At 57.6% G+C, this 57,190-nt stretch carries 52 protein-coding genes (2 of these 52 cut by a window edge); 26 read left to right on the forward strand and 26 right to left on the reverse strand.

Features of this window, described 5'->3' with window-relative positions; translation table 11 throughout:
* Both ACR0L9_RS05480 and ACR0L9_RS05485 read left to right on the forward strand, forming a co-directional pair.
* Positions 1-1,029: the end of a baseplate multidomain protein megatron gene (locus tag ACR0L9_RS05480; RefSeq protein ID WP_480895128.1), read on the forward strand. It extends 2,952 nt beyond the left edge of the window; the window shows 1,029 of its 3,981 coding nt (coding positions 2,953-3,981); its start codon lies off the left edge, out of view; the stop codon is at positions 1,027-1,029.
* A 2-nt stretch (positions 1,030-1,031) separates the two neighbouring features.
* Entirely contained in the window at positions 1,032-1,328 is a 297-nt protein-coding gene (locus tag ACR0L9_RS05485) for a DUF7742 family protein (RefSeq protein ID WP_170403088.1), read from the forward strand.
* On the opposite strand, the gene ACR0L9_RS05490 is transcribed toward ACR0L9_RS05485, so the two are convergent.
* Complete coding sequence (locus ACR0L9_RS05490; RefSeq protein WP_170396506.1) at positions 1,309-1,647, reverse strand: TraR/DksA C4-type zinc finger protein; 339 nt, start codon at positions 1,645-1,647, stop codon at positions 1,309-1,311. The two genes, ACR0L9_RS05485 and ACR0L9_RS05490, sit on opposite strands and share 20 nt — an antisense overlap.
* An 86-nt stretch (positions 1,648-1,733) precedes the next feature.
* On the opposite strand from ACR0L9_RS05490, the gene cysE reads away from it, so the two are divergent.
* Positions 1,734-2,543: a serine O-acetyltransferase gene (gene cysE, locus ACR0L9_RS05495; protein ID WP_170396508.1), complete on the forward strand. Its 810-nt coding sequence runs from the start codon at positions 1,734-1,736 to the stop codon at positions 2,541-2,543.
* 71 nt (positions 2,544-2,614) lie between these two features.
* Here the strand turns inward: cysE and ACR0L9_RS05500 are convergent, their stop codons facing one another.
* From ACR0L9_RS05500 to ACR0L9_RS05525, 6 genes are all read right to left on the reverse strand, one after another.
* Complete coding sequence (locus tag ACR0L9_RS05500) at positions 2,615-3,916, reverse strand: pyruvate dehydrogenase complex dihydrolipoamide acetyltransferase (protein WP_170396510.1); 1,302 nt, start codon at positions 3,914-3,916, stop codon at positions 2,615-2,617.
* Position 3,917: 1 nt separating this feature from the next.
* Positions 3,918-4,178, reverse strand: coding sequence for a hypothetical protein (locus ACR0L9_RS05505; protein WP_170403080.1), 261 nt, complete (start codon positions 4,176-4,178; stop codon positions 3,918-3,920).
* A complete protein-coding gene (locus tag ACR0L9_RS05510; protein WP_480895130.1) occupies positions 4,178-5,551 on the reverse strand; it encodes a pyruvate dehydrogenase complex E1 component subunit beta in 1,374 nt (457 codons plus the stop codon). The genes ACR0L9_RS05505 and ACR0L9_RS05510 overlap by 1 nt, the downstream gene beginning before the upstream one ends.
* Before the next feature lie 15 nt (positions 5,552-5,566).
* Positions 5,567-6,556 carry a pyruvate dehydrogenase (acetyl-transferring) E1 component subunit alpha gene (gene pdhA / locus ACR0L9_RS05515; protein ID WP_170396516.1) on the reverse strand — a complete coding sequence of 330 codons (990 nt, stop codon included), beginning with the start codon at positions 6,554-6,556 and terminating at the stop codon, positions 5,567-5,569.
* Between the two features lie 172 nt (positions 6,557-6,728).
* Positions 6,729-7,028 (reverse strand): septum formation initiator family protein, encoded by a 300-nt coding sequence (locus tag ACR0L9_RS05520; protein ID WP_170396518.1) that lies wholly within the window; start codon positions 7,026-7,028, stop codon positions 6,729-6,731.
* A gap of 130 nt (positions 7,029-7,158) precedes the next feature.
* Positions 7,159-8,349 (reverse strand): phosphoglycerate kinase, encoded by a 1,191-nt coding sequence (locus ACR0L9_RS05525; protein WP_480895132.1) that lies wholly within the window; start codon positions 8,347-8,349, stop codon positions 7,159-7,161.
* A gap of 135 nt (positions 8,350-8,484) precedes the next feature.
* Here ACR0L9_RS05525 and ACR0L9_RS05530 point away from each other — a divergent pair, with 135 nt between their 5' ends.
* Together ACR0L9_RS05530 and ACR0L9_RS05535 are read left to right on the forward strand one after the other, a co-directional pair.
* Entirely contained in the window at positions 8,485-8,991 is a 507-nt protein-coding gene (locus tag ACR0L9_RS05530; RefSeq protein WP_170396522.1) for a peptidylprolyl isomerase, read from the forward strand.
* Positions 8,984-9,532 carry a peptidylprolyl isomerase gene (locus ACR0L9_RS05535; protein WP_170512043.1) on the forward strand — a complete coding sequence of 183 codons (549 nt, stop codon included), beginning with the start codon at positions 8,984-8,986 and terminating at the stop codon, positions 9,530-9,532. Before ACR0L9_RS05530 ends, ACR0L9_RS05535 begins: the two co-directional genes overlap by 8 nt.
* 50 nt (positions 9,533-9,582) lie before the next feature.
* On the opposite strand, the gene aqpZ is transcribed toward ACR0L9_RS05535, so the two are convergent.
* On the reverse strand, positions 9,583-10,272 hold the full coding sequence (gene aqpZ / locus ACR0L9_RS05540; protein WP_480895134.1) for an aquaporin Z: 690 nt from the start codon (positions 10,270-10,272) through the stop codon (positions 9,583-9,585).
* 240 nt (positions 10,273-10,512) lie between these two features.
* Between aqpZ and ACR0L9_RS05545 the strand changes: the two genes are divergently transcribed.
* Entirely contained in the window at positions 10,513-10,878 is a 366-nt protein-coding gene (locus ACR0L9_RS05545; RefSeq protein ID WP_170403066.1) for a cupin domain-containing protein, read from the forward strand.
* A gap of 177 nt (positions 10,879-11,055) precedes the next feature.
* On the opposite strand, the gene ACR0L9_RS05550 is transcribed toward ACR0L9_RS05545, so the two are convergent.
* From ACR0L9_RS05550 to ACR0L9_RS05565, 4 genes are all read right to left on the reverse strand, one after another.
* Positions 11,056-11,556, reverse strand: coding sequence for a polymer-forming cytoskeletal protein (locus ACR0L9_RS05550; protein ID WP_170585092.1), 501 nt, complete (start codon positions 11,554-11,556; stop codon positions 11,056-11,058).
* The gene (locus ACR0L9_RS05555) at positions 11,546-12,871 is read right to left on the reverse strand and encodes a DUF5930 domain-containing protein (RefSeq protein ID WP_480735908.1); all 1,326 of its coding nucleotides are present in this window, start codon (positions 12,869-12,871) and stop codon (positions 11,546-11,548) included. Before ACR0L9_RS05555 ends, ACR0L9_RS05550 begins: the two co-directional genes overlap by 11 nt.
* A gap of 178 nt (positions 12,872-13,049) precedes the next feature.
* A complete protein-coding gene (locus ACR0L9_RS05560) occupies positions 13,050-13,868 on the reverse strand; it encodes a ferritin-like domain-containing protein (RefSeq protein ID WP_170422471.1) in 819 nt (272 codons plus the stop codon).
* An 85-nt stretch (positions 13,869-13,953) separates the two neighbouring features.
* Positions 13,954-14,415 (reverse strand): peroxiredoxin family protein, encoded by a 462-nt coding sequence (locus ACR0L9_RS05565; RefSeq protein ID WP_170396533.1) that lies wholly within the window; start codon positions 14,413-14,415, stop codon positions 13,954-13,956.
* Between the two features lie 68 nt (positions 14,416-14,483).
* Here ACR0L9_RS05565 and ACR0L9_RS05570 point away from each other — a divergent pair, with 68 nt between their 5' ends.
* From ACR0L9_RS05570 to ACR0L9_RS05585, 4 genes are all read left to right on the forward strand, one after another.
* Positions 14,484-17,867 (forward strand): YhdP family protein, encoded by a 3,384-nt coding sequence (locus ACR0L9_RS05570; protein WP_480895136.1) that lies wholly within the window; start codon positions 14,484-14,486, stop codon positions 17,865-17,867.
* Between the two features lie 44 nt (positions 17,868-17,911).
* Positions 17,912-18,958 (forward strand): tRNA preQ1(34) S-adenosylmethionine ribosyltransferase-isomerase QueA, encoded by a 1,047-nt coding sequence (gene queA / locus ACR0L9_RS05575; RefSeq protein ID WP_480760281.1) that lies wholly within the window; start codon positions 17,912-17,914, stop codon positions 18,956-18,958.
* A 106-nt stretch (positions 18,959-19,064) separates the two neighbouring features.
* A complete protein-coding gene (locus ACR0L9_RS05580; RefSeq protein WP_480895138.1) occupies positions 19,065-20,336 on the forward strand; it encodes an MFS transporter in 1,272 nt (423 codons plus the stop codon).
* Positions 20,337-20,443: 107 nt separating this feature from the next.
* Positions 20,444-21,022: a DUF924 family protein gene (locus ACR0L9_RS05585; RefSeq protein WP_170396541.1), complete on the forward strand. Its 579-nt coding sequence runs from the start codon at positions 20,444-20,446 to the stop codon at positions 21,020-21,022.
* On the opposite strand, the gene ACR0L9_RS05590 is transcribed toward ACR0L9_RS05585, so the two are convergent.
* Positions 21,019-21,453, reverse strand: coding sequence for a hypothetical protein (locus ACR0L9_RS05590; protein ID WP_170598068.1), 435 nt, complete (start codon positions 21,451-21,453; stop codon positions 21,019-21,021). The genes ACR0L9_RS05585 and ACR0L9_RS05590 overlap by 4 nt on opposite strands.
* 211 nt (positions 21,454-21,664) lie before the next feature.
* Between ACR0L9_RS05590 and lpdA the strand changes: the two genes are divergently transcribed.
* Positions 21,665-23,059, forward strand: a complete 1,395-nt coding sequence (lpdA, locus tag ACR0L9_RS05595) for a dihydrolipoyl dehydrogenase (RefSeq protein WP_170396544.1) — start codon at positions 21,665-21,667, stop codon at positions 23,057-23,059.
* A gap of 134 nt (positions 23,060-23,193) precedes the next feature.
* Here the strand turns inward: lpdA and ACR0L9_RS05600 are convergent, their stop codons facing one another.
* Entirely contained in the window at positions 23,194-24,579 is a 1,386-nt protein-coding gene (locus ACR0L9_RS05600; RefSeq protein ID WP_480895140.1) for a dipeptidase, read from the reverse strand.
* Positions 24,580-24,881: 302 nt separating this feature from the next.
* Here ACR0L9_RS05600 and hemA point away from each other — a divergent pair, with 302 nt between their 5' ends.
* The 3 genes from hemA (at position 24,882) to ispG (ending at position 28,642) form a co-directional block, all read left to right on the forward strand.
* Complete coding sequence (gene hemA, locus ACR0L9_RS05605; RefSeq protein ID WP_170403046.1) at positions 24,882-26,105, forward strand: 5-aminolevulinate synthase; 1,224 nt, start codon at positions 24,882-24,884, stop codon at positions 26,103-26,105.
* A gap of 130 nt (positions 26,106-26,235) precedes the next feature.
* Positions 26,236-27,450, forward strand: a complete 1,215-nt coding sequence (locus ACR0L9_RS05610; RefSeq protein ID WP_480895142.1) for a helix-turn-helix domain-containing protein — start codon at positions 26,236-26,238, stop codon at positions 27,448-27,450.
* A 70-nt stretch (positions 27,451-27,520) separates the two neighbouring features.
* Entirely contained in the window at positions 27,521-28,642 is a 1,122-nt protein-coding gene (gene ispG / locus ACR0L9_RS05615; RefSeq protein ID WP_170396552.1) for a flavodoxin-dependent (E)-4-hydroxy-3-methylbut-2-enyl-diphosphate synthase, read from the forward strand.
* A 6-nt stretch (positions 28,643-28,648) separates the two neighbouring features.
* Here the strand turns inward: ispG and ACR0L9_RS05620 are convergent, their stop codons facing one another.
* Genes ACR0L9_RS05620 through ACR0L9_RS05630 form a run of 3 tightly spaced genes read right to left on the reverse strand, consistent with a single transcriptional unit; the run spans position 28,649 to position 31,882 of the window.
* Positions 28,649-29,719 carry an agmatine deiminase family protein gene (locus tag ACR0L9_RS05620; protein WP_480895144.1) on the reverse strand — a complete coding sequence of 357 codons (1,071 nt, stop codon included), beginning with the start codon at positions 29,717-29,719 and terminating at the stop codon, positions 28,649-28,651.
* A 22-nt stretch (positions 29,720-29,741) separates the two neighbouring features.
* Positions 29,742-30,500 (reverse strand): DsbA family protein, encoded by a 759-nt coding sequence (locus tag ACR0L9_RS05625; RefSeq protein WP_170396556.1) that lies wholly within the window; start codon positions 30,498-30,500, stop codon positions 29,742-29,744.
* Entirely contained in the window at positions 30,497-31,882 is a 1,386-nt protein-coding gene (locus ACR0L9_RS05630; RefSeq protein ID WP_170565995.1) for a M48 family metalloprotease, read from the reverse strand. Before ACR0L9_RS05630 ends, ACR0L9_RS05625 begins: the two co-directional genes overlap by 4 nt.
* On the opposite strand from ACR0L9_RS05630, the gene ACR0L9_RS05635 reads away from it, so the two are divergent.
* The 7 genes from ACR0L9_RS05635 to ACR0L9_RS05665 all read left to right on the forward strand — a co-directional run bounded on the left by ACR0L9_RS05635 (position 31,881) and on the right by ACR0L9_RS05665 (position 41,180).
* A complete protein-coding gene (locus ACR0L9_RS05635; RefSeq protein WP_480895146.1) occupies positions 31,881-33,044 on the forward strand; it encodes a pyridoxal phosphate-dependent aminotransferase in 1,164 nt (387 codons plus the stop codon). The two genes, ACR0L9_RS05630 and ACR0L9_RS05635, sit on opposite strands and share 2 nt — an antisense overlap.
* Positions 33,045-33,110: 66 nt before the next feature.
* Complete coding sequence (locus tag ACR0L9_RS05640; protein WP_170626681.1) at positions 33,111-34,331, forward strand: N-acetylmuramoyl-L-alanine amidase; 1,221 nt, start codon at positions 33,111-33,113, stop codon at positions 34,329-34,331.
* Positions 34,332-34,426: 95 nt separating this feature from the next.
* Positions 34,427-36,913: a PBP1A family penicillin-binding protein gene (locus ACR0L9_RS05645; protein WP_170396564.1), complete on the forward strand. Its 2,487-nt coding sequence runs from the start codon at positions 34,427-34,429 to the stop codon at positions 36,911-36,913.
* Positions 36,914-37,002: 89 nt separating this feature from the next.
* Positions 37,003-38,130, forward strand: a complete 1,128-nt coding sequence (gene prfB / locus ACR0L9_RS05650) for a peptide chain release factor 2 (RefSeq protein ID WP_480585329.1) — start codon at positions 37,003-37,005, stop codon at positions 38,128-38,130.
* Positions 38,131-38,838 (forward strand): M50 family metallopeptidase, encoded by a 708-nt coding sequence (locus ACR0L9_RS05655; RefSeq protein ID WP_480503336.1) that lies wholly within the window; start codon positions 38,131-38,133, stop codon positions 38,836-38,838.
* 118 nt (positions 38,839-38,956) lie between these two features.
* Complete coding sequence (locus tag ACR0L9_RS05660; protein ID WP_480895149.1) at positions 38,957-40,354, forward strand: amidase; 1,398 nt, start codon at positions 38,957-38,959, stop codon at positions 40,352-40,354.
* A gap of 28 nt (positions 40,355-40,382) precedes the next feature.
* On the forward strand, positions 40,383-41,180 hold the full coding sequence (locus ACR0L9_RS05665) for a DUF2189 domain-containing protein (RefSeq protein WP_480895151.1): 798 nt from the start codon (positions 40,383-40,385) through the stop codon (positions 41,178-41,180).
* Here the strand turns inward: ACR0L9_RS05665 and ACR0L9_RS05670 are convergent.
* The 4 genes from ACR0L9_RS05670 to ACR0L9_RS05685 all read right to left on the reverse strand — a co-directional run bounded on the left by ACR0L9_RS05670 (position 41,177) and on the right by ACR0L9_RS05685 (position 45,866).
* Entirely contained in the window at positions 41,177-41,872 is a 696-nt protein-coding gene (locus ACR0L9_RS05670) for a helix-turn-helix domain-containing protein (protein ID WP_170396965.1), read from the reverse strand. The genes ACR0L9_RS05665 and ACR0L9_RS05670 overlap by 4 nt on opposite strands.
* Positions 41,873-42,212: 340 nt before the next feature.
* Positions 42,213-42,773, reverse strand: a complete 561-nt coding sequence (gene ilvN / locus ACR0L9_RS05675) for an acetolactate synthase small subunit (RefSeq protein WP_170396580.1) — start codon at positions 42,771-42,773, stop codon at positions 42,213-42,215.
* On the reverse strand, positions 42,770-44,041 hold the full coding sequence (locus tag ACR0L9_RS05680; protein WP_480895152.1) for a glycosyltransferase family 87 protein: 1,272 nt from the start codon (positions 44,039-44,041) through the stop codon (positions 42,770-42,772). Before ACR0L9_RS05680 ends, ilvN begins: the two co-directional genes overlap by 4 nt.
* Before the next feature lie 73 nt (positions 44,042-44,114).
* Positions 44,115-45,866 (reverse strand): acetolactate synthase 3 large subunit, encoded by a 1,752-nt coding sequence (locus ACR0L9_RS05685; RefSeq protein WP_223117913.1) that lies wholly within the window; start codon positions 45,864-45,866, stop codon positions 44,115-44,117.
* 425 nt (positions 45,867-46,291) lie between these two features.
* Between ACR0L9_RS05685 and ACR0L9_RS05690 the strand changes: the two genes are divergently transcribed.
* The gene (locus ACR0L9_RS05690) at positions 46,292-47,137 is read left to right on the forward strand and encodes a HalD/BesD family halogenase (protein ID WP_480895155.1); all 846 of its coding nucleotides are present in this window, start codon (positions 46,292-46,294) and stop codon (positions 47,135-47,137) included.
* A 43-nt stretch (positions 47,138-47,180) separates the two neighbouring features.
* Positions 47,181-47,567 (forward strand): bleomycin resistance protein, encoded by a 387-nt coding sequence (locus ACR0L9_RS05695; protein ID WP_480895157.1) that lies wholly within the window; start codon positions 47,181-47,183, stop codon positions 47,565-47,567.
* Between the two features lie 74 nt (positions 47,568-47,641).
* Here ACR0L9_RS05695 and ACR0L9_RS05700 read toward each other — a convergent pair whose 3' ends face one another.
* Complete coding sequence (locus tag ACR0L9_RS05700) at positions 47,642-48,289, reverse strand: response regulator transcription factor (RefSeq protein WP_480895159.1); 648 nt, start codon at positions 48,287-48,289, stop codon at positions 47,642-47,644.
* Positions 48,289-49,722: a cache domain-containing protein gene (locus ACR0L9_RS05705; RefSeq protein ID WP_170646315.1), complete on the reverse strand. Its 1,434-nt coding sequence runs from the start codon at positions 49,720-49,722 to the stop codon at positions 48,289-48,291. Before ACR0L9_RS05705 ends, ACR0L9_RS05700 begins: the two co-directional genes overlap by 1 nt.
* A gap of 246 nt (positions 49,723-49,968) precedes the next feature.
* Between ACR0L9_RS05705 and ACR0L9_RS05710 the strand changes: the two genes are divergently transcribed.
* The 3 genes from ACR0L9_RS05710 to ACR0L9_RS05720 all read left to right on the forward strand — a co-directional run bounded on the left by ACR0L9_RS05710 (position 49,969) and on the right by ACR0L9_RS05720 (position 54,467).
* Positions 49,969-51,051, forward strand: a complete 1,083-nt coding sequence (locus ACR0L9_RS05710) for a TRAP transporter substrate-binding protein (RefSeq protein ID WP_170396967.1) — start codon at positions 49,969-49,971, stop codon at positions 51,049-51,051.
* 117 nt (positions 51,052-51,168) lie between these two features.
* A complete protein-coding gene (locus ACR0L9_RS05715; RefSeq protein WP_170598117.1) occupies positions 51,169-52,095 on the forward strand; it encodes a TRAP transporter small permease subunit in 927 nt (308 codons plus the stop codon).
* A gap of 17 nt (positions 52,096-52,112) precedes the next feature.
* Complete coding sequence (locus ACR0L9_RS05720) at positions 52,113-54,467, forward strand: TRAP transporter large permease (RefSeq protein WP_480895161.1); 2,355 nt, start codon at positions 52,113-52,115, stop codon at positions 54,465-54,467.
* 53 nt (positions 54,468-54,520) lie between these two features.
* Here ACR0L9_RS05720 and ACR0L9_RS05725 read toward each other — a convergent pair whose 3' ends face one another.
* From ACR0L9_RS05725 to ACR0L9_RS05735, 3 genes are all read right to left on the reverse strand, one after another.
* On the reverse strand, positions 54,521-55,879 hold the full coding sequence (locus ACR0L9_RS05725) for a dicarboxylate/amino acid:cation symporter (RefSeq protein ID WP_170396598.1): 1,359 nt from the start codon (positions 55,877-55,879) through the stop codon (positions 54,521-54,523).
* A 244-nt stretch (positions 55,880-56,123) separates the two neighbouring features.
* Positions 56,124-56,531, reverse strand: a complete 408-nt coding sequence (locus ACR0L9_RS05730) for a VOC family protein (RefSeq protein WP_170396600.1) — start codon at positions 56,529-56,531, stop codon at positions 56,124-56,126.
* A 6-nt stretch (positions 56,532-56,537) separates the two neighbouring features.
* On the reverse strand, positions 56,538-57,190 hold the 3' portion of the coding sequence (locus tag ACR0L9_RS05735) for an arginyltransferase (RefSeq protein ID WP_170396602.1). Its footprint extends 172 nt past the window's final position; 653 of the gene's 825 nt are visible here — the last part of the coding sequence; its start codon lies beyond the right edge, outside the window; the stop codon is at positions 56,538-56,540.

Genomic DNA, 57,190 nt, shown 5'->3' on the forward strand with positions numbered 1-57,190 from the left:
GAGATGCAATTGGCGGATGCGGTGCGGATTGAACCCGGAGTTTATACCCCGTCCGATGTTTTGGATGATGTGGCGGCAGCCAAGCCATTCATTGCTCCGGTGCCAGTTCTGCCGGTGTTCATGGACCTGCCGCTGATCACTGGATCCGAGGCGCCCCATGCGCCGTATCTGGCGATATCGGCCGAGCCCTGGCCCAGTAACGTGGCTGTCTATTCGGCTGCACAGGATGAGGACTATACCTTGCATCAAGTGATCGCGGGGCAGGCGGTGATTGGCTTCACCGAAACACCCCTGCGACGCGCACGCGCTGGGATCTGGGACGAAGGGGCCGCGTTGCGTGTCAACCTGATCGATGGCGTTTTGGAGTCGCGTCCACGCTCGGCGTTGCTGAGTGGTGCCAATCTGGCTGCCATCGGTGACGGAACACCGGGCAATTGGGAAGTGTTCCAGTTCTCGGATGCGGTCTTGCAGGAGACTGGCGTTTACAATTTGTCAGGCCGCTTGCGTGGTCAGCTGGGTACGGATGCCCTGATGCCGGATGTCTGGCCTGAAGCGTCTACCTTTGTCCTACTGGATGAACGTGTTTATCAGACCGGGTTGCTGCGCACCGAACGCCGCGTGGCCAAGCATTACCGTATCGGCCCTGCAACGCGCGGCTACGAGGACCCGGCATATGTGCATCTGGTTGAAGCGTTCGATGGCAATGGGCTGAGACCTTATGCGCCAGTGCATTTGCAGGCTTCTGCGTCGGCTACCGGGGACAAGATCTCGTGGGTGCGCCGCACCCGGATTGATGGCGATGACTGGAGCGCATTGGATGTGCCTCTGGGCGAAGAAAGCGAATCCTATCTGATCCGCGTCTTCACTGAGGGTGCTTTGTTGCGCGAAACTGTCACCAGTGATCCGGTTTGGCAGTATTCTGCCGCGATGAAAGCCGATGACGGGCTGGCCGGACCCTACGATATCGCAGTCGCGCAGGTTTCGGCTACCTACGGACCCGGGGCGTTTGCGCGCCTTTCGGTCGGCTAGCCGTGCGGCCAGTCCTGCACGGAGATCTCAGCGCGGCGGCGCGGGCTTTGCTGGCCGCGCCGCGAACCGACCGCGATAGGATAAGCACCCTCCTGATTGCTGAGGCCGAACTGGCGGATCGACATGTCGCCAGAACAGGGCGGTTGCATCCTGTTTATGGAAATGGCTCGTTGATGGCAGCCGCGCGCTGCCGGCCCTTGGCAGACGAGCCAAATTTCGACGATCTGCAATATTGCCAATGTTTCGAGATGGTTCTGCGAAAACTGATCCGGTTCCAAATCAGCCAGATGCGCAGCTGACACATTTTGAGGCGGCAAGGTCCAGCTCTAGCCTTCCGTGCGCTATTTCCTCGCCGCAATCTTCGCAATAGCCGAATTCGTCTTCGTCCATCCGGTTCAGCGCGGCCCGAAGCCGATGCGTTTCGGTATCGCGCCGGGCCTGTTGCGCCTTGGCCATTGCTTGATTTTGCAACGCATCCATCCGGCTGAGCCGACCCACTGCCTGTTGATCCAGCTCCACAACTGATTGCGCATCCTGACCGGCGGCGGATTGCGCGGCCAGATCGCGAAGGCGCTGGTGAATAAGCTTCCGAAAATGGTCCAGATCGGCTGAGTTCATTTTTTGTTGTAGTGCATATCAAGGGTTTGCGTTTGGTAATTTTACGACTAGATGGCTATTCTAAGCGCAGCAAAGGATGAAAAGCCATGTTCGAAACGCGCAGCCAAGTGACACCTGTGGACCCGGTTTGGGACCGCATCACCTCGGAAGCCCATGCAGCCGTTGAGAAAGAGCCGCTGATGGGCGGGTTGGTACACGCCTGTATCTTACATCACCGCAGTCTTGAGAGGGCATTGTCCTATCGCATCTCGGCCAAGCTATGCTCGAATGAGATGTCGATGATGGTACTGCGTGAGATCGTGGATGAGGCCTATGCTGACGACAAAGCGTTGATTGAAGCCGCGCGCGCGGACCTGATGGCTGTTTATGAACGCGATCCGGCCTGCCACCGCCTGCTGCAACCGATCCTTTATTTCAAAGGGTATCAGGCGATGCAGGCTTATCGCGTGGCCCACTGGCTTTGGAACAAGGGGCGCCATGATCTGGCGTATTTCTTCCAGATGCGATCTTCCGAGATATTCGGCATTGATATCCATCCAGCTGCCCGCATCGGTAAAGGCATCATGATCGACCATGCCCATTCTATCGTGATCGGTGAAACCGCTGTGGTTGGGGACAATGTTTCGATGCTGCATTCGGTGACGCTGGGCGGAACCGGCAAGGAAGAAGAACAGCGCCATCCAACCATTGGTGACGGCGTTCTGATCGGCGCGGGTGCTAAGGTTCTGGGCAATATTGAGGTTGGCCATTGCAGCCGTATCGCAGCCGGATCAGTGGTGCTGCAGGAAGTGCCACCGTGCACGACGGTCGCTGGCATTCCCGCCAAGATCGTGGGCGAGGCCGGGTGCGATCAGCCGTCAATCTCGATGGATCATATGCTGGGGAAAGACCAGTAATTCGGAGTGAATAGACGAAAAAGGCCGCCTTGGGGTTCGAGGCGGCCTTTTTTGTGCATGATCTTCTGAGCTTAGGCCAACATGACCATCGGATTTTCCAGGTTGTCGACGATGGCTTGCAGCAGCTGAGCGCCAAGCGCGCCGTCGATGACCCGGTGATCGACCGACATGGTGACGGACATGACGGTGGCGACTGTCAATTCTCCGTCGTCACCCACGATTGGTTTCTTGAGGCCGGTGCCGACTGCGAGGATGCCTGCGTGCGGCGGGTTCACGATGGCATCGAAATTGTCGATGCCGAACATTCCGAGGTTTGAGACTGCGAAAGTACCGCCTTGGTACTCGTGCGGGGCCAGCTTGCGCTCGCGGGCGCGTCCGGCGAGGTCTTTCATCTCGGTCGACAGCGCCGACAGCGATTTGGTGTCGGCATCTTGCAGGACCGGAGTGAACAGACCGCCCTCGATGGCGACGGCAACAGCTACATCCGAAGGTTTCAGTTGCAGAACCCGGTCACCCGCCCAGACGGCATTGCACTCGGGCACCTGTTGCAGCGCGTTGGCGACGGCCTTGATGATGAAGTCGTTGACGCTGAGCTTCACACCCCGGCCTTCGAGCTGCTTGTTCAACTGGCTGCGGAACTTGAGTAGCGCATCCAGCTTAATGTCGCGACGCAGGTAGAAATGCGGGATGGTCTGTTTGGCCTCAGACAGACGCGCGGCGATGGTCTTGCGCATGCCATCGAGTTTGATCTCTTCGTATTCGCGGCCTTCGTACATCTTGGCCACGGCGTCCGCCGATGGACCTGCGGGAGCGGCGGCGGTTGGGGCGGCTGCAGCAGCAGGCGCAGGTGCCGCTGCAGGTGCGGCTGTGGCGCTTTCCACATCGGCTTTGACGATACGGCCATGAGGGCCAGAACCTGAGATTTGAGCCAGATCTAGACCCTTTTGCGCGGCAATCCGACGAGCAAGGGGGGAGGCAAAAATACGACCGCCATCCGCTTTGGCCGGTGCCGCTGGGGCAGGGGCGGGCGCCTCGGGTGCCGCCGGTGCGGCAGCCTCGTTGCCCGCTGCGGCAGCTGGCGCAGCCGCGGGAGCAGCGGTTGGCGTTGCACCGATATCATCAGCGCTTTCCCCATCTTCCAGCAGGACTGCGATGGCGGTGTTGACTTTAACGCCTTCGGTTCCCTCAGGAATAAGGATCTTGCCGACGGTGCCTTCGTCAACGGCCTCGAACTCCATTGTTGCCTTGTCGGTTTCAATTTCGGCCAGCAGATCGCCCGAGGAGACGGTGTCGCCTTCCTTGACGAGCCATTTTGCAAGTGTGCCTTCCTCCATCGTCGGGGACAGGGCAGGCATCAGGATTTCGGTGGGCATTTCAGCGCTCCTCAATCAGAGTAATTTGGTCAAAGGGCGCCTTGGGGCGCCCGGTGCCGCGTGCGAGTGTCGCAATCGCAGCCTCAATTTTGTCTTTGTTCTCCGCCATCCAGACATAGGCGGTCTGGTGTGAGGGGCGCGCGCCGATCAACCGCATATCCGCCGCCAGTCGCTCGGGTACAAGCGCCCGCACGATGCGGTTGTCGATGTCAATCTCGACACGGTAGCATTCGGTTGCTGGATCGCGGCCCCTGATCTCCATTACCGGTAGGTCACCTGTTTCACCGCAGCGATCACCTCATCGGTGGTGATCAGCGCCAGCTTTTCGAGGTTCGCCGCATATGGCATCGGAACATCTTTGCCGGTGAGGGTGATGACCGGGGCGTCGAGATAATCGAACGCTTCCTGCATGACCACCGAGCTGATGTAGCTACCAACGGAACCTTGCGGCCAGCCTTCTTCGACGGTCACAAGACGGTTGGTTTTCATCACCGAGTTGATGATCGCGCCGGTGTCCATCGGGCGGATAGTGCGCAGGTCGATCACCTCGGCGCTGATGCCGTCTTCGGCCAGCTTGTCGGCGGCTTCCAGCGCATATTGCATGCCGATGCCGAAGCTGACGATGGTCACATCCGAGCCTTCGCGCCAGATGCGGGCCTTGCCCAGCGGGATGGTCAGGTCATCCACTTGCGGCACGTCGAAGGACCGGCCGTAGAGGATTTCGTTTTCCAGGAAGACCACGGGGTTCGGGTCGCGGATGGCCGATTTCAGCAAACCTTTGGCATCGGCTGCGGAATAGGGCATCACCACTTTGAGACCTGGCACCTGCATGTACCATGCGGCGTAGTCCTGCGAGTGTTGCGCGGCCACGCGGGCAGCGGCACCGTTAGGGCCACGGAATACAATCGGACAGCCCATCTGACCGCCAGACATATAAAGCGTTTTGGCGGCAGAGTTGATGATCTGATCAATCGCCTGCATGGCGAAGTTGAAGGTCATGAACTCGACAATCGGTTTCAGCCCGCCAAAGGCCGAGCCGACGGCGATGCCGGTGAAGCCGTGTTCAGTGATCGGGGTGTCGATGACACGTTTGGCACCGAATTCATCGAGCAGGCCTTGAGAGATTTTATAGGCGCCCTGATATTCAGCGACTTCTTCGCCCATCAGATAGACATCTTCGTCGCCGCGCATTTCTTCGGCCATCGCGTCGCGCAAGGCTTCGCGGACGGTTTGCTGCGCCATCTCGGCGTCGGCAGGCCAATCGGGCGACTGGTCCACAACCGGAGCAGCGGGGGCTGCTGCGGCAGGAGCGGGGGCCTCAACCGCCGCAGGGGCGGCTTCGGCCTCCGCTGCGGCTGCGGGCGCAGCCACGGGCAGGGCGGAGGCGTCTTCACCATCTTCGACCAGGATCGCGATAGGGGTGTTTACTTTGACCCCTTCGGTGCCCTCGCTGATCAGAATCTTACCGACGATGCCTTCATCGACGGCTTCGAACTCCATCGTAGCCTTGTCGGTTTCGATCTCGGCCATGATGTCGCCCGAGGATACGGTGTCGCCTTCCTTGACCAGCCACTTGGCCAATGTGCCCTCTTCCATCGTGGGCGAAAGGGCGGGCATGAGAATTTCGGTTGCCATGTCTTATTCGTCCTCTCAGGCGTAGATATCAGTCCAGAGCTCGTCCAGCGACGGCTCAGGGCTTTCTTTCGAGAATTCGGCGGCCTGATTGACGACCTCTTTGATCTCTTTGTCGATCGCCTTCAGGTCATCCTCGGTCGCGTGTTTGCCGGTTAGCAGCAGCTCGCGTACATGTTCGATCGGATCGCTTTGTTCGCGGACCTTCTGAACCTCTTCGCGTGTACGGTACTTGGCCGGGTCAGACATCGAGTGGCCGCGATAGCGGTAGGTTTTCACCTCGAGGATGTAGGGACCTTTGCCCGCACGGCAGTGGGCGACCGCTTTTTCACCTGCGGCTTTGACGGCCAGCACATCCATGCCGTTCACCATTTCACCCGGTATTCCGAAGGCTTGACCGCGGTGGTAGATGTCGGCCGAAGAGGTCGAGCGTGCTTGCGCGGTGCCCATGGCATACTGGTTGTTCTCGATCACGAATACCACCGGCAGTTCCCAAAGAGCCGCCATATTGAAGGTCTCATAGACCTGACCCTGGTTGGCCGCGCCGTCACCGAAATAGGTGAAGGTGACGCCGCCGTTCTCTTTATACTTGTCAGCAAAGGCCAAACCCGCACCCAGCGGAACCTGTGCGCCGACGATGCCATGGCCGCCATAGAAATTCTTCTCTTTCGAGAACATGTGCATCGAGCCGCCTTTGCCTTTGGACAGCCCGCCTTCGCGACCGGTCAATTCGGCCATTACGCCGCCCGGGTCCATTCCACAGGCCAGCATGTGGCCGTGATCGCGATAGGACGTGATGCGCTTGTCGCCTTCTTTGGCCGCGGCCTCAAGGCCGACAACAACCGCTTCCTGACCGATGTAGAGGTGGCAGAAACCCCCGATCAGACCCATGCCGTAGAGTTGACCTGCCTTTTCCTCGAATCGGCGGATCAGCAGCATCTCGCGGTAATATGTGGTCAGTTCTTCCGCAGAAACATTTGGTTTCTTTGTGGTTTTTCGCGCAGCCATAGTGGCGATCTCCCCCTTTCGGCAAGATAGTTTAGCGTTAAACTATCTCATAGAGCATTTCACACGTTCTGGCGAGTACTAATGTTACGCGAGGGCAGGATACGCGAGTTGCGGCCTGCCACAGCTTATCTTCCGGGCGTTAAAGTACAGAGATTCTTAGTCAAAAATTTCGTCAGCGGATGACGATCTCATCCGCGCGGATCATGCCGAGCACTGAGCGGGCCTGTTGATCCAGCAGATCGAGATCCAGATAGGTGTCTGACAGTCGGCGGGTCAGGTTCTCCATCTGCTCGATCTCGGCGTTTAGCTGCGCCAGATCGCGAGACAAAACATCGCGCTCGGCGGCAATCTCGACCCGGCGAAACAGACCGTAATCCCCTTGAACGGCGGCAAAGGTGAAATACACCCCCAGCATGAAGGCGATTGAGAAGAAAATGAAAGCCCCTAAACCGGGCCGATTGGAACGGGACACTGTGATAACCGCCGTGTGAAATACTGCCTCAGAAACGCACCCTTTTTGGATGTCTCGACGCACTATGTCACAGGTGATTCGGGTTGTGAATCCCCTGTGTAGAAAAAGCTGAGACCTGAGGTTTGAGCGCTTACGGGTCCAGCGCGGCCACACCCGGCAAGGTCTTGCCTTCCATCCATTCAAGGAAGGCACCACCAGCAGTAGAGATATATGAGAAATCCGTTGCCGCGCCCGAGGCGTTCAGCGCGGCGACCGTGTCACCCCCACCCGCGACCGAGGTCAGCTTGCCATCGCGGGTTAGTGCAGCCGCCTTCAGCGCCGCCGCATTGGTTGCGGCATCGAACGGGGTCAGCTCAAACGCCCCCAGTGGGCCGTTCCAAATCAGGGTCTGGCTTTTTTCCAGCACTTCGGACACGGCTGCGACGCTTTCGGGACCGGCGTCCAGGATCATCGCGTCCGAAGGGCACTGATCAGCGGGCAGAACCTGATGCGGCGCGTTGGCCTCGAACACTTCGGCCACGACGATGTCGCGCGGCAGGACGATCGTACAGCCTGCGGATTCGGCCTTGCCGAGGATTTCGGCGGCGGTATCGGTCATGGCGTGCTCGGCCAGCGATTTGCCGACATCGATCCCCTGCGCCAGTAGGAATGTATTCGCCATCCCGCCACCGATGACCAGATAGTCAACCTTCTCGATCAGGTTGCCCAGCAGGTCCAGCTTGGTCGACACTTTGGCGCCCCCGACAACCGCTGTGACAGGCCGCTTGGGTGCGCCCAAGGCGGCTTCAAGCGCGCTCAGTTCCTGCTGCATCAAGCGCCCGGCACAGGCGGGCAGCAGACGGGCCAGCGCCTCGGTCGAGCTGTGGGCGCGGTGCGCGGCCGAGAAGGCATCGTTGCAATAGATGTCGCCCAGCTTTGCCATGCCTTGGGCAAGTGGGAGGCTGTTCTTGGTCTCCTCGGCATGGAAGCGGGTGTTTTCCAGCAGCAGAACCTCACCTTCCGTCAGGGCGGAGGCGGCGGTTTCAGCCTCATAGCCCACGCAATCATCGGCAAAGCGCACGGGAGCCCCAAAAGCGGATTCAAGTGCTGGCACAAGCTGCTTCAATGACAGCTCGGGTACATGCCGACCACCGGGGCGTCCGAAATGGGCCAGCAGGATAGGTTTACCGCCTGCGGCGAGGATATCGCGCACGGTTGGCACGATCCGTTGAATGCGGGTGTCGTCGGTCACCACGCCATCCGCGACCGGTACGTTGATATCCACGCGCACCAGAACCCGCTTACCGCCAAGATCCATATCGTCCAGAGATTTCCAGCCCATCGCGCTCATCCTTGCCCATTGCATCCAGTTTCAGCGGTTCTTTTCCTGCATTTTGCGTTCAGGTCAATGCGTCACTTGGCATTCGCGCGCCCGCGTCATAGGTATTTGCGCAAGTTTCAAAGACAGGAGGGCCAGATGGCCGAGATCAAAGACCCCGAAAACACGATCATCATTGAGCTGAAAGACGGCAATGTCGTCATCGAATTGCTGCCTGATGTGGCCCCTCAGCACTCGGCCCGCATGAAAGAGCTGGCGCGTGGTGGCGAATATGACAACGTCGCATTTCACCGCGTGATCGACGGGTTCATGGCGCAAACCGGCGACGTGCAGCATGGCGACATGGAAGACGGGTTCAACATTCGTATGGCGGGCACCGGTGGATCGTCGCTGCCGAACGTTCCGGCAGAGTTTTCGAAACTGCCCCATGATCGCGGCACGTTGGGTGCGGCACGCTCGGCCAACCCGGATTCGGCAAACTCGCAGTTCTTCATCAACTTCAAGGACAACCATTTCCTGAACGGTCAATATACCGTGTATGGCCGCGTCATCGACGGGATGGAGCATGTGGACGCGATTGTGCGTGGTGAGCCGCCTGCAAGCCCCGACCGCATGATCAGTGTTAAGGTGGCTGCCGATGCATAAGCTGGCTGCAGTTTTTGCCTTGCTGGCCAGCCCTGCGCTGGCAACCGGGCTTGAGATTGAGATCGAGGGCGAGGGCGCCAATGGCACCGTCACCGTTGATCTATTCGAGGATATTGCACCCAAGCATGTAGAGCAGATCACCGCTCTGGCCGCTGCTGGTCAGTACGATGGGGTTGTGTTCCACCGTGTGATCGATGGGTTCATGGCGCAGACCGGCGATGTTGAGTTTGGCCGTGTCGGTGGCGACATGCGTCGTGCGGGTACGGGTGGATCGGATCGCCCTGATCTGCCTGCCGAATTCTCGGATTTCAATTATGACCGGGGCGTCGTGGGTATGGCGCGGGCGCAGGACCCAGACAGCGCGAACTCGCAATTCTTCATTATGTTCGAGCCCGGCCCGTTCCTGAATGGTCAGTACACGGTTGTCGGTCAGGTGACAGAAGGGATGGACGTGGTCGATGCGATCAAGCGGGGCGATGGCCCTAATGGCGCAGTGATCGGACAACCGGATGCGATGAAAAAGGTCACTGTGACCGAATAAAAGAAAACCCCGGCGCGCTTCTGCGGGCCGGGGGTCTTGGTGCGACCGGGTCAATCGTCGTCCGACATCGCCCGCCAGATCAGTGCGCCAATCGCACCGCCGATCAAAGGTGCCACCCAGAACAGCCAGAGCTGCGCCAGTGCCGGACCATCGGCAAACAACGCCACGCCGGTTGACCGGGCAGGGTTCACCGAGGTGTTGGTCACCGGGATCGAGATCAGGTGGATCAGCGTCAGCCCCAATCCAATCGCAATCGGGGCGAAACCGGCAGGCGCGCCGCTGGAGGTCGCACCGAGAATGATCACGATGAAGAACGCCGTCATGACGATTTCGATCACTAAGGCCGACATCATCGAATAGCCTTCGGGTGATGCCTCGCCATACCCGTTTGAGGCAAACCCCCCGACGCCTTCAAAGCCCGGTGCTCCGCTGACGACCAGATAGAGCACGGCTGCTGCGGCGATCGCTCCGATCACCTGCGCGATCCAGTAGGGGATCAGATCTTTGGCATCGAACCGCCCTCCGATCAAGAGCCCAAGACTGACCGCCGGGTTAAAGTGCCCGCCCGATATATGACCGACCGCATAAGCCATGGTCAGCACCGTCAGGCCGAAAGCAAAAGAAACGCCCAGCCAGCCGATGCCGACATCAGCAACACCTGCAGCCAGCACCGCGCTGCCACAGCCGCCCAGAACCAGCCAGAATGTACCGAAGAATTCGGCCATGAGTTTTGATGACATGAAAAGCCCTCCAGAAATCAATGACTTTAAGGTTAATTCAAAAAACGCTTTTTGTGAAACTGTGAGAATGCGGGGAATTTTCCTTCAAGACACGTCAGATAGGGGGGGCTGTCAGGGAATATGCTTATTCCGGTGTGCTGGCGATTGAGAACGACACACTCGGCCCAACTTGCGTTTTTCTCCTGTGCGCCCCAATGTCCGGTATCGGTTGTGGGCTTGCGATGTGGCGGGGGTATCAAAGTGAAGTTCAAAAAACTGTATTCGGATGCTCAAGGCGAAAGCCATTGGAAAGACATCGAAGTCGAACTTGAAGAGCAAAGCTTTGCACCACCTGCGAAAGCAATCGAGATTTCAAAGCCAGAAGCTGTCAAGCAAACCATGTTCTTGAGACTCAAGAAGGGTTGGGATGAGCCAATTCATCCCACACCTGTCGCTCAAAAGCTCATTTGTCTTTCTGGCTCAGTGCGCGTGACCGCGAGCGACGGGGAATTCAGAGATATTGGTCCGGGTGACGTCTGGCATATGGAAGACAAACACGGCAAAGGCCACCACACAGTTGTCACAAGCGATGATGATTTTCTTTCGGTGATCGTGCAGTACGAGTAGCGGGGGCAGCGCAGACCAAGCCCTCCTGATCAACCAAGCGCATTGCGGCACTTGCGCGGTGTAAGTCCGCTTCGTCCCGCATTGAGGTCATTGTTAGATTTAGACGAACACCCCAAAACAAGAAAAAACGCCGCAGAGAATCCTGCGGCGTTGCTGATTGGTCTTGCCGATAAGTGTTTACTGCTTCACTTCCGCCGCCGGGTTGGCACCCGATTTGCCGCTGCGGCCCGGGTTCAGCGGGTCGTCCTGACGCTGCACCGAACCTTCGAAATGCGCACCGCTTTCAATGGCGATGGTCTTGTGGATGATGTCACCTTCGACGCGGGCGGTTGAGGTCAGGCGGACCTTCAGGCCGCGGACGCGGCCCACGATACGGCCGTTGACCACTACGTCATCTGCAGTGACTTCGCCCTTGATGGTGGCAGTCTCGCCGATGGTCAGCAGATGGGCGCGGATGTCGCCTTCGACGGTGCCCTCAACCTGGATATCGCCTGAGGTTTTCAGATTGCCGGTGATGTGCAGATCCGAGGATAGGACCGACGCGGGCGGCTTTGGCTTGGGCGGGGTGCTTGCCTTGGTTTCAGCCGGTGCAGGGGCCGCCGGAGTGGCCGGAGCGGCCGGTTTCGCTGCCTCAGTCTCTTTCGATCCGGGTTCGTTGATTTTGCTCTTAGAAAACATTTCTCGCAGCCTTGATGTAAGTCATTGGGTTTACAGGTTTTCCGTTCACGCGCACCTCATAGTGCAGGTGGGTGCCGGTCGACCGTCCGGTGCTACCCATATCAGCAATATGATCACCGCGCGAGACCCTTTGACCAACCTTTACACGTATCTTGGTATTATGAGCGTAAAGTGTCTCAATCCCGAACGCGTGCTTGATCTTGACCAGCCGACCGAAACCCGATTGCCAGCCTGCATGGGTGACCACGCCATCGGCCGTGGCGAAGATATCGGTGCCCGAGGGACCAGCGAAATCTGCGCCGTTATGCATGCGGCGTCCACCGGTCTTGGGGTCGCGGCGGGTTCCGTAGCCACTGGTATAACGGACAGCGGCGCGCACCGGGCTGGCGAAGGGGGCCTTTTCTGCAGCGATGCGATAGAGGTTCAGCTGGTCCATCTGTTCCAGCAGGATATTGGCGCGGATCTGGTCGGGGCTCAGTTCCTCACCGCGGGTGCTGAAGGATAAAGGGGTCAGCGGACCGCCCATACCGCTATATCCGCGCCGAACTTCGTCGAGGATACGATCTGTTGGCATGCCCGCGCTGCGGAACATCTTGTCGAGAGGTTCGACCGAGATCAGCATCGCCTCTTCCAACTGGCGGAAAATCTCGTCGCTGCGCTCCTGCATTAGGCGGATTTCAAGCTCGAGCTCGTCACGCTGGTCCAACGCGCCTTGCGCATCGGCAGCGATCTGGTCGCGCTGCGCCGCGGTCCGGGCCAGGGCATCGGTCATAAATGCCATCTGTTCCGGGTTTGCCGATGCCATCGCATAAGCCGCGTCCGCATCAGTGCTGGGTTGCAGTTCGGCCAGTTTGGTCCGCGCGTCTTCGCGCTGCTTCATAGTGGCACGCAGCGTGGTTTGGATCACCTCGATGCCGGTTTCCAACTCGCGCCGGCGGTTCTCGGATTCCAGCAATTCGGACTGCATGACCGAAATCTGTTCCAGAGCTGCGTTAAACCTGTCATGTGCAGCCAGCGCTTCGGCCGCACGCGCATCGCGCTCTTCCGACAGGATGTTCAGACGTTCTTGATACGTAGCCTGATCGCGCTTGGCCTGTTCCCGGAAATTGCCCGATCCGATGCTGTCCATCAACAGAACTGACGTGGCAATCGCGGTCCAGGCGACCATCACCGACACACCGGCGACTGCAGCGATCTGAGTTTCAGAACTCAGTCGGATGAACCGCGTGTCGTTGTCAGATTTCAGAAAAACACGGCGCTCTGGAAAGTGCCGCTCGAGCAGTGAGTGTAGTTTAATTGCCAGACGTGTCCGCACGCGTCCTACCTCAATTGTCCCCATATCTCGGAGCCGGTCGTGAGTGAGTAGCCGCTCCTTGACGCGATTGCATAAAGCGGTCGAGGCATTCGGGCAAGTTTGTTAACCAATCAAGAGCTATGAACGGAGAATTACCGCACGTGATCGGCGAGAACTTGCCGATAGCGAGCATTTGCTGTCAGTCCGACACAACTCCGGGTGGTGGCAGGTCTTCGGTCAGGGGCCAATAGAAATCTGGCGGCAGTCCGGCCTCGGCCCGTTTCTCTTCGTTAAATGGTGGTTTCAGCGCGCCGTGGAAGTAGCGGCGGACGAGGGCGTGGAATACATCCTTGGGGTCGGCATTCTCGCGCCCGCACAAGAAGTGGAACCATTTCGAGCCATAGGCGACGTGACCAACTTCCTCGGCATAAATCACTTCCAGTGCAGCGACTGCGTCGTCAGCCTTGGCCTTGCGGAAGATGTCGATCATTCCGGGGGTCACGTCCAACCCACGTGCCTCAAGCACCATTGGGACGACGGCAAGACGACCCATAAGATCCTGTGCGGTGTCCTCGGCGGCGCGCCACATGCCTGCATGGGCGGGCAGGGCGCCATAGTGGCTGCCCATCTGTTCGAGGCAGTCGCAGACCATCTCAAAATGGCGCGATTCTTCTTCGGCGCATTTCACCCAATCGTCATAGAAGCCGATGGGCATGGGCACATGGCCAAACCGGGCAATGATATCCCAATGCAGATCCACGGCGTTCAACTCTATATGAGCGACAGCGTGCAACAGTGCGATGCGGCCGGCCTCGGACCCCGCCCTTCGGCGCGGTACATCACGAGGCGACAACAGTTCGGGCTTTTCAGGTCGCGCAGGGTATAGCGGTGGCTTTGCGGTGCCCACTTCGATCTTGGGCGCGTCGCCTTGCCGGGCTGCGAACCAGGCAGCGGCGTATCGTTTGGACAGGGCGGTTTTCTCGCGACCGACTGATGTGGTCAAAACCTCGGTCGCCATTTCGGTCAGTGTTTTTGACACGCTTGCCCCCTTACGCTTCACTCCGCGCGGGTCATACCCTTGATGCCCGCGCGGGTCGAGAGGGCTAGAGCGCGCGTGCGGCCTCCAACACTTCGTCCACATGACCCGGCACTTTCACCTTGCGCCAGACGCGGGCGATTTTTCCATCCGCATCAATCAGAAAGGTCGAGCGTTCGATCCCCATGGATTTGCGTCCGTACATGTTCTTTTCGACCCAGACGCCATAATCTTCGCACACGCTCTGACCCTCATCGGACAAAAGCGGCGTCGTCAGGCCGTGCTTGGCGACAAATTTGTCATGCTTTGCCACGGTATCGCGCGAGATGCCGAAAACGTTAGCACCCGCATCCGCAAAGGCTTGTAGTTGTTCCGAGAAACCGATGGATTCCTTGGTGCAGCCCGGCGTATCATCGCGGGGATAGAAAAACAGAACGACCGCGCGGCCACGCTGTTCCGACAGGGTCACCTCGCCGCCGCCGTCGCGAGGCAGTGTAAAGTCGGGTGCGATGTCTGAGACTTCGGGCATATTCAAACTCCGGCTGAGAAATTAACGGTTGCCGCATATCATAGGGCTCCGTTGACAGGTTGAAAGGCGTGAGACGCAAATTGGTCCAGCAAGAACAGCAGGATGACACGAAGGCGGATAAGAAACCCCGCCGTCGGTCGCGGCGTCGGACCGCAGGGCTGTGGACATTGCGCGGTGTCTTCATCCTTGGATTTCTGGCACTGGTCACCGGCTTTATGGTTGTCGGCCAGCGCATGCACGCGCCGGATTGGTTGCGCGACCGGGTCGAGGCGCGCCTTGATCAGACATTGGGTGGCGTCAAAGTTCGGTTCGGCGATGTCAGTTTCATCATTCATGAAGGCTGGCGTCCGCGATTGCGACTGACCGATGTTCGTATCAGCGATGCGGACGGACGGCAGATTGCCGAAGTGTCCGACCTGCGGGCCAGCCTGTCGATGCGCCCACTGTTGCGCGGGCATGTGCGCCCGAAGCGGATCATATTGCAAGGCGCGCAGATTGCACTGACACGGGGTGTCGATGGAGCGCTGTCGCTGACGGTCGGTGCCGGAAGTGCGCCGGTCGGTCAGGCCCGGAACCTGGCGCAGCTGATTGAATCATCGGACGAGGTGTTCCAGGCACCTATTTTGTCAGCCCTGACCTCGGTCGAACTGGATGCAATTACGCTGGACTATCAGGACCTGCGGTTGGGCCGGTCCTGGGTGCTGGACGGCGGGCGTATTCAGGCCAACCGCAGCGCGGGTGAGATTCGTCTGGCCACCAATTTCTCGGTGCTGGCCGGTCGCGATTATGTCAGCACGATCGAGGCCAACTATACCAGTTTGCTGGGCAGTCCCGCTGCGCAGTTCGGCATCTCAATCACCGATCTTCCCGCCGAGGATATCGCAGGCCACAGCCCGGCGCTGGCATGGATGCAGGTACTTCGCACACCGATCTCAGGTGCTTTGAGGGGTGGCATTGATACTGAGGGCGCGCTGGGGCCAGTCTTTGCCACGTTGAATCTGGGTGCAGGCGCCGTGCAGCCCACGCCTGAAACAACACCGATCAAATTCGACGCGGCGCGGACGTATTTTACCTACGACCCGAAACAACAGGCGCTGGATTTCAATGAAGTCTCGATCCAGTCTGCCTGGGGTACGGTGCAGGCAGATGGCAAGGCCTTTCTACATGGGGTCAAAGCTGGCGGGTTGGACAGTATGTCGGGGCAGTTCCGCCTCAGCGGGATTGAGATCAACCCGGCCAATCTGTTCCCCGAAGCACTGAATCTGACGCGGGCCGATGTTGATTTCCAGATGAAACTTGCGCCGTTCCGTATACAGCTGGGGCAAATGACGGTTGAAGACGGTGCACATCGCGCACGGCTCAGCGGGTCTCTGGCTGGTTTGACCGACGGCTGGGTCGCAGCCATTGATGCACAGATTGATCGGATGAGCTCTGATCAGCTGTTGAACTACTGGCCCGAACGACTTGCGCCGAAACCGCGCCTTTGGGTCACCGATAACCTCTATCACGGAGAAATGTCCGATCTGGATTTCGCCCTGCGTCTACGGCCCGGCGAAAAGCCGGACATCTATGCGGATTTCGAATTCGACGAGACCGAGATTCGGTTCGCCAAGACGTTGCCAACCATCCAAGACGCGCAGGGACAGGCCAGCCTGCTCAACCGGCGCTTTACCGTCTCGGCGCAAAAGGGGATTGTGATCGCGGATGAAGGAGGTACCGTTGATGCCTCGGGCACCTCGTTCATCATCCCCGATACCGGCATCAAAAAAACCACCCCGGCCATTGCGCGGATTAAGGCCAGCGGCAGTGTAACCGCAGCCATGTCATTGCTGGACCGCCCGCCGCTGCAACTGTTGACCAAGGCCAATCTGCCGGTGGATCTGGCCGACGGTCAGGTCAGTCTGAGTGGAACGCTTTCCTTGCCGCTGATCAAGGGCCTGAAGCTGGAAGATACCAGGTTCCATTTCGTTGGCGAGTTGTCGAATTTGGACAGCAGCAAGCTGGTACCCGGATTTGAAGTCAGCGCAGACCGATTGGACCTGAGCGGCGACCAGACGCAAGTAGCCATCCAGGGCGAGGGGCTGTTTGGTGTTGTACCGGTTGAAGCGCTTTGGCGGCAGCCGATCGGAGGCGAAACCCCGCAGCAAAGCGAACTGACAGGTCAAATCGAACTCTCCCCGCGTTTGATGGAACAAATCAATGCCGGGCTGCCGCGCGGCATGTTGACCGGTGAGGGGATCGCCGATTTCAACCTGAGCCTTGGTGCGGGTGAGCCCCCGCGCTTGTCGGCACAGTCCGATTTGGTTGGCGTGGCGTTGGCGATCCCTGAGCTTGGATGGCGCAAATCAGCCAGCACTGGCGGCTCTCTGACTGCCGAGGCCACGCTGGGCGCTCAGCTAAGTGTCGATTCCCTTCGGATCAACGCTGCTGGTCTGCGGACAACTGCAGCGATCTCGTTCCGGGATGGCGGGTTCGAAAGGGTACGGTTCAGCACGTTCGAACTGGGCGACTGGCTTGCAGTTCCGGCGGAATTGATTGGGCGTGGTGCCGCGCTGCCAGATATCCGTGTGTTGGGCGGCGTGCTTGATCTGGGAAAATCCACCATCGGTGAGGGAGGTAGCAGCGGTGGTGCTGCCGGGCCCGGGCCAAAGCTGGATGTGAAGCTGGACCGACTACAAGTCACTGAATCCGTTGCGTTGACCGGGTTGACTGGCTCGTTTCAAACCACTGGCGGACTGACCGGCAGCTTTGCGTCGCAAGTCAATGGCGGTGCAGCGATCCGCGGTCAGGTCACCCCGCGCGCGTCCCGATCTGCGGTTGGTCTAACCTCGGACGATGCGGGGGCAGTTCTGCGATCAGCGGGGGTTCTGACGCAGGCACGCGGTGGAACAATGCAATTGCAGCTGGATCCGATCGCAGAGCCTGGAAACTATGACGTCGACCTGAAAATCAAAAATACGCGGATCACGGACGCCCCGGCCATGGCAGCGATATTGAACGCGATCAGTCTGGTGGGGTTGCTGGATGAAATGGCGGGGCAAGGTATTTTCTTCGCAGCCATCGACAGCAAAATGCGTATCACTCCGACCGAGGTGAAAGTGCTGAGCGGTAGTGCCGTGGGGCCATCAATGGGGCTGTCCTTTGATGGTACGGTCGACACTGTAGCCGGGATGCTGAACCTGCGCGGCGCGATTTCACCGATCTATCTGGTCAATGCAATTGGCAGCGTTCTGACCAAAAAGGGGGAAGGTATCTTTGCCTTCAACTACACTTTGTCCGGACCGCTGTCCGACCCGCAAGTTTCGGTCAATCCTCTGTCTGGTCTCGCACCTCTGTTTCTGCGCAACCTGTTGCGCGAGCCTGCGCCAACGGTCTCGGATGGCCCGAATGCCACACCGGATCGATCTGGCGAACCCAATCCCGCCTTCCAGACACGTGGTGAGGATCGCTGATCTGAGCTGTGGCCGAATCTGTCGGGCCGATGTATGGCGCGGCCATGAAACTCAGCGACTTTGACTTCCACCTGCCCGAACACCTGATTGCCACGCGTCCCGCCAGCCCGCGCTCGTCCGCGCGACTGCTGCTTGCGCAGGGTGATGCTGTTCAGGACCGGCGCGTGTTCGATCTGCCGGACATATTGCAGCCCGGGGACCGTCTGGTGCTGAACGACACCCGCGTCATTCCCGCTCGCCTCAGCGGTCGCCGCCACCGTGACAGCGCGCAAGGGCCGGTATCTGCCGCGATTGAGGCGACATTGCTGGACCCGCAATCTGATGGTTGTTGGGCCGCGCTGATCAAGCCGCTTAAGAAGATCAAACCGGGCGAAGAGATCGTATTCTCAGACGATCTGAGCGCAACCCTGGACCGAGTTGCCGATGGCCAAGCCTATCTGCGCTTCAACCTGACCGGAGAGGATTTCGATCAAGCGTTGGAGCAGGCCGGCGCGATGCCGTTGCCTCCCTACATCGCAGCGAAACGTGCGGCGGATGAACAGGACAAGACCGACTACCAAACTGTGTGGGCGCGAAACTCCGGAGCCGTAGCGGCCCCAACCGCGTCCTTGCATTTTGATGATGCGCTTTTGCAGGCGCTATCGGAGCGCGGTGTCGAGTTCACGCATGTCACACTGCATGTGGGGGCAGGCACATTTCTGCCGGTCAAAGTGGAAGACGTGACCACCCACAAGATGCACGCCGAATGGGGACGGGTCAGCGCGCAGGCCGCTGCCGAGATTGCGGCGACCAAAGAAGCGGGCGGGCGCGTTATCCCGGTGGGCACAACTGCCCTTCGACTGATCGAAAGCGCAGCACGACGCGGCCGGATCGCGCCGTGGGAAGGCGAGACCGATATCTTCATATACCCAGGTTTTGAATTTCACGTCACTGATGCGCTGATGACCAACTTCCACCTGCCGAAATCCACATTGCTGATGCTGGTTTCGGCGTTGATTGGGCAGGATCGGGTCAAGTCGGTCTATGACCACGCTATCGCAGAAGAATATCGCTTTTTCTCATACGGCGACGGATCTCTGCTTATACCATAGTCGTATCTTGGCCATCTGCGCCCTTACAATGTCGTAGACAAGCGCGACGTGCTTCGTCATTGACGGCAAAGCGGACAAAACACACCGGCAATTTTGGATAGGCAGAATGCTTCAGGTTCTTTCCAGCGCTTGGGCGCTTCTTCTGGGAATGGGGTTGCTGATGGTCGGCAACGGCCTGCAGGGCACGTTGCTGGGGGTGCGTGGGGAGATCGAGGGATTCTCGACCTTAGAGATGTCCTTCGTGATGTCGGCCTATTTCCTTGGGTTCCTTGGCGGCTCGCGTCTGGCACCTGAAATGATCCGCCGCGTGGGGCACGTGCGCGTGTTTGCGGCGCTGGCCTCGTTCATCTCGGCTGTCATGATAATGTATCCGATGCTGACCGATCCAATTGCATGGTCGATTGGCCGCGTGATTATCGGGTTCTGTTTTTCGGGCGTGTATGTGACCGCGGAAAGCTGGCTGAACAATGCCGCAAACAACGAGAACCGAGGGCAGGCGCTGTCGCTTTATATGATGGTGCAGATGACAGGTGTGGTGAGCGCCCAAGCCTTATTGCTGGTCGGCGACCCGGCAGGATATGAGACCTTTGTCATCGCTTCTATACTGGTTTCGATCTCATTTGCGCCTATTCTGCTGTCCATTTCTCCGACCCCGGCGTTCGATACCACCAAACCGATGACATTGCGCCAGCTGATGGAAACATCGCCGCTGGGCTGCGTCGGCATGTTCTTGCTTGGCGGGATATTTTCAGCGCAATTCGGGATGAGCGCCGTTTATGGCGCTCAGGTTGGATTGAGTCTGGTCGAGATTTCGACCTTCGTAGCGGTGTTTTACATCGGCGCCGTAGTCCTGCAATATCCGTTGGGCTGGATGTCCGACAGAATGGACCGCCGTCTGCTGATCATGCTGGTGGCCGCTGTTGGTGGGGTAGGCGCCGTGATAGGCATGATACTGGGCGTTACTTTCACCATGCTTCTCGTAGCTGCCTTTATCATCGGCGGCATGACAAGCCCGCTCTATTCTCTGTTGATCGCGTATACCAATGACTACTTGGAGTATGACGATATGTCGGCGGCTTCGGGCGGTCTGGTTTTTATTAACGGCTTGGGCGCAATCGCAGGTCCAATTATCACCGGTTGGCTAATGGGGGCTGGCGTGCTCGGCCCACAAGGCTTTTTCCTGTTCATCGCGGCGCTGATGTTCATCATGGCCGCCTATGCGGCCTATCGTATGACCCAGCGCGTTTACAAACCCGTGGATGAAACCGGATCGATTGCCCCGATCTACCCGACATCTTCGCCCGTTGCCCTGGAAGTTGCGCAAGAGGTCGCCATTGAAGCAGCCCAGGACGAGCAGGATACGCAAGAACCCACCTGAGCGCCGGAAATGTGACTTTTGTGTTGCAATATGTTACTGTCACAAATCTGTAAAAGTGATTTTAATGACGTTACGTCCTGGGGAGGGCAATTACGGAGTCTAGGGCAATGGTAGGTCCTGAAGAAGTATTGAGTTTTTGGTTAGATGAGGTTGGCCCCGAGGGGTGGTACCTGCAGGATGAAGCGCTGGATGCGCGGATCCGGGATAAATTTCTTTCAACATGGGAAGCCGCGTGTGAGGGTAAATTCTCGCTTTGGCTGACCTATCCCAGCGGTTCGCTGGCCTATATTATTCTTATGGATCAGTTGCCTCGCAACATGTTCCGGGGAAGCAAACAGGCCTTTGCATCGGATCGGGCGGCACTGGCTGCAGCGAAATGCGCGGTCGACAAAGGCTGGGATCTTAAGATCGACGAACCGGCGCGGCAGTTCTTTTATTTGCCGATGATGCATTCGGAAAATCTGTGCGATCAGGAGCGCTGTGTGCGCCTTATGATCGAACGGATGCCGGAAGGCGGCGAGAGCAATCTGCTTCATGCGCGCGCTCATCGTGAGGTGATCCGCAAGTTCGGTCGTTTCCCGTATCGAAACGATGCGCTGGAACGCGCGACTACTGAACACGAAGCCGCATATGTCAGTAATGGCGGATATGGTTCGACTGTGCGCGAGTTGCAGGCCGCGACCTAGGTCGCGGGCTCACAGCCTTTTAGGATCAGAAGGCGGTCGGTAACAGTGTCGGCGGATGTCGTAATGGCATAGTCGATCAAGTCTTCCGGTTTTTCGACCAGGCCCGCCAATCGGGCCTGAGTGTCTTCCAGCTTCCCCTCCAGATCACCCAAACGTCGCAATGCCGCATTCAGCTGTTGGCGCGTGACCGCATCGAGTTGCGTGCCCTGACTGCTAAGGGTTGCAAGATCGCTGCGCAACGCGGCCAGTTCCCCACGAATTCCCTGCGCCTGATCTCGTAGCGGCGCCACGACCTGCAGGTTCTCAGCAAACCCGACCCGGATCTGATCGACAGACTGCGCAAGTTTCCACCCCAGAAACAGGCATAAAGCCAACAATATCAATGTCGCGTTCAAAAGAGCGAGCAGTAAATCTTTGAGCGTTTTAGCCATGATACGCCTTTCGAAAATCGGGAAGGTCAAAAACTGGTAGTGCATATTCGTCAGTTCTAGCCTTTGCGGTAACGTGGGTATAGGCTGAATTCAGCTCCAAATACCTGATTTGACCCCGCGTCACATATGTCGCGGGCTCTGATGTTGATGCGTTGTAAAAAATAGTTTAACGGTAAACTAGTTTTGAACTGACCTGTGCCGAGAGGGAAACATGGCTGCACAATCTTATGATCTGATCGTAATCGGGGCTGGCCCCGGTGGCTATGTGGCCGCTATTCGCGCGGCGCAACTGGGCCTGAAGACCGCTGTTGTCGAGCGCGAACATCTGGGTGGTATCTGCCTGAACTGGGGCTGTATCCCGACAAAGGCACTACTGCGGTCATCGGAAGTGTTCCACCTGATGGAGCGTGCCAAGGATTTTGGCTTGAAAGCAGACAAGGTCGGCTACGATCTGGATGCGGTTGTGAAGCGCTCGCGCGGTGTTGCCGCGCAGTTGTCCGGCGGTATAGGTCATCTGCTGAAAAAGAACAAAGTCGCCGTTGTCATGGGTGAGGCATCGATCCCCGCCAAGGGCAAGGTCAGCGTCAAAACAGACAAAGGCACGGAAGACCTAACCGCGAAGAATATCGTTCTGGCCACCGGTGCCCGGGCGCGCGAACTGCCGGGCCTTGAAGCGGATGGCGATCTGGTCTGGACGTACAAACACGCGCTGCAACCGCCGCGGATGCCCAAGAAACTGCTGGTCATCGGCTCGGGTGCGATCGGGATCGAATTCGCCAGCTTCTATAACACGTTGGGCGCGGACACGACCGTGGTCGAGGTGATGGATCGAGTGCTGCCTGTAGAAGATGCCGAGATCAGTGCATTTGCCAAGAAAGCTTTCACCAAGCAGGGCATGACCATCATGGAAAAGGCGATGGTTAAACAATTGGACCGCGCCAAGGGCAAGGTGACTGCGCATATCGAGGTGAAAGGCAAGGTTGAGAAACACGATTTTGACACGGTGATCTCGGCCGTGGGCATCGTCGGTAATGTGGAAAACCTCGGGCTTGAAGCCTTGGGTGTGAAGATCGACCGCACGCACGTGGTCACCGATGAATACTGCCGCACTGGGGTAGACGGGCTTTACGCTATAGGTGATATCGCCGGGGCGCCCTGGCTGGCACACAAAGCCAGCCACGAAGGCGTGATGGTAGCTGAGCTGATCGCGGGCAAACACGCACATCCGGTGAAGCCTGAAAGCATCGCGGGCTGCACCTATTGCCAGCCTCAGGTCGCTTCGGTTGGATATAGCGAAGCCAAGGCCAAAGAGCTGGGTTATGACATCAAGGTCGGACGCTTCCCGTTCATCGGCAACGGCAAGGCCATCGCGCTTGGTGAGCCCGAGGGACTGATCAAGACCGTCTTCGATGCCAAGACCGGGGAATTGCTCGGAGCACACATGATCGGTGCCGAAGTCACAGAGCTTATTCAGGGCTATGTGGTCGGTCGCCAGTTGGAAACCACTGAAGAAGACCTGATGAACACCGTCTTCCCGCATCCGACGCTGTCTGAAATGATGCATGAAAGCGTGCTGGATGCCTATGGACGCGTGATCCACATGTAAGGCCAGGGGGCTCTGCCCCCGCCGCGGCAAGCCGCGACTCCCCCGAGATATTTATAGCCAGATGAAGCAGGGGATCCGTACTTCATCTGGCCGAAAATACCTCGGAGCGCGAGGCAGAGCCTCGCAAAGGATCCTCATTTATTTATTGCTTCCAATATACGGGCCCACGAGCGGATGCCTTTGTGGAAGCTTTTGACGTCGTATTTCTCGTTCGGCGAGTGGATGGCATCATCGTCATTGGCATACCCAACCAGCATCGAATCCAGCCCCAACACTGTATTGAAATATCCAACCACCGGGATTGATCCGCCCATCCCGGTGAAAACGGCCTCGCGTTTCCACTCGTCCGAAAGTGCTCCGCGGGCCGCTTCGAATTCTGGGCGGCTAAGGTTCATCACGGAAGCAGGCGAGCCTTCGAGATCACTGTCCCAGACCACTTTAGCATCCGTAGACAGGCGCTCTTCGACATGTTTGCGGATCCTTTTGCGGAGCGCGTCCGGGTCCATGTCGCCGACCAGGCGGCAGGTGATCTTGCAATGTGCCTCGGACGGGATAACGGTTTTGGAGCCCGCGCCGTTGTAACCTCCCCAAAGGCCATTCACTTCGAGCGTGGGTCGCGCCCATTGTTGTTCCAGCGTGGAATAGCCTGTTTCACCGTGCGGCTCGGTATAGCCAACCGAATTCAGGTATTCCGCTTCATCGAACCCGCAATTCTCCCATTGGCGCAACTGCTCGGCCGGGACTTCGTGTACGCCTTCGTAAAAACCTTCGACCGCGACGCGGCCGGTTTCTTCATCATAGAAGGATGCGACGATGCGCGACAGTTCCCGCAGCGGGTTCAGACCCGGCCCGCCATAGTGGCCCGAATGCAGGTCGATGCGGGGACCGATGATTGTGAATTCATCCTTGAGCATGCCGCGCAATTGCGACGCTATCGAAGGCACCCCCCGCGACACCATCGAAGTATCACAGACCAGCGCGAGATCCGCCTGAAGCTCGGATTTGTTTGCTTTAAGAAATGGCACGAGCGAGGGCGACCCGGATTCTTCCTCACCTTCGAAGAAAAACGTGATGCGGCAGGGCAGGGTGCCATGCACTGCTTTCCAGGCGCGGCAGGCCTCGACGAAGGTCATCAGTTGGCCTTTGTCGTCAGAAGCGCCGCGCCCGCGTATCACCTGTCCGTGTGGAGTGTCTTCCAAAGCCGGATCGAAAGGATCGCGTGTCCACAGCTCCAGCGGATCGACAGGTTGCACATCATAGTGTCCATAGAACAGAACATGCGGCCCACCGCTGTCCTCACCGACATGGCCAACGACCATGGGATGTCCCGGAGTTTCGCGCTTTTCGGCTGCAATACCGATACTTTTCAGATCCGCCACCAGCCAATCGGCAGCCTGGTCGACTTGGTCCTTGAAGGCCGGGTCAGTCGAGATGGAGGGAATGCGCAGAAACTCCATCAGGCGGTCGATGGAGGTGGTCAGATCGGTATCGATCCGGCTCAGTACAGCGTCAAGCGACATAGGGGTCTCCTGGGAAGGTCTTGAAATTGGGCAGAGCCTATCAGCATGGGCGGTACCGTCCAGCAGGTTTCTGTGCTGGATCTGGGGGAAAGGCCTGCGGCGTTTCCTCGCGTCTTGTGGTCGTAACTTTGCTTGTCGGTTTAGGCGTTTGGCGTTATTTGATGCAAATCAAAGTTGGGTTCGGCTGTTCGGCTGTAGGCCAGTTGGACAGATGAACGCGACGCCATACTTCCAGCCCGGCTTGTGAAGTGGCGAAAAAAGTCGCCCGGGGCTATAATAACCGGGCATCCAAGGAGGGTCCGTTGGACTATACTGCTCAGCTCGATACAGCGATTGCCAGGCTGCATGACGAAGGACGTTATCGGACCTTTATCGATATTGAACGCCGGAATGGTCATTTTCCGCATGCGGTACGGACTTGTCCCGATGGTTCGCAGCAGAACATCACCGTGTGGTGTGGCAATGATTATTTGGGCATGGGTCAGAATCCTGTTGTTTTGGAGGCCATGCACGAGGCGGTGGAGGCCGCAGGCGCAGGCTCGGGCGGGACGCGCAACATTTCAGGCACGACAGTCTATCACAAACGGCTGGAAGCTGAATTGGCGGACTTGCACGGCAAAGAAGCCGCACTGCTATTCACCAGTGCCTATATCGCCAATGACGCGACACTCAGCACTCTGCCAAAACTGTTCCCCGGCCTGATTATATATTCCGATGCACTGAACCATGCGTCGATGATCGAAGGCGTGCGCCGCAACGGGGGTGCCAAACGCATCTTCCGCCACAATGACGTGGCACATCTGCGTGAGTTGCTTGAGGCTGATGACCCTGCAGCCCCCAAGCTGATTGCGTTTGAGTCGGTCTATTCGATGGATGGCGATTTCGGACCCATTGAAGAGATTTGCGATCTGGCCGATGAATTCGGTGCTTTGACCTATATTGATGAGGTTCACGCGGTTGGCATGTACGGCCCCCGCGGCGGGGGCGTAACCGAGCGTGATCGGTTGGCGCATCGCATTGACATCATCAACGGAACGCTTGCCAAAGCCTACGGTGTCATGGGCGGCTACATCGCGGCGAGTGCCAAGATGTGTGACGCCATCCGGTCCTATGCGCCGGGCTTTATCTTCACTACCTCGCTGCCACCTGCGGTTGCGGCAGGGGCGGCAGCCTCGGTGGCCTATCTCAAGCGCGCGCCTGAACTGCGCGAGCAGCACCAGACCCAGGCCAGCATTCTTAAGCTGAGGCTGAAAGGGCTTGGCATGCCTCTGATTGATCACGGCAGCCACATTGTGCCGGTGATCGTTGGCAACCCCGTCCACACCAAGAAGTTGAGCGATATGCTGCTGGATGACTATGGTATCTATGTGCAGCCAATCAATTTCCCGACCGTTCCGCGCGGCACCGAACGTCTGCGGTTTACGCCATCTCCGGTGCATGGACCCGACGAAATGAACCGTCTGGTGCAGGCGATGGACGAACTTTGGTCACATTGTGCGCTAAATCGCGCCGAACTTGCTGGATAACCTCACGCTAAAGTGTGCAACGAGTTTGCTGCGTGTTAAGCTTACGCTAACAAAAGAAGCGGACGAATCGTTATAGGGGCGATTCGACGTTTGCGCGTAACACGCGACAGGCAAAGATGGGGCAGCAGGAATGATTGGGCGCAGATCACAGCGCGATTCCGAAGAAGACATGGACGTCAGACCCAAGGGTTTTGATGACTATGAGGTACGGCTTGGCGATGTCATGCGCGGCGAACGTGCAACGATGGGCAAGTCGCTTCTGGATGTGCAGCGTGAACTGCGAATCAAAGCCAACTACATCGCCGCCATCGAAAATGCAGATCCCGATGCCTTTGACACACCCGGCTTCATCGCCGGGTATGTGCGTTCATATGCCCGTTATCTGGGCATGAACCCCGATGAGACTTTTGCGACCTTCTGTCAGGAAAGCGGTTTCGAGGTTGCGCATGGCATGTCGGCCGAGGCGTCGGTGGTCAAAAAGGCGCAGGGTGGTTTGCCCTCACGCGGGCCGATGGGACGTGATCCGTTTGTCTCGCCCAATACGCCTTATATTCCGGGCCGCGAATCCTTAGTCAGCCAGATTGAACCGCGTGCTATTGGATCGACGCTGGTGCTGTTGGCCGTCATTGGCGGCATCGGTTATGGGGGCTGGTCGGTTCTGAACCGCATTCAGCAGGTGCAGGTCAGCCCGGTTGAGCAGGCCCCCGTCGTGCTTACAGACCTTGATCCGCTGGATGCCGCGCAGGCCCGGCCCGAGGGAACCGAACTGGCCAGCGCCGAGGTGCCAAGCTCTGAAGCGCTGGATCGTCTGTATCGTCCGCAGGCGCTTGATGTGCCGGTACTGGTGGCGCGGGATGCGCCGATTTCCACCCTTGATCCGCGCAATGTCGGAGCGTTCCGCGCGCCTGAACCTCCGCAAATCAAAGTGACCGAAGTTCATACGGTTGAACGCCCGGCCTTGCCTCAAGTGGTTGAAAAGCTGGATACGACGCTGAAGATCGTGGCCGTGAACCCTGCTTGGATGCGTGTCACGGCAGCCGATGGCAGCGTGATTTTCGAAGGAACTCTGGGCACCGTTGAGCAGGGCAGCACGTTTGAAGTGCCGCTCACCGAGGAACCCCCGCAACTGCGAGCAGGAGCTGCGGGGTCGGTCTATTTCTCGATGAATGGCGAACATTTTGGTCCTGTGGGCGCGCCGGGTACGGTGGCCAAAGGTGTTGTTCTGTCAAAAGATGCCGTTGCAGAAACCTTCGCAGTTGCCGATCTTGAGGCCGATCAGAACAGCGCACTCAAGCAACTGGTGGCCGAGTTGCAGACCGAGGCGGCAGAAGCGCCCGCCGAGTGATCTTGGCATTGCTCCCCAAGGGATGGCGAACTATCTAAGGGTCAATTCAGGCTGATCCGGATCGATCCTCATGTCGCTCAATCACGTGCGCCCTTGGCGCAATATCTATCGCCGCAAATCCCGCCAGATCATGGTTGGCAATGTGCCCGTCGGAGGTGACGCACCGATTGCCGTGCAGACCATGACCAACACGCTGACCACCGATGTGGCTGCGACCGTGGCACAGGTGCAGGCGGCAGCAGAGGCGGGGGCGGATATCGTGCGGGTCTCGGTCCCGGATGAGGCCTCGTCAAAAGCGCTGAAAGAGATCGTGCGCGAAAGCCCTGTTCCTATCGTAGCTGATATTCATTTCCACTACCGTCGCGGAATCGAATCTGCCGAGGCCGGTGCGGCCTGTCTGCGGATCAATCCGGGCAATATCGGCGATGAAAAACGGGTGAAAGAGGTCATCAAAGCCGCGCGAGACCACAATTGCTCGATCCGGATCGGGGTGAACGCAGGGAGCCTGGAAAAGCACCTGCTTGAGAAATACGGCGAGCCGTGCCCCGAAGCGATGGTCGAGAGCGGGTTGGAGCATATCCGTATTCTCGAAGACAACGACTTTCACAATTTCAAGATCAGTGTGAAAGCCAGCGACGTATTCCTGTCAGCCGCGGCTTATCAGGGCATTGCCGAGGCGACGGATGCGCCCATCCATCTGGGCATCACCGAGGCCGGAGGGCTGGTCAGCGGCACCATCAAATCGGCCATCGGTCTGGGCAATCTGCTGTGGATGGGCATTGGCGACACGATCCGCGTCAGCCTGTCTGCTGATCCGGTGGAAGAGGTCAAGGTCGGCTATGAGATCCTGAAATCTCTGGGCCTGCGCCATCGCGGCGTGAACATCATCTCATGCCCCTCCTGCGCGCGACAGGGTTTTGACGTAATCAAAACGGTTGAGGCGTTGGAGCATCGCTTGGAACACATCAAGACACCCATGAGCCTGTCGATCATCGGCTGTGTCGTGAACGGTCCGGGTGAGGCGCTGATGACCGATGTCGGTTTCACCGGTGGCGGGGCAGGCTCGGGCATGGTCTATCTGGCAGGCAAAGCCAGCCACAAGATGTCAAACGACCAGATGATTGATCACATCGTTGAAGAGGTCGAAAAGAAGGCAGCAGAGCTGGATGCGGCAGCTGAAGCTGCTGAGTAACAAGGCCTATGCAACAGGCATTTGCTGTGTTGCGCAGTGAATGCCGCCGCCCAGCTCGCCCAATACGTCGACATTCAATGCAATGATCTCGCGCCCGGGGTAGTGACGAGCTAATGCCTTCTGTGCAATCTCATCGGTTTCGCGGTCTCCGAACTGGGCCATCACGATGCCGCCATTACAAACATAGTAATTCGCATAAGACGCCACGAATTCGGGATCGTTAACTCGGCGCCTATTGGGTTCAGGGATCACCTCAACCTGCAATCCTTCGGCGATGAGACGGTCATGAGTATCAAGGGCCGCGACATGAAATGGATCATCCATATCCGGCTCGTCTGGCAGGTTGATCAAAACGCGCCCAGGGCCGGTGAAGCGCGCCAGACTGTCGATGTGGTAATCGGTGATATCCTCGCCCCAGACCCCATCAGACCAGACCATGCGGTCAGCCCCATAGGCTGCCAGTAATCGGGATTCAATTTCGTTGCGTGACAGGTCTGGATTGCGGTTCTCATTCACCCACGAGCTTTCATGGGCCATGATCAACCCATGCCCGTCTTGTTCTACACCACCGGCCTCGCCCCTCAAGCCGGACGGAAGCAGGAGTAGGCCGAGGTGATCGGCAACCTTACTGGCGATTTGCGCATCGTGTTTGTGCACCTGTTTCCGGCCCCAGCCGTTGAACTGGATATGACTGACCGCAATCCCGCCTCGATTGTCGATCACGAAGATTGGACCTGCGTCGCGGCACCACAAATCTTCGGTTGGAACATCCCAGAGCTCGACTGATGAGGAAAGTTTTTGACGCGCATCCGCATGGTGCTTTGCCGCCGCAAGCATTGTCACGGGTTCAAAGGCGGAAATGGCGTTCGCGATTTCCGCGATGGTTTGTTGCACCATATCCAGAAAGATCTGGTCACGGTAAACTTTGCGGCTGACCGGCCATTGCATGAATGTGCGTTCGTGGGGCGCTTCTTCCGCCGGTACGAAGAAGTTTGAAGTGCGCTGAGCGAGGGTTTGCTTAGACAGGCCCATAAAACTCAGCGCGCCTCCAGTGAGTAAGAGGTTCCGTCGATCCATGCTGGAAACCTACAGTGATGACTTAACCCTGTTCTGCCCGAACTCCATTTGCGATCTGGAGCATTTGGTCTGCGGGCAGGTACCCGCGCATCATTTCGGTGCCCAGAACAAAGGATGGTGTGCCTGAAATCCGCAGCTTTTGCGCCAGATCGCGGGTTTTTGCGATTTCTTCGGTGACCTCATCGCTGTTCATTGCCGCGATGATCGCGTCGCTGTCCAGACCCAGCCCATCTGAAATCCGGCGCAGGGTCACCTCGGAGGGCTCGCCGCTGAATTCTAGCAGAGCGTCATGGACCTGCTTATAGGCATCGTCTCCGGCCACCTGTTTTGTTGCGATGGCAAAGCGGGATGACGCTACAGAGGCATCGCCCAGGATCGGCAATTCCTTAATCACAAGACGGATATTGCCGTCCTCGGCCAGCAGGGTGGCCACTTCGGGCACGGCGCGCCGGCAGTAACCGCAACGGTAGTCCATGAACTCGACCAGAGTAATATCGCCGTCCGGATTGCCACCGACCCAGCTGTAACCGTCATTAAAAAGCTCGTCAGCGTTGGCCGCGACAAGCTCCTTGTCAGCCTGAGCCTCGGCAACGGCATTGCGTTCCTCAAGGATGTTGATCGCCTCGAGGATCACTTCGGGGTTTTCCAGAAGGTACTCGCGCACTTGTGCGCCAAACTCGGCCTTCTCGGCGTCGCTCATCGCGTTCAATTCCAGCGCCTGCGCAGGACCAGTGATCAGGGAAAGACCCAATAGGGCCGGTGCAGCATGTCTCAGGATCATTTCCGTTTCCTCTTTTTCTTCTTCTTTGCGCGCTCCGAGGCAATCAACACATCCTGTGCCCTTTGCCAACCCGGAGAGCCTTCGGGGAGCTGTGCAACAGCCCGTTTAGCATGTATGCCCGCATCATCAAGTCGGCCCTGCAGCGCATAGCGTTCTGCAGTCACCGCAGACGCCATTCCGTTGTTGCCCACCTGCGAATAGGCAGAACCCAGATCCTGCATCAGCCGGGCATTGCGATAGTCGCGTGCGCGCGCCTTTTCAAGCACTTGCAGGGCTTTCTTCGTCTTGCCATCCGCCAGCAAAGCACGTCCGTAACCGGCGAGGATCAGGGCATTGTTGGGCGCCATATCAACGGCTGCACCGTAGGCATCCACAGCTTCGGGCACGCGCCGGTTCTCCAATAGAATCTGGCCCTTCAATTCATAAAAAAACGGATCGTCAGGGCGAATCTCCAGCGCACCATCGATTGCGGCGCGGGCACGGGCGAGATCGCGATTTTGATGATGGGCCGATGCCTCGCGCATCAGGCGTATGTCACGATCTTTTTCTTCGCCCGCGCGACGCATGGTCCAGGTCGGGGATCGAAGAAAGGCTGACAACTTACCTTTGATCCGCGCGAACCAGTAATCGGCATTTGCGTTTTGCTCTGCCTTGTCGCCGAATTCGTTCAGAAAGGCCTCGGCGGCGCGCAAACGTTCGCGGCTGGTAGGGTGTGAGCGCATGTAGGGGTCTTGATTGACGGGGTTCAACAGCTCTTGCCCCGCGAACTTACGGTGCAGGTTGACCATCCCGCGCGGAGATACTCCCGCCCAACGCAAATAGCTGGCAGCACTTCGATCCGCCGAGGCTTCTTCAGCCCGCGTATGGCCCAGAAAGCTGCGCAGCGCCGAGGCTTGTGTGCCCGCTGCAATTCCTGCTGCAGCTTCTCCGCCACCTGCGGCCGCGGCTGCAAGCGCTAAAAGCGTCCCAAGCTGCGCATTACGTTGCGCCGCGCGCAGGTTCTCTGAGCGTCTGGCCAGGTGGCCGTTGGCGATGTGCGCGGCCTCGTGTGCGATCACCGCTTGCAGCATCTCGGGCGTATCGACGCTTAGGATCAAGCCATAGTTGATATAGATCGTGTTGTAATCGATCACGAAGGCATTGAACGTACCATCATTGACGATCAGTACGCGCACCCGGTTGGTGTTCAGGCCAGCGGCCCGCAGGATCGGAAAGGCGAGCTCTTGCAGCCCGTGTTCAATGTCGGGATCGCGGATAAGGCTTTGCGCGCTGGCCTGCATGGCGCTGATCGACCATGTCACTGCCAGCAGCAACACGGCCGGGATTGACGCCAGCCGGGATAAGCGTTCAAAAGCCATGGCTGCAACATGGGAGATGGCCATGAGAAACTCAACCCGTTCCGGGGTCGATCCCTTCATCGTGATGGACGTGATGGAGGCCGCGCGCAAGGCGGAAGAAGCCGGGCGGCATGTCGTTCACATGGAAGTAGGTCAACCGGGGACCGGCGCACCCAAAGGGGCAACCGAAGCATTGGCGAAGGCCATGGAACAAGGGCCGCTTGGGTATACGGTGGCTTTGGGTTTGCCCGCTCTTCGTCAGCGGATCGCGCAGATGTATGGTGAATGGTATGGCGTTGATCTCAATCCAGAACGGGTGGTCATCACACCGGGATCATCGGGCGGGTTTTTGCTCGCCTTTACCGCTCTGTTCGACAGCGGTGATCGGGTGGGGATTGGTGCCCCGGGATATCCCTCATATAGGCAAATCCTGAAAGCATTGGGTTTGGTGCCGGTAGACTTGCCGACAGCACCGGAAAACCGGCTGCAGCCGGTGCCCGCCGATTTCGCGGGGCTTGATTTGCAGGGATTGATGGTTGCCTCGCCTGCCAACCCGACTGGGACAATGCTGGATCATGCGGCGATGCAGGCGCTGATCGATGCGGCGCACGGGCAGGGTGCATCGTTCATCAGTGACGAGATTTATCACGGGCTGGAATACGAGGCCAAAGCCGTCACTGCGCTGGAGCTGACGGATGAGTGCTATGTGATCAACTCATTCTCCAAATATTTTTCGATGACCGGTTGGCGCGTTGGCTGGATGGTTGTGCCCGAAGATCAGGTACGGGTGGTTGAGCGGATTGCCCAGAACATGTTCATCTGCGCGCCTCACGCCAGTCAGGTGGCCGCATTGGCAGCTATGGATTGTGACGACGAATTGCAGGCCAATCTGGATGTATACCGCCGCAATCGTCTGTTGATACTGGACGGGTTGCCTAAGGCCGGTTTTAACAGTATCGCACCGCCGGATGGGGCGTTTTATGTTTACGCGGATGTCTCAGACTTGACCGACGACAGCCGGGCATTTGCAGCCGAGATTCTCGACAAAGCCGGGGTTGCCGTGACGCCGGGGCTGGATTTCGACCCGGTGCGCGGGCACACGACGCTGCGATTTTCCTATGCGCGATCGACCGAAGACATTCAGGAGGGGCTGGATCGGCTGCAACGTTTTATGGCCAAGCGAGGTGCGATCCCGCAATCGGCCTAAAGCGTTCACAAAGGCGGCGTCATGCGATAGGCTCTGCCTCAAACGATCTCGGGATAACTTGAGGCCATGAGCAGGATTTTCTACGCAATCGCCCTGATCTGGGCGTTGAACGGTGTCGCTGTCGCGCAGGACTTCAGCGCGCTCGCACGCGTCCTTCCGGACCAGAGCGGCATCGTCGATGATGGCAATACCGGCGTAAGGGTCGAACTTGGGCTGACTCAAGGCGTGCCATACCGCGTGTTCACGCTGCGCGATCCATACCGCGTGGTGCTGGATTTCCAAGAGGTCGACTGGTCTGGCCTGAACCGCGAGACCTTTCTGCAAACCAGCCGGATCAGCGGTGTTCAATTCGGCGCATACGTGCCCGGTTGGTCGCGTCTGGTGTTGGAGCTGGGCGCTCCGCTGGCGGTGGAAACAGCTGATCTGCGGGTTGATCAGGCGACGGGCACTGCTCAACTATCGCTGCACCTGAAAGGCACTGATTTTGACAGTTTTGCAGCCAGCGCAGGTGCCCCCCGTCAGCCTGGCTGGGATTTGCCGGAACCCGCAGTGACACCGGCACTGCCGCGGCGCGACGGCGTGCGGGCGGTACGGGTCATGCTGGATCCCGGGCATGGCGGCATTGATCCCGGGGCAGAATTCGCTGATACCAATGAGAAAACACTGATGCTGACCTTCGCGCGAGAGCTGCGAGAGGCGCTGCTGCGTACCGGCGGTTTCGAAGTGGTGATGACGCGTGTTGACGATCAATTCGTCTCGCTCGAACGCCGTATCTCGCTGGCACATCAGGCCGGGGCCGACGTGTTTATCTCACTGCATGCGGATTCGCTTTCCGAAGGGCTGGCGCATGGGTCGGTCGTGTACACTCTTTCAGAGGAAGCTTCAGACGTTGCCAGTCAAAAGCTGGCCGAACGGCATGACCGGAGTGATTTGATCGCAGGTATTGATCTCAGCGGTGCAGACGATCAGGTCGCTGATGTGTTGCTGGATCTGGCTCGGCAAGAGACCGTACCACGCAGTAGCGCACTGGCGCGCTCGCTGGTGGATGGAATGACGCAGCAGGGAGGCCCGATGAATCGTCGTCCGCTACGTTCTTCGTCGTTTTCGGTGTTGAAGGCAGCAGATATCCCGTCGGTTCTGGTTGAGCTGGGTTTTTTGTCCAGCCCGCGCGATTTCAAGAACATCTCTGATCCAAACTGGCGCGCATCCATGGCGCATGGGCTTGTGCAGGGGCTTGAGAACTGGCGTCGGGACGATCTGGTGAAGCGATCTCTGATCGGACAATGACGCAGCGGCGCAAAACAGCCATTGTAGCCTTTCGTGTTTTGACCCTGCGCGGGGGCGACACTATATAGGCGTCATCGCGAGTAAAAGGCAGTAACGTGATCCGGTTCATTCTTTCGTTTTTCGGGGCGATTTTCAGCCTCGTGACCTTGGGTATTTTTATGGCCGCGCTGGTCGTTGGCGCGGTGTTCTGGATGTATGGGCGCGACCTGCCCAGTCATGAATCACTGGCGCAATACAAACCACCGACGATCAGCCGGATTTACTCGGGTGAGGGCCAGCTGATCGACGAATTTGCGCAGGAGCGCCGCCTGTTTACGCCGTCCGAGGAAATTCCCGATCTGGTAAAACAGGCCTTTATCTCGGCGGAAGATAAAAACTTCTATACTCATCAGGGTTATGACCCGCGTGGGATCATTGCTGCCGGGGTCGAGGCAGTGCGCACTAAAGGCGAAACCGTTCGTGGTGCGTCAACCATCACGCAGCAGGTGATGAAGAACTTCCTTTTGTCCGGTGACCGCCGGGCCGAGCGCAAGATCAAGGAAATTATCCTCGCCACCCGGCTTGAGGATACCTTGGACAAGGAACAGATCCTCGAGCTGTATATGAACGAGATCTTTCTGGGCCAGAACTCTTATGGTGTGACCGCTGCAGCGCAGACCTATTTCAACAAAACTCTGCAGGAACTGGCCCCGCATGAGGCCGCGATGCTGGCGGCGATGCCCAAGGCACCATCGGACTACCATCCTGTGCGGCAGAAAGAACGTTTGCTGAACCGTCGCAACTATGTGCTGCGCGAGATGCAGCAGAACGGCTATATCGATCAGGCCACCTATGAGACCGAAGTCGAGATGCCTTTGCGTTCGGTTCAGAACGGGGATTTTGAAAGCTTCCGCACTGCACTGCCGCCGCGTGACTATTTCACCGACGAAATCCGTCGCCAGTTGAGCGAGGATTTTGGCGAGGGTGAGTTCTTCACTGGCGGTTTCACCGTACGCGCCTCGGTGGATGAGGAAATGCAGGTCGAAGCGGCGAAAGCCCTGCGCACGGCGCTGCAGAAATACGACCGCTCTCGCGGGCGGTGGCGCGGCACAGGCGAGGTCATCGCCGAGGAGAAGCTGGCGGATGAAGCACAGTGGCGCGAGGCGCTGGCGATCATGGAAATCCCCCGTGACGTGGTGCTGCCGACGCAGTGGTATCCTGCCGTTGTTCTGAACGTGGCCGACCAATCCCTGACCGTCGGGATCGAAGATGGCCCAGCAGATGGCACCGTCCCGCGCGAAGACATCAAATGGATGCAGGGCAACTTCCAGGACAATTTCAAACGCGGCGATGTCATTCTGGTAATGGCTGGCGAAGAAGGGCAATGGTCCGCCCGTCAGGTGCCCGAAGTGCAGGGTGGCTTTGTCGCGATGGATGTGAACTCGGGCCGTGTTCTGGCGATGCAGGGCGGGTTCTCGTATCAGGACACGGTGTTCAACCGCGCCACACAGGCGCAGCGCCAGCCCGGGTCCAGCTTCAAGCCATTCGTTTATGCAGCGGCGCTAGACAGCGGATACAGCCCCGCAACGATCGTTGTGGATGCGCCGATTGAAGTGAATACACCGCAGGGACTGTGGCGACCCAAGAACTCGACAAACAAGTTTTACGGTCCAACGCCCTTGCGTACCGGGATCGAACAGTCGCGGAACCTGATGACCATCCGTCTGGCGCAAGAAGTCACCATGCCCGTTGTTGCGGGCTATGCCGAGCGGTTTGGCGTCTATGATCGGATGGGGGCGTTCCTTGCGAACTCGCTGGGGTCAGAAGAGACGACGCTGTATAAGATGGTTGCTGCCTATGCGATGTTCGCCAATGGTGGCGAGCGGGTTGAACCCACACTGGTTGACCGTATTCAGGACCGGTTCGGCAAGACCATCTATCGCCATGACGATCGCCAGTGCGTCGATTGTAACTCTAGCTGGCTTGAGCCTGATGAGTCGCCCACGATCCTCACCGATCGCAGCCAGGTCATGGATGCCATCACCGCCTACCAGTTGACGTCGATGATGAAGGGCGTGGTTGATCGCGGCACTGCATCACGTGTTGTGAACCTGCCCGTGCCCACAGCGGGCAAGACCGGCACCACGAACGAATCCAAGGATGCGTGGTTCATCGGTTTCACCTCAAATATCGTGGCCGGTTGCTACATCGGTTATGACCGCCCGCGCCCGATGGGCCGGGGGGCCTACGGCGGCACCTTGTGCGGCCCTGTGTTCCAGAGCTTTATGGAAAAAGCAGTCGAGAAATACGGCGGTGGCCCGTTCGAGGTGCCTCCAGGTGGCCATTTCATCAAGATTGACCGTTTCAGCGGCGCGCGCCTGCCAGAAGACGCGAGTGGAGAATATGTGGTCGCCGAGTATTTCCGTGATGGCGTGGATGGTTTTATCGATCGCGTCTATGACGGTGGCTTCGCGATGGGATCTGACCTGCCGTTGTTTGAAGAGGCAAGTTCGGGCCGTCAGGTGACCACCTCAACCGGGGATACGATCACGGTTGGTCCCAATGCCAGCCAGGGTGACCTGCAGGGCGGCGGGCTTTACTGATCCGCCCAAGTTTCCCGGCTCAGTCGTCTTGTGGTGCCTCGCACCTCTTGCTATCACGCACACCTGATTGAGCAAGTTGGGACCTGACCATGCGCGCCGAAACCCAGAATATCGTGGCGGAAATCGAAAAGTCGCTGGAGCTGCTGGCGCAGCGCATGGACTATGAAACAGCGCCGCACCGGTTGGAGGAATTCAACGCGCGTGTAGAAGATCCGAACCTGTGGGACAATCCCGAGAACGCGCAGAAATTGATGCGCGAACGGCAGTTGCTGGTCGATGCCATCGAGACCTACGAATCCATCAAGACCGATCTCAGCGACAATATTGAGCTGATCGAACTGGGCGAGATGGAAGAGGACGAAGAGGTCGTGACCGACGCCGAAGAAGCGATCAAAAAGCTGAAGACCAAGGCCGCAAAGAAAGAGCTTGAGGCGCTGCTTGATGGCGAGGCGGACGGCAATGATACCTTCCTTGAGATCAACTCGGGCGCGGGCGGTACGGAAAGCTGCGACTGGGCCTCGATGCTGGCGCGGATGTATGTCCGCTGGGCCGAGAAAAAGGGCTATACGGTCGAACTGCAATCCGAGACAGCGGGGGAAGAGGCGGGGATCAAGTCCGCCGCCTACAAGATCACTGGCCACAACGCCTATGGCTGGCTGAAATCGGAAAGTGGCGTGCACCGTCTGGTGCGTATCTCTCCGTTCGACTCGGCGGCCAAGCGGCATACCTCGTTCAGTTCGGTCTGGGTTTATCCTGTGGTGGATGACAATATTGAGATTGAGGTGAACCCGGCCGATATCCGCGTAGATACCTATCGGTCGTCCGGTGCCGGTGGTCAGCACGTGAACACCACCGACTCGGCGGTTCGGATTACGCATATTCCAACCGGAATTGTGGTGACCAGTTCCGAGAAATCGCAGCACCAGAACCGAGATATTGCCATGAAGGCGCTCAAGTCCCGGCTGTACCAGCAAGAGCTGGATCGCAGAAACGCCGAGATCAACGCCGCCCACGAAGCCAAGGGCGATGCGGGTTGGGGCAACCAGATCCGGTCTTACGTGCTGCAGCCCTATCAGATGGTCAAAGACTTGCGGACCAATCATGAAACATCCGACACCAAAGGTGTGCTGGATGGCGATCTGGATGGTTTCATGGCGGCGACACTGGCCCTGAATGTCTCGGGCAAAAGCCGGTCCGAGGCGCAGGGCGAGGGCTAATTGCGGCAGTCCCTGACCTCGGCTGTGAACCTGATCAAGGGCCACTGGCAATTGATCGCAATTGTCGCGTTGGTGTTTGTGTTCTGGAACACGATGCTGGTGCTTCCGTTGAAAATCCTGGTTGTGTTCCTGCATGAGCTTTCACATGCCGGTGCCATTATCCTGACCGGTGGTTCGGTTGAAAGTTTCTCGGTCTCTCCACAACAAGGTGGTCTGGTTATTGGCCGAGGAGGCAATCGGTTTGTCAGTCTGTCAGCGGGATATCTTGGGTCCTTGATGCTTGGGATGGGCCTGCTGATGATCGCCCTGCGCACCAATGCCGATCGGGCTGCGCTTGGTCTCTTTGGGGGAGTCATGCTGATTATTGCGCTCCTGTATATCCGGGAACCGTTTGCCATGGCGTTCAGCGCGGGCTGTGGAGCGGTGATGCTGGCCACCGCGTGGTTCCTGAACCGCAACCTGTGTGATCTGATTCTACGGGTCATCGGGCTGACCAGCATGATCTACGTTCCGTTTGACATTTTCGATGACACGATCCGACGCGCGGGATTGCGATCAGATGCATACATGCTGGCTGAAGAATTCGGCGGAACCACCATGATGTGGGGCGGGTTGTGGCTGGTGCTTAGTCTGGTGATGATCGTCTTTGGTCTGAAGAATGTGCTGGGCCGCGACAGCAATGTGCGGATCGACCTCAGGATCAGATGATCTGCGCTCTTGCGTCGCTTTTCTTCGCGAAATTCTAAAAAGATACATTTAAACAGTGGCTTTAAATGGTCCGAGCACGTCGCTAGGCTGATGACGAGCAGCCAAAGGACCAACCCGCATGGATTTGACCAGAGCATCCGCGACGGACATTCTTGACGCCTTGTCCCGCCGACAGCTTTCAGCTGCAGAACTGATGCGCGCGACGCTGGATCGGATCGCCCAGGTGAACGGTGAGGTAAACGCGATTGTCGCGCTGCGGGATGAAGACGCTTTGATGGCCGAGGCGCGGGCGGCGGATGCCGCGTCACCTCGCGGCGCGCTGCACGGGTTGCCGATAGCGGTGAAAGATCTGGTAAATGTGGCAGGGATCACTTCGACGCAGGGTTCGCCATTGTTCAAGGATCATGTGCCGCAAACTGACGATCTGCTGGCCGCCCGGCTAAGGGCTGCTGGGGCAATTCTGATCGGTAAGACCAACACGCCGGAATTCGGACTGGGTTCGCACACGTTCAATCCTGTCTATGGTGCAACACGCAACCCTTATGATCCCACGAAAACCTGTGGAGGTTCGTCGGGCGGTGCAGCAGTGGCGTTGGCGACGGGAATGCTGGCGCTGGCGGACGGCTCGGACATGATGGGCAGCCTGCGCAACCCGGCCGCATGGAACAACGTATACGGGTTCAGGCCAAGTTGGGGGCGCGTTCCGTCTGAGCCAGTGGGGGACGGTTATCTGCATCAGCTTTCAACTCTGGGGCCTATGGCGCGCAGCCCTGAAGACATCGGGCTATTGCTTGACGTCATATCCGGCCCCGATCCAAGGATGCCATTAAGCACAGAGGTCGAGCGCGTGTCACCCGTTCAAACGGCTGATCTGACAGGGGTGCGCATAGGCTGGTTGGGCGACTGGGGCGGGGCGTTTCCGTGCGAAGAGGGTATCCTCGCGCTATGCCGCGATGCGTTGCACGTTTTCGAAGAACGCGGTGCGCGCGTTGAGGCGCTTGCCCCCCCGTTTGACGCGGACCTGATCTGGGACAGTTGGATTACTCTGCGCTCCTGGTCAGTGGCCGCAGGGTTGGAGCCTTTGGCCAAGAAGAAATCATCACTCAAAGACACCGCGCAATGGGAATTGGAACGCGGCCTGGCGCTCAGCGCGATGGATGTGCACCGGGCCAGTGTGAACCGGTCTGACTGGCACAAGCGGGCGGTGGAGCTTTTCGAAGACTATGACGCCTTGGTGTTGCCCGCAGCGCAGGTCTGGCCGTTCGAGCTCGAAACGCCGTACCCAACCGAAATCAAGGGGCAGGGGATGGATACCTACCATCGCTGGATGCAGGTCGTGACACCCGTCAGCCTTTTGGGGTTGCCCTGTCTGGGTGCGCCTGTCGGTTTTGGAGCACAAGGGCTGCCGATGGGAATGCAGCTGTTCGGTCCGCGTGGTGCAGATGCGCGGATCTTGTCGATTGGGGCGGCATATCATTCTGCAACGCTTTGGCCTCAGAAACGACCCGCCATGTAGAACAACCGCCCGGGAGGAGAAAACAAGAATGGACAAACCCTTTGGTGTGCCGACGCTGAAACCCGTTGATACCGCGATGCTTAAAGAGGCACTGCGCCGAGCGTGGCAGGATTATCGCCGCGCGCCGCTTTTTGGGCTTCTGTTCGCAGGCTTCTACGTGCTGGCCGGGTGGCTGATGGCGTGGGTCACGCTGCAGACGGGAACGTCGTTCTGGCTGGTTTTGGCCGCGATCGGCTTTCCGCTGATCGGGCCGTTTGCTGCCGTGGGATTGTATGAGGTCTCGCACCGGTTGGAACAGGGTGAGCCGTTGAATCCCGGTGCGATCTTCGGCGTGGTCATACAGCAAAGCCGAAGGCAACTGCCGTCGATCTGCTCCATTATCGTGGTGATCTTTCTGTTCTGGTTCTTTCTGGGCCACATGATCTTTGCCCTGTTCATGGGGCTGTCGACGATGACCAACATTTCAACATCATTTGAGGTGTTCCTGACTCCCAATGGGCTGAGCATGTTGGTACTGGGCACACTGGTCGGGGCCGTATTTGCAATCATTCTGTACATGATCACCGTGCTGTCGATTCCTATGTTGCTGGATCGTGAGCTGGATTTTGTGACCGCGATGATCACCAGCTTTGCCTATGTCAAAGCGAACATGGGTGTGATGCTGGCGTGGGGGGCCTTCATTGCGATCATCACTTTTTTGGCGATGATCCCTTGGTTCCTGGGCCTGTTTATCGTCCTGCCTTTGCTGGGGCATGCCAGCTGGCATCTTTATCGCTTGATCTTGGACAACGATCCGTCCGGGGCTGCTCAGCCGAAACCCTCTTAAATCTGTCCGTTTAAGTCAGGCCCTGATGAATTGTGCGCCTTTCGGGCCGATTGCAGTGCTGCGGACAAATTATGCCCAAGGTGATGCAGCGTAAGCCGTCTTACATCGGATCCACTGCCACCGGCCAACCGATACACATAACCCGACCATTCCTGAGGTGCCCATTCAGGCGGAAGGTTCAGAACCATCATTCTGCAATCCTGTGCGCCGGGCCGGGACATCAATGCGCAGACTTGTCCGCCGATGTGAGAAACGATGCCCTGAACCTCACGCATCGGCGCGGAGCATTTCGGCATATGCGACAAGGGTTCATAGCTGCGCAGCAAGGTGCAATGCCGAATGCGGCGCATAAACAGTAGCCGGTGAAGTGTTGGTTCGCGTCGGTTTGGTGAGGCCTCAGCGGCGTGATAAAATCCGGTCGCCATAGTTTTTTCTGACCCGGTGACGAGAAATCGATCGATGATTTCTGATGCGGGATGAGCGGCGACCGGTTCTATTTCATCCAAAGGTTTCAGCAGGATACGCGCGTCGATATCGAAGAATCGACACATCCGGTCCAGCACATCCGGCCTGGGAAAACTTTCACCTGACAGATAGCGATTAAACTGCGTTCGATTGATGCCCAATTGGCGGCAAAGCTCTGAAACCGACCGATAACTGTTTGCGAGCTGCCTAAGGTTGGCTCCGAACATGCTGCGCAATTCTGCGGGGCTGCGATTGATGTCGGTCACTTCTGTCCCAGATTTCCGTTTGTATCTTCAGCAAAAACAGGTTTAGGGCGGCACAGCGACCGCGCAGTATTCAGAAATCGTAAAGTTGACCCCAACGGGCGCTGCAAAGCGCCTCGCTACGCGTCACAGGCTAGTCTGATGATAAGCAAAATCAATAGGCTTTCAGCCTATTTGCATGATCTTTTTCATGCTGTTGCTCATATTTGATGGACGCATTAAGCCTTTTTGAGGTTAGCAGGGCACAATGGCCAAGCAGGCCGCCGCCCCGAGAATGAATTCAGTCCCGGGGCGAAAATGGGGCTTAGTCACCGCGCAACAGGGCTGCAACTCCGGTACGGGCGATTTCAATCAAGCCAAGAGGGCGCATCAGATCGGCAAAGGCATCGATCTTGTCCGGTGCACCGGTGATCTCGAAGATGAACGAATTCAGCGTACTATCGACGACATTGGCCCGGAAAATGTCGGCCAGTCGCAGGGCTTCGACCCGTTTATCGCCTTCACCCACAACCTTTATGATCGCCAACTCGCGCTCGACCGAAGCACCTTCGACTGTCAGATCATGCACGTCACGGACCGACACGATGCGTCCAAGCTGCGCCTTGATCTGCTCGATCACTTGTGGGGTGCCGGTGGTGACGATGGTAATTCGGCTGAGATGCCCGGTATGGTCAACCTCAGCAACCGTTAGACTTTCAATATTATAGCCACGACCCGAGAACAGACCAATTACGCGGGCCAGAACCCCCGGTTCGTTTTCAACCAGCACCGCGATCGTGTGTTGTTCCTGCACGTCCGAGAATGTCGGGCGTAGGTTATATGCAGAATGGCGGGTGGAGCCTTTGACGATGTTTAGCGGAGTCATTGATAGACCTCATCTTGGACATAAGTTTCTTCGGGCTTTCGTAGCGCAGAGATCAGCGCTTGGAGGCAAACTACGCAAGCCAGTATTAGGATCGGGGCAAACACGAGGCGCAAAGACAATATCTCGGTCATCTTGAAAAGCACCATATGTGTTGCTGGTCCTATACCGATCCACATTGCGGCGGCCAGTACCAGACGCCATGGAGAAGTTGTCAGGACGCCAGCTCGAAGCAGGAACAGTGCAACGATTGCAAGCAGCCCAGATTCATAGAACCAGAAGTACGGTGTAGACATGGAAATACCTAGAAAGAGCACCGCTACCCGCAAGTCAAAACCTACTCTTGGGCTGCGCCATGCAACGAAGACTGCAATTCCAGACAACACTGTCAAAGTCCATTGCATCGCAAGCGCGAGCGTTTCTGGCACACCGATGCTGGCCAACAAGGAATAAGGGCTAAGCATGACCTTATTCAGATGGATTGAGCTTCGTATCTCTTCAAAGTGAACGCCCATCATGTTGCGCATTTCGGTCCAATATTCGACGCCAACGACCAGAGTGGCCAGAACGGACAAGACCACCGTCGTGACCGTTGCTGATATGATCGTCTTCCACGCACCGCTTGCCAAAAGCGCAAGCGGTATGAGCAGGCCGAGTTGGGGTTTAAGCGTCAGCAATCCAATAAAGAACCCTGCTAGTACGAAGCGGTCGTTCTTTAGCGCCGCTAGTGCGGCCAGAAGGCCAGCTGCCCAAAGGGTTGTGGTCTGCCCCATATACAAGTTTGGCAACATGGCGGGGGAGAGTGCAAAAGCAAACCAAACCGGTACGATTCCGCAAGAAAATGGTCGCACAGCAAGGAACATCGCGACAATTGAAATCGCTGTGAAAATCGCCCAAGCCGGAGAAAACGACAATGCCCCGAGTGGTTGGAGTGCGACAAGGAATGAGGGAGGATAAGACCAAGGCATCCAATCGTCTTCCTTGGACGCTTCGTGTATTTCCGACAATCTGTCGATATCAAATGCCGCAAGCGGTTCGCCTAAATGCGCGAGGTGACCTGCAGCCCAGAACACCTTGAAATCAACGGATAACGCCATTTTTCCTTGATCAACAACGGCATACCAGCCTGTGCCGACCCAGAACAATATCAACGCTAGAACGAAGAGTGGAACCATGAGCCCCACTTGCCAACCGCGACGGCCGGTGAATATCGACAAATTCTCTTCCGGGCTCGAAGCTCTGGCTGAGAACTGACTGCTGAGATCACGCATGATCTAACCCTTTTTCATGTCACGTGCGGCGACCTTAGCTCCGGCATTTGACCTAGATGTGGCAAAGCGGTGCTCAAACAAGCACAGCTCCACCAGCTTGAATAACACCTTGCGTTTCGGCTTCGCCCAGCAGCATCTCATTGTGGGCCTTGCCCGATGGGATCATCGGGAAGCAATTCTCGTGCTTTTCGACCACGCAGTCGAAGATGACCGGACCGTCGTAATTGATCATCTCGATGATCGCGTCGTCCAGATCGGCCGGGTCGGAACACAGGATACCCTTGGCACCAAAGGCTTCAGCGAGCTTGACGAAATCAGGCAGGGCCTCGGACCACGAATGCGAATAGCGTTCGCCGTGCAGCAGTTCTTGCCATTGTCGTACCATTCCAAGCCGCTCGTTATTCAGAATGAACTGTTTCACGGGCAGGCGGTATTGCGCGGCCGTCCCCATTTCCTGCATGTTCATCAGCCACGAGGCCTCACCGGCCACGTTGATGACCAGCGCATCGGGATGTGCCATTTGCACACCGATCGAGGCGGGGAAACCATAGCCCATAGTGCCCAGCCCGCCCGAAGTCATCCAGCGGTTGGGGTCTTCAAAACCCAGGTATTGCGCCGCCCACATCTGGTGCTGTCCAACCTCGGTTGTGACATAGCGGTCGTATTTCTTCGTCAGCTCTTCAAGCCGTTGCAGCGCGTATTGCGGCTTGATGGTCTTTTCGCTGTTTGTGAAGGCAAGGCAGTTGACCTTGCGCCATTCGTTAATCTGGTCTTGCCACTGCTTGATATTGGCAGCGTCTGTTTTGCGACCGCGTGCTTTCCAGACTTTCAGAATATCCTCAAGCACGTGGGCAACATCGCCAACTATTGGGATGTCGACACGGATAACTTTGTTGATCGACGACGGGTCGATATCTACATGGGCTTTGATTGAGTTCGGCGAGAACGCATCGATCCGGCCGGTGATACGGTCATCAAATCGCGCGCCGATGTTTATCATCAGATCGCAATCATGCATCGCCATGTTGGCCTCGTAGAGCCCATGCATCCCAAGCATGCCGATCCAGTTTTCGCCAGAGGCCGGATAGGCTCCAAGCCCCATCAGGGTCGATGTGATCGGAAAGCCGGTTGCGTCCACCAGTTCGCGCAGCAGCTGGCTGGCAGCCGGGCCCGAGTTGATGACGCCGCCGCCGGTGTAGAACACTGGCTTCTTTGCGGTCTCGATTGCTGCAACAAGCTCCGTGATTTCTTCCAGATCGCCCTTCAATACTGGCTGATAGTGAGAGGTCGACGGTTTTGGCGTCGTGTATTCACCCGAGGCGAACTGAACGTCTTTCGGAATGTCAACGAGCACGGGGCCGGGGCGACCGGAAGTGGCCACATGGAAGGCTTCGTGCATAGTCGCGGCCAGCGAGTCGGTATCCTTCACCAACCAGTTGTGCTTGGTGCAGGGGCGGGTGATGCCCACGGTGTCGGCTTCCTGAAAGGCGTCAGAGCCAATCATGAAGGTCGGAACCTGACCGGTCAGAACAACGATCGGAATTGAATCCAACAACGCATCGGTCAAGCCGGTCACGGCATTGGTCGCGCCAGGACCGGATGTGACCAAAGCAACGCCCGGCTTGCCGGTCGAGCGGGCATAGCCTTCGGCAGCGTGTACCGCACCTTGCTCATGCCGTACCAGAATGTGACGGATGTCATTTTGCAGAAAGATCTCGTCATAGATCGGTAGGACGGCGCCACCGGGGTATCCGAATACCGTGTCCACGCCCTGATCCTTGAGGGCTTGAACTACCATCTTTGCGCCGGTCATCTCACGTGTCATCTGCTTTGCTCCGTTCGCGACATGTGTCTTGCGTGTTGCCAAAAAAAAGCCCCCGAGATTTTCGGAGGCGCATGGGTTCGATTATGGTTTACCGTTACCGGCCCATGCGCGTGTTTCCTACGATTACGACTAGCGCTTTCATCGCCAGAGGCTCCTTCTTTGCGTGCAGGGACATTATGGTTGAGGGGAAGGGGCGTCAACAGGCAAATACAAAAATATTGTAAGTCTGGGCTTGTGGGATTTGATATTTTGTTGCGCAAAATGACGCAGGTCGAGAAATATCCGCGAAAATTCGCCGCAAATTGGTGGGCGATCGGGTGATCAACAGTGGTCTGATTGCGTCAGGCCCATGTCTGAAACAGACCAGAGCAGCGCCCGATGCTGAGGCAGGCTGGTGAAAACAGCGCTAAATCGGGAGGTCAGACATGCTGCACGATCTTGTGGATCTGGGGCGCTATCCGATCGATCGGCCTGATTCATACGGGTACAGGCAGCTGATCGCGGACCTGAGGCGGGATCTGGAAGTTGATGGATGCGCGGTCCTCCCCGGCTTTGTGCACGAAGATGGCCTTGGGAAAATGATCGCTGAGGCCGATCACGTCGCTCCCAAAGCGCATCGCTCGTTCAATCGCACGAATGCCTATTTTACGCAGGATGATCCCAGTTACGGGATCGGTCATCCAATCCGACGGTTTTATGACCGATCCAACGCCTTTGTTCCGGCTGACAACTTCCCTGTCACAAGCCCGCTGCGGCGTATTTATGAGTATGAAGGTTTCATGCCTTTCATCCGCATGGCTTTGAACGAGCCGGAGGATCGATTCTTCCGATATGATGACCCGTTGGCGGATGTGATCATCAATGTGGTCGAGAAGGGAGGCGGCTTTCCGTGGCATTTTGACACCAATAATTACACCGTGACGCTGGCAATCCAGAATGGCGAGGAGGGCGGTGCATTCGAATACGCACCCAATCTGCGGACCAGTGAAGACGAGAATTTCAAAGGCGTCGCTGCGATTTTGGATGGCAGCAGGAGGGGCGTACACCAACTGGAACTGCAACCGGGCGACCTGCAGATTTTCAAGGGGCGCTATGCCTTGCACCGGGTAGCGCCGGTCGAAGGACAACGGAAACGCTATGTTGGTATCTTTTCGTTTGTCGAAACCGAAGGCATGTGTGGTGGGGTGGAGCGGACCCGTCAACTCTATGGCCGTGTGCTGCCGCATCATTATGAGCGTGAAGGGTTGCGGGGTGATCAACTGCTTGACTGATATGTGCTAGTCTCGGACCCGAGGTTGGAAGAGGGCTGTTTTGATGCAGATATTACAACTTACACCATTTGTCCTTTGTTCTTCTTTGGACGCGCAGATTGAGTTCTACACTCAGCGGCTTGGGTTTTCCTGCACATTCAGGCAGGACAATTATGCCTTCTTGCGCCGTGATCCTGTGGCGATCCGATTATTGGAATGTCCACCGCGTCAGGATGGGCGCGCATTGGGGGATGAGCAGTCGTTCTATGTTGACGTCAAAGGAATCGACAGCTTGTTCGAAAGCCTGCGCCCCGGGTTGGAGGAACTGCCTGAAGGGCGGGTGCGCCCGCCATTCGATCAGCCCTATCAGCAGCGCGAATTTCATGTCCTCGATGAAGACGGGACTTTGTTGTTCTTTGGTGAAGATATCAGTGAACGCGGCAGCGTGTAGTGCTCCCGCCCGACTTCAATGTGCCGTTGGCACATCTCCTTCGGTTGGGCCGGGCAGCGCGTTTCGCGCTGCGGTCATAGCCCGGGGCTGGTGCCCTGCAGGACGCCATGCTCCAGGGCATAGCGGGTCAAGCCGGCGGTGGAGGAGATGCCAAGTTTGCGCTTGATGTTCTTGCGATGCGTCTCAACTGTGCGCACCGAAATGTCCAGCGCCAGTGCCACATCTTTGTTGGATTTACCCTGCGCCAATTCCAGCAGGATTGTCTGTTCCCGGCCGGTCAGCGCCTCGCGCGTGTTGCCGTCCTTGGGCTCCAGCGAGCCGCTGGCCCCGGTACAAAGATACCGCTCGCCCCGCATCACGGCATCGATGGCTTGCTTGATCTCTTCGGTGGGAACGTCCTTGAGGATATAGCCTTTGGCGCCGTGGCTGAGCGCGGTTGAGATGTATTCGGGACTGTCATGCATCGACAGGATCAGAACGCGGGTTTTGGGCAGGCGCTCTAAAATGATCTCGGTGGCGTTCAACCCGCTCAGGCCGGGCATGTTGAGATCCATCAGGATCACGTCCGGCTGCAGGTGGGTTGCTCGATCGACAGCTTCTTGTCCGTTGGAAAGTGTGCCGACAACTTCGATCTCATCATAGCTTTCCAGCAGAGACTGAATGCCTTCGGCGACCATGGGATGATCGTCGACAATAAGGACCCGGATGATTGAGTCGGACATCAGATACCGGCCTTTCGTTTTGGCGTTGGGTCTTCCTGTGGTGGCAGCATATGACTGAGCGGCAAGCTGACCTCAATCACGGTGCCGCTACGCCCGCCGCGCGATGAGAGGATGCGTAAAGTGCCGTCAAGCTGTTCGATCCGTTCCTGCATGTTGCGTAGCCCGATTCCGGTGCTGACATGGCCTGGTTCGTTCCGCAACCCGCGACCATTGTCCGTAATCCGCATCGTGGCGCCTTTCTTATGACCCCGCAGGTCAATGGTAACACGGGTTGCTCCCGAGTGGCGCTCGATATTGGTCAGGGCTTCCTGCGCAATACGGTAGAGGGCGATCTTGCTGTCTTGATCCAATCGGTTTCGGAACACCACGGTTGAGAAATCGGTTTCAATACCCGTGCGTTCACTGAAATCGTCGGTCAAAGCCTTGAGCGCTGGCCCAAGCCCCAGATCATCCAGAACACCCGGACGCAGGTCGCGGCTGATGCGGCGAACCTCGGTGATGGCGGTTGCCAGATTGTCGATACCTGTTTGCAATGGTTCCTGCGCCGACACGTCGTCCCCGCGGATCAGACGTCGTCGGGCGTTGTCCAGTGCATAGCGTACGCCAACCAGAATCTGGCTGATGCCGTCATGCAATTCGCGGGCGACGCGTCCGCGCTCTTCTTCCTGAGCGTCCAATACCCGCTGTGTCAGTTCCTTAAGCTTGGCATCAGCCAGCCGGCGTTCGCGGAAGTTCAGCAACATGCCCGAGGCAAAGACGATCAGAACAGCGGCCAGGACAATGCCTCCGATATAAAGGAAGGTGCGCTGCACGCGCGCCTCAACCTCAGCCCGGGCATTGGCGACGGTGGCAACGATGTCATCGATGAACACACCCGTGCCCACCACCCAGCGCCAGTCCTGCAGGCCAACAACATAGGCGATCATTTGAGCCTCTTCACCGGTCGATGGTTTTTGCCACATAAAGCTGTGCCAGCCCGCGCCCTGTCGGGCGAGCGTGATAAACTCATCCACAATCGGGGTGCCATCGCTGTCGGTCAGATCGGCCCAGTTGCGATTGATGAATTCAGTCTGGCGCGGGCTGACGAGGTTGTTGCCGTCATAGTCATAGACAAAGAAGAACCCGTCCTTGCCGTAAATCATCGCCGACAGAATCTGGGTCACGAGGTTTTTTGCGATTTCGTCATCCGGGGAGGCGCGACCGTAAATATAGGCAAACCCATTCCGCGCCTGGGTCACGTAATTACGCAGCTCTTCTTTTTTGGCTTCGATCAGGCGGCGCTCAAGTGCCTGTATCTCACTCTCGGCGGTCGCGCGGGATTCATAAGCGACCACCATTGCAATGGCCGCAACCGCTGCGATCAGCGGGATTGCGGCAACCAGCGACAGTTTTTGCGCATAGGTTAGCGAGATTAGGTTCCGGATTCCTCCCATGTTCGAATCGATACGCAAGCTGCCGGGAAATTGCAAAAAATTTGGAAGAACACAGTGCTCGGCCACAGTGATTTGGGCGTGAGCGGGTAAAATCAACCGGATTTGTGCTTTTGAATGTGGAAAAACCCGACTGGCTACGTAGTAGTAGGTATTCACATTCATGTGTGTGGAACTAGGCTAACGCGCACTAGAAACGATCGACCCGGCATCACCCGGGGAATGAATATGAAGGGGAGGATCACTCATATGGATCGTCGTAAGTTTCTGAAAACATCAGCACTGGGCGGCTCGGCCGCTGCAGCCACCACGCTGGCAGCGCCCGCCTATGCGCAAGGCAAGCGCACGCTGACTATGGTCACCTCGTGGGGCCGTGGCCTCGCAGGTGTGTTCGACAGCGCGCAGCGTTGCGCCGACAGCATTACCACAATGTCGGATGGCGACCTGAACGTTGAAATCAAAGCCGCTGGTGAACTGGTTGGTGCCTTTGAGGTGTTTGACGCGGTATCGTCCGGTCAGGCCGATATGTACCACGCGGCAGACTACTACTTTGTGGGTCAGCACCCGGGCTATGCGTTCTTCACCGCTGTTCCATTTGGCATGACCGCGCAGGAACTGGTGAACTGGTACTACCATGCCGGCGGCATGGAGCTGCATGATGAGCTGGGCGAAATCTTCGGCCTGAAATCCTTCCTGGCCGGTAACACTGGCGCGCAGGCAGGTGGCTGGTACTCGAAAGAGATCAACAGCCCCGAAGACTTTAACGGCCTGAAATTCCGCATGCCGGGTCTGGGTGGCAAGGCGCTGGGCAAACTGGGCGCATCCGTTCAGAACATTCCGGGTTCGGAAGTGTATCAGGCGTTGTCGTCCGGTGCGATTGACGGAACCGAGTGGATCGGTCCCTGGGCTGACGAAAAAGCGGGCTTCCAGGAAATCACCAAAACCTACTACACCGCGGGCTTCCACGAGCCGGGTGCGGGTCTGTCGCTGGCCACCAACCGCGAGGTTTATGACAGCCTGTCCGCCGCGCAGCAGAAGATCATCGAGATCGCAGCTGCCGAGTGCCACCAGTGGAACCTGGCACAATTCCTGGCCAACAACGGTGCAGCGCTGCAGCGTCTGCAGGCCGGTGGTGTCAAGGTCATGGAATTCCCTGACAGCGTTTGGGACGCGTTTGGCGCAGCCAGCCAAGAAGTTCTGGATGAAAACATGGGTGATGAGCTGTTCAAGCGCATTCACGACAGCGCCATGGAGTCGATGGCAGCATCGTCGGCATGGAACAACCTGTCGTCGGGTGTCTACACCTCGCAGCGTGACCGCGTACGCGGCTAAGCAATCCGCTCAATGCAATCGGTTCCCCCGTCAGCGGGGGAGCCTTTCCTGTTGCACATAAGCGGCCCGGACATGCCGTCATAACCAAACGTGCAACCGATGCGACCTGGGGACAACATGCAGGACGAAAACGGTATCTCGTTCTTCGGCGCCCTGTGGAATGGACTGGTCTGGTTCATTCAGAACATTGCCGAAGCCTTCTATAATTTCGGATACGCCATCACGCATCCGCAGCTCTGGCTGGACTGGTCGAACAAAGAAGCAATCATGCGCTTTGTTTATTATGGCGGGTCTGTCGAGTTCTTCTTCGTGATCTTCGCGCTGTTTCTGGTGCTGACGGCCATTGGTCTTTACTATCGGAACTTCATGTGGGGAATGGTGCGCGGGCTCGAGGGCTTCGCCAATACCACTGGCCGCTTCTTTGCGTGGGCGGGATTGCTGATGGTAATTCAGCAGATCGTTATCGTATTCATGCAGCGGGTGTTCACACGGCCGGATATGTCCTTTGGGCTGGGTATACCTTTTCAAATGGATATCAGTTGGTTCGCCGAAGAACTTAAACTCTACAACGCCATGGTTGTCTGCCTCTGCTGCACTTATACATTCGTGCAGGGCGGCCATGTGCGCGTTGACCTGATCTATGCGGGCATCAGTCACAAGGCCAAACGCGTCGTTGATATGTGCGGGGCGGTTCTGTTCATGATGCCCATGGCCGTTCTGACCTGGATGTATGGATGGTACTTCATGTGGCGGCACCTGATCGTGCCGAAACCCTCGGCCAGTGACACGCTGGATAGGCTTGTGGCCAAGTCCCGAGCGCTGCGTTGGAACGTGGAAACCATCGGGTTTAGTCCTAACGGGTTCAACGCCTACTTCCTGTTCAAAATCCTGCTGGTGGTCTTTGCCGCCATGGTGTTCCTGCACGCGATTGCGTTCCTGTATCGCTCGTATCTGGAATACGTGGAAGGGCCGGAAAGTGAAGGAAAATACCTCGACAAGGACAGCCTTGGCGAGGGTGAAGAAGCCTACGAAGGCGCGCATTAGGGACGGAGAACCAGACAATGCTATTCGGACTTGATGGCGTCGAGATAGGCCTCATTATCGTATTTTTCTGCCTCTTCGGAGGCATTCTTTCGGGTTTCCCCGTGGCCTTTGCCATCGGTGGGGCCGGGGTGATTTCGTTCGGGATTATCGCTGCTTTGGATAGTGCCGGACTGTTGATCCACCAGGCGATCGACACCGGCTCGCAAGCCTACCGCGACGTGGTGAATTCTGGCGTCAAACCTGACGTGATATCCGTGTTCCGATACCCGGATTTGCCAAGGATCGCCGAGCCGGTCTTTGTACAAGGCTGGGAAACCGCCCTGGACCGGAATGTTTCCTTCATCGTGAACCGCATGAACGAACGTGTTCTGGCCGGGCAGTCGATCGAGACGCTGCTGGCGGTGCTTATGTTCGTTCTGATGGGCATCACGCTGGAGCGTTCAAAAATTGCAAACGACCTGCTGACCACGATGGCGCGCGTCTTTGGCCCGCTGCCCGGTGGCCTTGCGGTCTCGATTGTGGTCGTGGGCGCGTTCCTTGCTGCCTCGACCGGAATCGTCGGCGCGACCGTTGTTACCATGGGACTGTTGGCCCTGCCGACCATGCTGCGGAACAACTATTCGCCGGAATTGGCGACAGGTGTGATCGCGGCCTCGGGTACGTTGGGGCAGATCATTCCACCCTCCATCGTGATCGTTCTGCTAGGTACACTGGCTGGTGACCTCTATTCGACCGCGCAGGAAACACGCGCGGTTGAGGCCGGGTGCACCGACGCGCTGACCTATCTGGGCGAGCCTGCAGTTGTTTCGGTGGGTACACTGTTCCAGGCGGCGCTGCTGCCTGGGATCATGTTGGCGCTGCTCTATGCGCTCTATGCCTTTGGCTATGCGCTGTTGAACCCGGAAAAGGCCCCGGCTGTTGAATTGTCGGGAGGCTCGGGTGAAACCATCACGCGCTCGGAAGGGCTGACCTGGCTGCTGGGCGCTCCGGTTGCTCTGATTGTTGGCGCGGTGCTTCTGGGAAGCGCGGGAGTGATTGGCAGCCAGAACATCTCGGTCTCGGCATTTACGGATATCGGGCAGGGCGCCTCGCTGCGCACGAACGTGTCCGATGAGTGTAAGGCTTCGATGATCGAACTGCATGGGCAATCAGCCTGGGACCAGGCCGTGGCCGAGCAGGAAGCGATTGACGAAGCAGGTGGTTCGTCCGAAGCGCAGCGTCTGAGCGAAGAGGAACTGGCTGCTGCGCAAGAGGCCAAGATCGCCGCTGCAGCGCCAATTGGCAACGGTGTCGCCGTGATTGTGGTACTGCTGGGTCTGACACTGGTGCTGGGTCGCGGAATCGCACCGTCGCAAGCGCCGCAGCCTCTGATCGTCGGAGCGATTGGTCTGTTGCTGATGCTGTTGGTCGACGTGTTGCTGATCGCGCCAACGACTTCGTCCGGGGCTACGTTCCTGATACTCGCCATACCTTTTGCGCTCGCAATGCATGGGTGCAAAGAAGCTGCCGCCCGTTGCGCGACCAATGATCTGATCCGTGTGGTCTTCCCACCGCTGGTGCTGATCATCGCGGTGTTGGGTTCGATCCTTGGCGGTGTCACCAACCCTACGCCGGCTGCGGCACTGGGGGCGGGTGGAGCGATCATGCTAGCGGCCTATCGGAAACTTCAGGATCAGAACCGGTCGGGCAAAGTGATCATCTGGTCAACCTTCGCAGTGATCATCGCACTGGTGATGGGAGTGAACTTTGATCTGCGCATCAATCAGGGCAATGTTTCGGTTGAAAGCTGGATCGCGTTCATCATCGCCTATTCGGCCTACCTCTATGCGCTGTTCGGCTTGATCTACGGCTGCTGGGTGCTGTTCTCAAGCGGGGTTCTGACACCGGTGGTGCGTGAGACAGCGAAGGTGACGTCGATGGTCTTCACCATCCTGATCGGATCGCAACTGCTGAACCTGGTGGTGATTTCCTTTGGTGGAGAGCACTATATCCAGCAGTTCCTGCGCAGCTTTGATAATGAATTCACGGTCTTCCTGATCGTGATGCTGGTGCTGTTCATTCTTGGCTTTGTGCTGGATTTCCTTGAGATCATCTACATCGTGATCCCGATCGTGGGGCCCGTGATCTATGGCGGATCGTTTGATCCGAAATGGGTGACCATCATGGTGGCGGTGAACCTGCAGACCTCGTTCCTGACGCCTCCGTTCGGATTTGCGCTGTTCTATCTCAGGGGTGTTGCGCCGAAAGAGGTCACCACTGGCCACATCTATCGCGGCATCATTCCGTTCGTGATCATTCAGGTTGTGGGCATCGCAATCCTGTGGTTCTTCCCGTCGATTGTAACCATCGTTCCTGACCTGATCCCGAACTGATCTGTCGCTTAGACTGACGAATACGGAGGCCCATTAGGGCCTCCGTTTGTTTTTCAGGAATTCGGCTGTGGGTGTGTCAGCCTTTCGAACTCCGCTTCAGTGGCATGATCGATTGCAAGGTCTGTGGTCTCGACAAGTCCGGCATTGGGATTGTCGAACGTGGCCTTGTCCAGCTTGCCGACCGTTTGCCCGACAATGGTGGTCACCACCGCATCGCCAGTGACATTCACAACCGTCCGCATCATATCGAGGATCCGGTCGACGGCCAGAATGATGCCGATGCCTTCCAGCGGCATACCCAACTGGTTCAGAACCATCGCCAGCATCACTATCCCCACACCGGGCACACCTGCCGTGCCGATTGAGGCCAGAACCGAGATTGAAATCACGGTCAGATAACCGCTTAGCCCCAGATCAATGCCATAGGCATTAGCCAGAAAAACGGTCGCCACTCCATGCATGATTGCGGTGCCATCCATGTTGATCGTCGCCCCTAGGGGAATACCGAACGACGCCACGGAACGGTCAACGCCGACTCTCTGAGTCACGCATTGTAAGCTGGCCGGAATTGTCGCGTTCGAGCTTGAGGTCGAGAACGCAAACACCTGCGCCGAGCGCATCTTGCGCAGGAATACCCGAGGGCTCAGCCCGGTCGTAAAATACAGCAGCGCCATCAACGTGACACACAGATGGAATACCAGCGTCAGGCTGATCGTGGTCAGATAGCCGATCACCGGTCCGAATAAGCCAAAGCCCTCCATCGCAAAGGTTTTGGCAATCAGGCTGAAGACGCCGATGGGGGCGAAGGCCATGACGATATTGACGATCTTCATCGCCAGTTCATTCATGAACTCGCAGCCTTCCACAAAGGCCTTGGCGCGGCTGCCCATCATTAGCACTGCAATACCAACGACCATCACGTAGAAGATGATCTGCAGCATCTCACCATTGGCCAGAGCGTTGATCGGGTTCTTTGGGATGATGTTCGCCAGTATTTCCCAAGTGGTCTGCGGGTTGGCGACGCTTACGCTATCACCGGCCAGATGCAGGCTCGTGAATCCGGTGCCCGGCCCAATGAGGCCCGCAAAAATCAAGGCAGTTGTCACGGCCAAGGCGGTGGTGGCCAGATAGGTAACGAAGGTCAGCCCTCCGACACGGCCCAGCAATTTGACATCGCCAATGCCGACAACGCCACACAGCAGTGAGAACACAACCAGCGGCACAACAAGCATCTGAAGTGCATTAAGGAACATTTGCCCAAACATGGACAGCACACCCTGCACAAGTGTTGCGTTGAGCGCAGCGATATCGAGATAGTTCAAGACCAGACCAAAGATCGAGCCCAAGGCGAGCGCGACCAGGATCTGGGTCGTCAGCGTGGCCGAAACCAGTCGGCGTGCGGCATATGTCATTTTCCCCCTCCTTCAGAACCTCTGCGACAGGGTGGGAGGCCTGCCGTAGCGACAATAAAGCCAGCCCGGTCAGCGTCTGATTGAGCTGCGGGTTTCAGGTTTGGGCTGGACGTTTAGAAGTGCGGCTAATTTGGTGACCTTGCGTCAACTTTCAATCGCACGGGCGGGGGAAGGTCGATTAAGATTGCTTAACAATTGGGCGCAGCATGGCGGAAGGTAGTTTAACGTGATGAAAAAAATGTATTTATTTTGTCGATACAGGTGCTGAAAATTCGATCAAATCCCAACGATTTCCGAAAGGATCCCGCCAGACGGCGACAATTCCATAGGGTTCATGGCGCGGGCGCTCTTCAAATCCTACGCCTGCTTCCAGCATCGCCGCGTGATCGCGGTAGAAATCATCTGTTTCGAGGAAAAAGCCAACGCGCCCACCGGTTTGATTGCCGACCGATGCGATCTGTTCCGCGCCCACCGCCTTGGCCAGCAACAACGAAGCACCATCCGAGCCCGGAGGCGTGATCCGCACCCAGCGTTTACCATCGCCCAGATCAATATCCTGCGTCAGAGTAAAGCACAGCACTTTGGTGTAGAACGCGATCGCTGCGTCATAATCCGGGACGACCAGCGTCACCGCATGAAGGCTCTGACGCATGATAGATTAACCTTTGGTGGGGTGGCGGTCAGGCAGTTGGATGTTGGCCACCTGCTCGGCAATCGGGGCCGACGAAAGGGGGTGGTGGGCCGTATGGTCACACTGCTCGGGATTTTTAATTCGCTGCCATTCACCCTGCATATAGACCTGCAAGCCCGCGAATTTGGCCTTGTACCCCATCTTGGGGCTGCCGGGCACCCAATAGCCCAGATAAATATAGGGCAACCCAGCCTCGCGCGCGATCTCGATATGGTCGAGAATCATGTAAGTGCCCAGCGAGCTTTGCTGGAACTCTGGATCGTAGAATGAGTAAACCATGCTCAGCCCGTCATCCAGTACATCGGTCAAACTGACGGCGATCAGCTCGCCGGTTTCGGGATCGGCATATTCTACGACTCGGCTGCGGATCGGGGTTTCCTCGATCATCGCGGCAAATTCGAAGACATCCATATCGGCCATGCCGCCATCCGCATGGCGCGCGTCCAGATACCGACGGAACAGGTCGAACTGTTCATCCGTTGCCCAGGGCGATGTTGCACGTCGGATCAAGTAGGAATTGCGCTTGTGGGCCCGTTTTTGGCTTTTGCTTGGCTGAAAGGCTGACACATCGATACGGGCAGACAGACAGGCGGCGCAGTCGGTGCAGGACGGGCGATACA

The sequence above is a fragment of the Ruegeria sp. I3 genome, from assembly GCF_056532525.1.

Excerpts from the sequence above, each read along its gene's own strand:
- ACR0L9_RS05510 (WP_480895130.1), bottom strand. The coding sequence starts at position 5,551 with ATGGCAACCGAAATTCTCATGCCCGCCCTTTCGCCCACGATGGAAGAG.
- ACR0L9_RS05705 (WP_170646315.1), bottom strand. The coding sequence starts at position 49,722 with ATGGGAGGAATCCGGAACCTAATCTCGCTAACCTATGCGCAAAAACTG.
- ACR0L9_RS05490 (WP_170396506.1), bottom strand. The coding sequence starts at position 1,647 with ATGAACTCAGCCGATCTGGACCATTTTCGGAAGCTTATTCACCAGCGC.
- ACR0L9_RS05640 (WP_170626681.1), top strand. The coding sequence starts at position 33,111 with ATGAGCAGGATTTTCTACGCAATCGCCCTGATCTGGGCGTTGAACGGT.
- ACR0L9_RS05610 (WP_480895142.1), top strand. The coding sequence starts at position 26,236 with ATGATTGGGCGCAGATCACAGCGCGATTCCGAAGAAGACATGGACGTC.
- ACR0L9_RS05690 (WP_480895155.1), top strand. The coding sequence starts at position 46,292 with ATGCTGCACGATCTTGTGGATCTGGGGCGCTATCCGATCGATCGGCCT.
- prfB (WP_480585329.1), top strand. The coding sequence starts at position 37,003 with ATGCGCGCCGAAACCCAGAATATCGTGGCGGAAATCGAAAAGTCGCTG.
- ACR0L9_RS05725 (WP_170396598.1), bottom strand. The coding sequence starts at position 55,879 with ATGACATATGCCGCACGCCGACTGGTTTCGGCCACGCTGACGACCCAG.
- ACR0L9_RS05720 (WP_480895161.1), top strand. The coding sequence starts at position 52,113 with ATGCTATTCGGACTTGATGGCGTCGAGATAGGCCTCATTATCGTATTT.
- ACR0L9_RS05700 (WP_480895159.1), bottom strand. The coding sequence starts at position 48,289 with ATGTCCGACTCAATCATCCGGGTCCTTATTGTCGACGATCATCCCATG.
- ACR0L9_RS05585 (WP_170396541.1), top strand. The coding sequence starts at position 20,444 with ATGGTAGGTCCTGAAGAAGTATTGAGTTTTTGGTTAGATGAGGTTGGC.
- ACR0L9_RS05695 (WP_480895157.1), top strand. The coding sequence starts at position 47,181 with ATGCAGATATTACAACTTACACCATTTGTCCTTTGTTCTTCTTTGGAC.
- ACR0L9_RS05590 (WP_170598068.1), bottom strand. The coding sequence starts at position 21,453 with ATGGCTAAAACGCTCAAAGATTTACTGCTCGCTCTTTTGAACGCGACA.
- ACR0L9_RS05710 (WP_170396967.1), top strand. The coding sequence starts at position 49,969 with ATGGATCGTCGTAAGTTTCTGAAAACATCAGCACTGGGCGGCTCGGCC.
- ACR0L9_RS05500 (WP_170396510.1), bottom strand. The coding sequence starts at position 3,916 with ATGCCCACCGAAATCCTGATGCCTGCCCTGTCCCCGACGATGGAGGAA.
- ACR0L9_RS05505 (WP_170403080.1), bottom strand. The coding sequence starts at position 4,178 with ATGGAGATCAGGGGCCGCGATCCAGCAACCGAATGCTACCGTGTCGAG.
- cysE (WP_170396508.1), top strand. The coding sequence starts at position 1,734 with ATGTTCGAAACGCGCAGCCAAGTGACACCTGTGGACCCGGTTTGGGAC.
- ACR0L9_RS05625 (WP_170396556.1), bottom strand. The coding sequence starts at position 30,500 with ATGATCCTGAGACATGCTGCACCGGCCCTATTGGGTCTTTCCCTGATC.
- ACR0L9_RS05635 (WP_480895146.1), top strand. The coding sequence starts at position 31,881 with ATGAGAAACTCAACCCGTTCCGGGGTCGATCCCTTCATCGTGATGGAC.
- ACR0L9_RS05660 (WP_480895149.1), top strand. The coding sequence starts at position 38,957 with ATGGATTTGACCAGAGCATCCGCGACGGACATTCTTGACGCCTTGTCC.
- ACR0L9_RS05565 (WP_170396533.1), bottom strand. The coding sequence starts at position 14,415 with ATGCCCGAAGTCTCAGACATCGCACCCGACTTTACACTGCCTCGCGAC.
- queA (WP_480760281.1), top strand. The coding sequence starts at position 17,912 with ATGAAACTCAGCGACTTTGACTTCCACCTGCCCGAACACCTGATTGCC.
- ACR0L9_RS05600 (WP_480895140.1), bottom strand. The coding sequence starts at position 24,579 with ATGTCGCTTGACGCTGTACTGAGCCGGATCGATACCGATCTGACCACC.
- ACR0L9_RS05670 (WP_170396965.1), bottom strand. The coding sequence starts at position 41,872 with ATGTTCGGAGCCAACCTTAGGCAGCTCGCAAACAGTTATCGGTCGGTT.
- ACR0L9_RS05525 (WP_480895132.1), bottom strand. The coding sequence starts at position 8,349 with ATGGGCTGGAAATCTCTGGACGATATGGATCTTGGCGGTAAGCGGGTT.
- ACR0L9_RS05580 (WP_480895138.1), top strand. The coding sequence starts at position 19,065 with ATGCTTCAGGTTCTTTCCAGCGCTTGGGCGCTTCTTCTGGGAATGGGG.
- ACR0L9_RS05630 (WP_170565995.1), bottom strand. The coding sequence starts at position 31,882 with ATGGCCATCTCCCATGTTGCAGCCATGGCTTTTGAACGCTTATCCCGG.
- pdhA (WP_170396516.1), bottom strand. The coding sequence starts at position 6,556 with ATGGCTGCGCGAAAAACCACAAAGAAACCAAATGTTTCTGCGGAAGAA.
- ACR0L9_RS05665 (WP_480895151.1), top strand. The coding sequence starts at position 40,383 with ATGGACAAACCCTTTGGTGTGCCGACGCTGAAACCCGTTGATACCGCG.
- ACR0L9_RS05685 (WP_223117913.1), bottom strand. The coding sequence starts at position 45,866 with ATGACACGTGAGATGACCGGCGCAAAGATGGTAGTTCAAGCCCTCAAG.
- ilvN (WP_170396580.1), bottom strand. The coding sequence starts at position 42,773 with ATGACTCCGCTAAACATCGTCAAAGGCTCCACCCGCCATTCTGCATAT.
- ACR0L9_RS05535 (WP_170512043.1), top strand. The coding sequence starts at position 8,984 with ATGCATAAGCTGGCTGCAGTTTTTGCCTTGCTGGCCAGCCCTGCGCTG.
- ACR0L9_RS05680 (WP_480895152.1), bottom strand. The coding sequence starts at position 44,041 with ATGCGTGATCTCAGCAGTCAGTTCTCAGCCAGAGCTTCGAGCCCGGAA.
- ACR0L9_RS05530 (WP_170396522.1), top strand. The coding sequence starts at position 8,485 with ATGGCCGAGATCAAAGACCCCGAAAACACGATCATCATTGAGCTGAAA.
- ACR0L9_RS05715 (WP_170598117.1), top strand. The coding sequence starts at position 51,169 with ATGCAGGACGAAAACGGTATCTCGTTCTTCGGCGCCCTGTGGAATGGA.
- ACR0L9_RS05550 (WP_170585092.1), bottom strand. The coding sequence starts at position 11,556 with ATGTTTTCTAAGAGCAAAATCAACGAACCCGGATCGAAAGAGACTGAG.
- ispG (WP_170396552.1), top strand. The coding sequence starts at position 27,521 with ATGTCGCTCAATCACGTGCGCCCTTGGCGCAATATCTATCGCCGCAAA.
- lpdA (WP_170396544.1), top strand. The coding sequence starts at position 21,665 with ATGGCTGCACAATCTTATGATCTGATCGTAATCGGGGCTGGCCCCGGT.
- ACR0L9_RS05730 (WP_170396600.1), bottom strand. The coding sequence starts at position 56,531 with ATGCGTCAGAGCCTTCATGCGGTGACGCTGGTCGTCCCGGATTATGAC.
- aqpZ (WP_480895134.1), bottom strand. The coding sequence starts at position 10,272 with ATGTCATCAAAACTCATGGCCGAATTCTTCGGTACATTCTGGCTGGTT.
- ACR0L9_RS05620 (WP_480895144.1), bottom strand. The coding sequence starts at position 29,719 with ATGGATCGACGGAACCTCTTACTCACTGGAGGCGCGCTGAGTTTTATG.
- ACR0L9_RS05560 (WP_170422471.1), bottom strand. The coding sequence starts at position 13,868 with ATGGCGACCGAGGTTTTGACCACATCAGTCGGTCGCGAGAAAACCGCC.